This window comes from Vibrio sp. 10N.247.310.24, assembly GCF_041467175.1.
Lineage (GTDB): Bacteria > Pseudomonadota > Gammaproteobacteria > Enterobacterales > Vibrionaceae > Vibrio > Vibrio tasmaniensis_A.
This window is the reverse complement of record NZ_JBFSUD010000016.1, coordinates 1-57,671: the sequence shown is the minus strand read 5'-3', so window position 1 is coordinate 57,671 and position 57,671 is coordinate 1. Positions and strand designations below refer to the sequence as shown.

Here is a 57,671-nt window from a genome sequence, read left to right as displayed (position 1 = left end):
GGGAACACTCACAGCAAGCGGCTCGCCATTGCGGTCAGAGATAATACCGCGAGCAGAAGGAATAGCCTTAACACGCACTGAGCGAAGATCGCCCTGACGAATTAAGTTATCGGGTTCAATGATTTGGATGTAAGCCACACGGCCAACGAGTGCAGCAAAGGCTAGAAACACGAAAGCAATAACAACGTTGAAACGCCATTTAATAAGAATTGGATCCAAATCCTTTTCGCTCTTCACTCGCTCTTTCGTTGATTCATTAACGGTTTTTGCGGGTGTTTTTTCCTTTTTACCGGTCATTTCAGTGTGATCACAACTTCTTTGTCGGAGTCTGGACGTTTCATGTCTAGCTCTCTTTTTGCCGATGCTTGAACGCGGCTGTGTTCTGCTAGCGCCGTCTCTTCAAGCATTAAATTTCGCCACTCATCATCAAGTTGTTCCCGCTCCACCAATGCCATGTCTTTTTGCGTAATCGCCTGACGTGATACATGTGTCGTAAGAACGACCCCCATCGCACTCGCAAAGATGCAGATAAGAAGCCCCAATGGGACTTTGCCCACGGAGATCAAATCAAAAAAGATTATCTTGGCTAAGTTGGGTTTGGAGGTCTTCATTGACTATAGCTTTTCTGCGATTCGTAGTACTGAACTACGCGAACGAGTATTCTCATCCACTTCATCTTTAGAAGGCTTAATTGCTTTACCAATTGGTTTCAGATCGGCACTGCCTAGCGCTTTGATCTGCTCTTCAGTTAGTGGCAGGCCATGTGGTACTTGCGGTCCTTGGCTCTCTTTACGGATAAAGCGCTTCACCATACGGTCTTCAAGCGAGTGGAAACTGATAACAGAGATACGACCTTGAGGAGCTAGAATGCTTGCCGCGCCTTTCAGTGCTGTATCGATCTCTTCTAGTTCACTGTTAATGTAGATACGGAATGCTTGGAAAGCACGTGTTGCTGGGTGTTTTTTCTCTTTGAAGCTTTTTGGAGCGACATCAGAGATAAGCTTAGCCAACTGGCCAGTGCGCGTTAGCGGTTCGTTCTCTTCATTCTCTTGATAAGCAATGATGCCTTTCGCGATACGACGAGCGTGTTTGTCTTCACCGAACTCACGAATAACCCATGTGATGTCATCAAGATCCGCTTCAACTAACCACTGAGAAACAGGAATCCCCGTTGTTGGGTCCATACGCATATCAAGCGGGCCATCTTTCATAAAACTAAAGCCACGCTCAGCGTCATCTAGCTGTGGTGAAGAGACACCTAAATCCAGCAATACGCCATCCACTTGACCGACTAAGTCATAACGCTCTGCATATTCAGCCATACCTGAGAACGGGCCATGAATAATCGTAAAACGAGGGTCATCAATCTTTTGTGCTTCGGCAATCGCTTGTGGATCGCGGTCGATACTAAAGAGTCTTCCATTCTCGCCCAGTTTAGACAGGATTGTACGGCTGTGACCACCACGGCCAAAAGTACCATCGATATAGGTACCGTCAGGTTTGATCGCAAGTCCGTCAATAGATTCGTTAAGCAATACTGAAATATGTTTGAATGCTTCTGTCATAGTCTTCTCAGTGAATGGATTGAGCCATTAGTTCGGCAATAATATGTTCTATTAACGTTTTAGTTTACTGATTTCACGCCGTATCTCCACCATATTGTGTATAGGCTTTGGGAATTTTTGACCCAAGCTCATATCAAGATGATGGATTCTAAGGAAATCTAAATAATTAACGTCAATATAAAGCAAAAAACCCATCACTACCGTTAAGTAATGATGGGTTCTTTATATAGGTGGAGTTGACACATACGCCGGGTTCTGTTCCGCTTGCGCGGCGGTAACCATTCGTCTAGGCCTGCAATCGCTCACAGGCTCAAGCAATCTACCCGCCCCCATACGCGAGCAGCGCAATGCGAGGGCCTATTTGATCTTGCTCCGGGTGGAGTTTACCTTGCTACGAACTGTTGCCAGTCGCACGGTGCGCTCTTACCGCACCCTTTCAGCCTTACCTGTGCCTCTTCCGAAGAAATGAGGCCATCGGCGGTCTTCTCTCTGCTGCACTTGTCGTGGGCTCGCGCCCCCCAGACGTTATCTGGCACCCTGCTCTATGGAGCCCGGACGTTCCTCCCCTCTACCAGTCTCCCGAAGGACTTCAACGTCAGTTTCCCGAAGGACCTCAACGTCAGTCTCCCGAAGGACATCAGCAAAGCAGCGATTACCCGTTCAACTCCGAGGGCGGATTGTATAGAGATTAGTGTGCAGTGTCTAGCGAGATCACAAATATGCTGCAAACCATTAAGCAAGTGCACGAATTTCACACAATCCAAGCACAAAAAAAGGAGCGACGGTATTACCATCACTCCTCACAAGCTTTTCAATACAGGTTAGCTACTCTATAAATAGGTATCTAGTCTATAAAGAGCTATCTAGTTGTCTAGATGCTCTAAGCCCCATTTGTATAAAGCGTTCTTTTTCAGATTGTAGATTTCTGCCGTCATCGCCGCTGCTTTTTTAAGTGGCAGTTCTTTGGTTAGAATACCCAGCGTGCGAGTCGCTTCGTCTGGCAACTCTGTGCTCGCTTCTTCACGGTGACCGTGAATTAACAATACCATCTCACCGCGTTTACGGTTTGCGTCTTCTTCAATCCACTCAATAAGTTCACCAAGTGGCAGACCTTGGATGGTTTCGAAGGTTTTGGTTAGCTCACGCGCCAACACAACCTCACGATCTGGGCCTAAGATCTCTAGCATGTCTTGTAGAGAATCAGTAATACGGTGCGGAGATTCGTAGAAGATACACGTGCGTTCTGCTTTTGCGATCTCTAAGAACTTGTCTTTACGACCTTTGCTCTTTGGCGGTAAGAAACCTTCAAAGCTGAAACGATCAGACGGCAAACCAGACGCACTTAGTGCGGTAATCACAGCACAAGCACCAGGAAGTGGCACAACTCTCACACCCGCTTGACGACATTGTGAGACAAGATGGTAACCTGGATCACTGATTAAAGGAGTACCCGCATCAGAGACTAATGCGATAGACTGACCTTCTAATAACCTTTCGACTAGAACTTGTGCTTTAGTTTGTTCATTATGATCATGTAAAGCGAACGTTCTGGTTGATATATTGAAGTGAGCAAGCAGCTTACCCGTGTGGCGTGTGTCTTCGGCTGCAATAACATCGACACTTGATAAAATTTCAATTGCTCTTTGAGTGATATCTCCCAAATTTCCGATTGGGGTTGGCACAATATAGAGAGTTGGGCTCTCTGTGAGCAAGGTTTTGTTATCTGTCATTTGTTTACCATCACTTCAACGATTAATATAGATACAAATTTATACGGAATTTAAAGAACTCATGGCAACGATGAACCATAAGAGACTCAGTGTACCACGCTTACTCACTCCAATTGCATTAGCAATTACATTGGCGGCTTGTTCTTCAGGTCCTCAAACACCAACGAGCGTAGATATTACACTAGATCCAGTGCAATCAACTGAAAGTTACATGATGCAGGCGGATAGTAGCAAAGGAAGTCTACAAAACGACTGGTTAATCATGGCGCTTAAGGCTTCTGTGCAAGCTGGAAAAACCGATCAAGCAACTCTGCTGATCAAACGCTTAGCAAAACAAGAGCTGAGCGAAACGCAGCAAGCGGAATGGCAATTATCGCGCGCTCAACTGTTAGTGAACAACTCGCAGCCGGAGCAAGCTTATAGCCAACTGAACTTCCAGCCTTGGTGGAAACTTCCGAACGAGCAGTGGAAAGATTATCACGAGCTACGCGCGAACATTTCTGAAATGCAAAGCGAGTATTTTGAGGCGAGCCGTGAGTTAGTCCTTTATTCTGAATATCTGGACGCTAGCGACGAAAGCCAACAGCAAACGGCCGACCGTATTTGGCAGAACCTGAATAGCTACTCTCAATACGAGATTCTAGAACTGAAAACATCGCCGACAGAAGATGTGCTTTCAGGTTGGTTGCAACTGGCTATCTACATGAAGACGCTGAATTCGAACCTTCCAAACCTACAGGAAACCCTGGCTGATTGGTTAGCTGAGAACCCTCGTCACCCAGCAGCGCTTTATACACCTCAAGCGATCACCGACATCTTGGCACTAGAGATCAGCAAACCAACCAGCACTGCGCTGCTGCTGCCGCTAACAGGTAAGTACGGTAAGCAAGCACAACTTGTGCGTGATGGTTTCATCTTTGCGATGATGAATGACAAAGAGCGTGAAGAAGATGCAACGTTGACCGTAATGGATACCAACGTACAAAGTGCCGCTGAAATTAAAGCGAAACTGGAAGAGAATAACGTTGATTTCATCGTTGGCCCTCTGATTAAGAGCAATATCACCAAGCTTCAACAAGCGCAGAAAAACCACGAAAACTCGATTCCAGCATTAGCTCTTAATATTCCAACTCAGCTAGAACCAGATACTAATATTTGTTATCTCGCTTTATCGCCAGAACAAGAAGTCGCTCAGGCTGCGAAACACCTTTTTGCACAAGGCTATAAGTACCCACTTATTCTTGCACCCAAAGGACGCTTAGGTGACCGCGTTAAGCAAGCATTTAACAAAGAGTGGCAGAAATACAGCAACAACGACGTTGCAATCAGCTTCTTCTCTGACAAACGCCAACTGCAGCGTAATGTGAATCAGATTTTCGGTTTACAAGAGAGCCAACAACGTATCGCTCAAATGGATGGGCTACTTAACTTAGACCTAGAAACAGAGCCACGTAGTCGTCGTGATATCGATTCTGTCTACATTGTCGCTAAGAACTCAGAGCTAACACTCATCAAACCCTTCATTGAAGTTGCAATTAACCCTGATGCTAGCCAACCTGCACTGTTTTCAAACTCACGCAGCAACAGCGGTGACAAGCAATATGAAGACCTAACGGGTGTCTTCTACAGCGATATCCCGCTATTAGTCGAGAACAAAAACGAGCTTAACAAAGCGCTTAATGACCTATGGCCTTCACACTCGAACAGCCAAAAGCGTCTACAAGCTCTAGGAATGGATGCATACTATCTAATGGATGCACTACCACAGATGAAAGCCGTACAAGATTACAGCATTACAGGTGAAACCGGCGTATTAACCATCGACAACAACTGTGTTGTTCAACGTGAAATCAGCTGGGCAGAGCATGGGGCTTTTTAGCCGTAAGTTCCTATCCAAGCCATCAATCACCCACAAACAAGTGGGTGATAAATACGAAGCCGTGGCAAAAAATTATTTAGTTCGCCACGGTTTATCGTTAATTGAAGAAAACTTCATAGCAAAATGTGGCGAGATTGATCTTATAATGCGCCATAACAAAACAGTTGTGTTTGCTGAGGTAAAATACCGCAAGCAAACACGCTACGGACATGCCGCTGAAATGGTGACAGCCAAAAAGTCACAAAAGCTACTCAAAACAGCCAATGTTTGGCTTATGCAGCAAGGCTTGTCGGTACACTCTACAGATTACAGGTTTGATATCATTGCCATCGAAGGGCCGAATGACACTATCGACTGGATTCAAAACGCGATTACCCAAGGATAAACATGCTAGACAGCATCAAAGAAAGTTTTACAGAAAGTATTCAAATCCAAATTGCGGCGGCAGAAGCTCTGCCAGACGCAATCACGCATGCCGCTCAAGCAATGGTTGCAACCCTGCTTAACGGAAACAAGATTCTTTGTTGTGGTAACGGTGGTTCGGCATCGAATGCTCAGCAATTTGTCTCTTGCCTACTTAATCGCTTTGAAACCGAGCGCCCTAGTCTTCCAGCAATGGCTCTCACTGCTGATAACACCACACTAACGGCTGTGGCAAACGACTACCACTATGAAGAGATCTTCTCTAAGCAGGTACGTGCGTTTGGTCAAACTGGTGATATTTTACTGGCTATATCTACTAGTGGTAACAGTAAAAACATCATCAAAGCAATGGAAGCTGCGGTAACACGTGATATGACAATCATCGCCTTTACTGGTAAAGATGGTGGTGAAATGGCTGGCCTGCTTGGTGAGCACGATGTAGAAATTCGTATTCCCTCACACCGTACAGCACGTATCCACGAAGTACACATGGTGACACTACACTGCTTATGTGACCTAATCGATCAAGTACTCTTCCCAGCTCACGAAGAGTGATATACGGAGCATCACGATGAAATCATTAACTTCTATGAAGCTGCTTAAGCTGATTAGTGTTTCGCTACTTACACTGTCGTTATCTGGTTGTGCTGGTCTTTTCATTGCTGGTGCAGCAACTACTGCAAATCTAGTCACAGATACACGAACCACCAAAGAGATTTGGAGCGACAACAATATCGAATTTGAAGTTGCAGCTATGACAAATAAACCGCCATTTCGCGGCAATGTCAGTATCACAGCAAGCTCTTACCGTGGTTCAGTAGTTCTGATGGGGCAAGCAACGACAGATGCTGAACGTCGTGCTTTTGAAAGCCAAGCTAAAGCAGTAACGGGAGTTGAAAGTATACACAACCAGATCCGAGTGAAAGAGCCACTGTCTGTTAGTGCTATCAGCAAAGACAGTTGGATTACCACTAAAGTGAAGTCTGCCCTACTTGCCAAGTCTGAACTTAACGGTATCAAAGTCAAAGTCATTACTGAAGATTCAGAAGTATTTCTGCTTGGATTAGTTTCTCGAGAACACGCTGATATCGCGACAGAAGTTGCGCGTAATATCTCTGGTGTGAAGCAGGTGATTCGAGCGTTTGAATATGGTGAAGATGACAATTCGGTAAACTAACACCCTCTGAATTTACTTAGCCAACTTAGCTGGTTGGTTGGCTGGTAAAGCCTAACGAAATGAATCAGATCAATAAAAGCCAGTAAGCACAAAAAGAAAAAGCAGCGATAAATCGCTGCTTTTTTTTGTATTTGGAGTTATTTAAAAAATAACGCTATTTGATAACACGAAGACTTGGGCGACCTTTCGCTGGACGAGATGGCTCAAGTTCTGAGTCAGACTCTTCAGCATCTAGATCTGCTGTTGCAACACTCAAAGATGGGCCTTTTTCTGGTTCTTCAAAAGGACTTTCTTCAATTCCTTCTTCAAACGCTTCCATGTAAGCCTCTTCAGGTTCAAACATGGTACCAGCACCATTCTCACGAGCATAAATAGCCTGCACTGCGTATAGCGGAACGATCACAGAGTGTGGACGACCACTAAAGCGAGCACTAAACGTCACAGCTTCGTTACCCAGTTCAAGTTGTCCAACCGCACGAGGCGCGATGTTCAGAATGATCTGACCATCTTGAACAAACTCGTCTGGAACTCTCACACCCGGCAATGTTGCTTCAACAACCAAGTGTGGAGTCAGTTCGTTATCAACCAGCCATTCATAAAATGCACGAAGCATGTATGGTCGGCGTGGAGTCATATTTGAAATATCCATAAACGCTTAGCGAACGAGTCGCATCTCACGCTCAGCTTCCGTTAGAGAAGCTAGGAATGAATCACGTTCGAATACGCGGTTCATGTAAATCTTAAGTTCTTTAGAACCAGGACCAATCAGTTCGATACCAAGCTCAGGTAAACGCCATAGTAGCGGAGCTAGGTAACAATCAATTAGGCTAAACTCTTCGCTCATGAAGTATTCATACTCAGCGAAGATAGGAGCAAGAGTTAGTAGGTCGTTGCGTAATTTCACGCGAGCTGCTTCAGATTCTTCAGCATTGCCTTTAACGATCTTCTCTGCAACTGAATACCAGTTACGCTCAATTCGGTACATCATTAGACGACTGTTACCACGAGCAACCGGGTATACAGGCATCAATGGTGGATGAGGGAAACGCTCATCTAGGTATTCCATGATGATCTTAGAGTCATATAGAGCAAGCTCACGATCAACAAGAGTAGGTACTGATTTGTACGGGTTCAGTTCAACAAGCTCTGCTGGTAGATTTTTTTCATCAACCAACTCAACTTCAACACTTACGCCTTTTTCAGCAAGAACAATGCGCACCTGATGGCTATACATATCAGAAGCACTTGAGAAAAGAGTCATTACAGAACGTTTATTGGCAGCTACAGCCATGGAGCCCTCCAGTACACTTTAAATAAAAACAATGGAGGCCTAAAGCCTCCATTGAACATTAACATAATTTGGGAATTAGCACGGTATTATAGCACAATTAGTGCACATCACGCCAATACTCTTTCTTCAGCAAAATCACGATGATAGTGAAGATTACTAAGAAGGCCATTACCCACCAACCCATAGCATGACGCTCAAGTTGAACAGGGTCGCCCGAGTAAACCAAAAAGTTAACGAGGTCACGAACTGCTTCGTCATATTCTCCAGCACTCAATTCGCCAGAACCATCCGTTTCAGTACCAACAACAACCTTAACTTCCTCACCATCGACCATGTGAGTATCGTAGATTGGCGTTGGGATACCTTGTAGCTCTTCAAGAACATGCGGCATACCAACACTTGGGAAAACCAGGTTGTTCACACCAAATGGACGAGACGGATCTTCATAGAAAGTACGAAGGTACGTGTATAGCCAATCTGCGCCACGAACACGAGCAACCAATGTTAGATCTGGTGGCGGAGCACCAAACCAACTAGCAGCTTGCTCAGAAGGCATAGCGTTAACCATCAAGCTACCAATTTTCACTTCAGGATCGAAGATCAGGTTTTCCTTCATTAGGTCTAAAGGAATCTCCAAATCATTCGCAACACGTTCATAACGTTGGTACTGCGTTGAGTGACAAGCGAAACAGTAGTTCATGAACATCTTAGCGCCATTTTGCAATGAAGCTTTGTCTGTTAAATCATTGTTTGCTTTGTCTAATGGTACGCCTGCACCCGCTGCCATCGCTAGTGACGGCAACATAGCAAATAAAATTACAATCCACTTTTTCATTTGAATGTCACCCTTTCTGGTAATGGTTTCGTCGCTTCATTTTTACTGTAGAACCACAGCAGAACGAAGAACATGAAGTAACCTAAGCTAAAGATTTGAGCTAATAGCGTGTATGTAGGCGTTGCTGGAAGCGCACCAAGTACACCAAGCGCAATAAAGCTTATTGTGAATTGGATGATGTTAATCAAATGCAGTTTGCTACGGTAACGGTAAGAACGCACTTTACAACGGTCGAACCATGGCAGTAGGAATAGCACAACAATTGAAGCGCCCATTGCAACTACACCTAACAGCTTATCTGGAACAGCACGAAGTACAGCGTAGAACGGCGTGAAGTACCAAACTGGAGCAATATGCTCAGGTGTTTTCAGCGGGTTTGCAGCTTCAAAGTTAGGCGGCTCAAGGAAGTACCCACCCATTTCTGGGTTAAAGAACAGCACGTAACAGAACAAGAATAGGAAACCAGCAACACCAACCATATCTTTTACCGTCCCGTATGGGTGGAAAGGAATAGAGTCAATGATGTCGTATTTCTTAGTGTAATCCTTGTGGAATGGGAACTGAGTTTTGTAGTCGTCGCCCATTGTGCCTTTAGGAAGCTTAGTTTCGATACCGTCTGGGTTGTTCGAACCCACTTCGTGCAGCGCCAGTACGTGAAGTACGATAAGCAGCAGAAGTACAATTGGCAGAGCAATAACGTGCAGTGCGAAGAAACGGTTTAGCGTTGCACCAGAGATGATGTAGTCACCACGGATCCAAAGCGTTAGGTCATCACCTATAACAGGGATCGCACCAAACAGAGAAATGATTACCTGAGCACCCCAGTAAGACATTTGACCCCATGGTAGTAGGTAGCCCATGAAAGCCTCAGCCATAAGCACTAAGAAGATCAACATACCGAAGATCCAAAGTAACTCACGAGGCTTTTGGTAAGAACCGTAGATTAGACCACGGAACATATGCAGGTAGATCACAACGAAGAATGCCGATGCACCTGTTGAGTGCATGTAACGCAGTAGCCAACCGTATTCCACATCACGCATGATGTATTCAACAGAAGCAAATGCACCCTCACCAGACGGTACATAGTTCATCGTCAGCCAAATACCCGTAAGGATTTGGTTAACCAGTACTAACATTGCTAAAGAACCAAAAAGGTACCAAAAGTTAAAGTTCTTAGGCATTGGGTATTCAGATAAATGCTTCTTGTAAGCATTCATCGCGGGTAGACGTTTCTCTACCCAATCAAGCAATCCTTGCATTACGCGTCTCCCTCGTCCACACCGATCATGATCTTAGTGTCACTCAAATACATATGCTTTGGTACAACAAGATTCAATGGAGCAGGTACGCCTTGGAATACTCGACCTGCCATATCAAACTTCGAACCATGGCAAGGACAGAAGAAACCAGACTTAACACCCTGAACTTGTTCTGCAAAAGAATCTGGCAGGTAAGTTGGAGAACAACCTAAGTGCGTACAGAAACCAACAGCAACGAAGAATTCCGGCTTAATTGAACGAAACTCGTTCTGCGCGTATTCTGGTTGTTGTTCAGCTTCAGATTGAGGGTCACGAAGTTGACCACCGATCGCTTTTAGATTCTCTAGCACCGATTCAGCACGGCGTACAACCCATACAGGCTTACCTTGCCACTCGACACGAACCATTTGTCCTGGCTCTAACTTACTGACTTCCACTTCCACCGGTGCGCCTGCAGCTTTCGCCTTGGCACTCGGGTTCCATGATTTAATAAAAGGCACGGCTACAGCAGCTGCTCCTAAACCACCAACAACGGCTGTTGTTGCGGTTAAGAAACGCCTGCGACCGTTATTTAAAGGCGCGTTGCTCATCCAAACATTCTCCCATTTGCTCCTTATGGATTGAAATAATTCCGAATAAAGAGCATGGCTAACAAAATATGTATTTAGTTCTATTTATTGACGGCAAATGATAAATAAAACCCTACTTTTTGACAAGATAAAGCTACCTTTTTGTAACAATCATGAGGCAAAGCGCACATTGGGTTACAAAAGCTTTCAAAATATAAGAATTTGGAAATAAAACGAGGGAGGGAAAGCGTTTAGAGGGGGCATAAAAACAAAAAGCCCGGCATATAGCCGAGCTTTGAACCACAATTCCAGTCGAAAAACTGGGAGCGTGTACTTTTTCGTAAAGAAAAATTAACGCTTAGAGAATTGAGGTTTACGACGTGCTTTACGTAGACCAACTTTCTTACGTTCAACGCAACGAGCGTCACGCGTAACATAGCCAGCTGCACGTAGAGCAGGACGTAGAGTTTCATCGTATTCCATAAGAGCACGAGTGATACCGTGGCGGATTGCGCCAGCTTGACCAGAAATACCACCACCAGAAACAGTGATGTAAAGGTCAAGTTTCTCAGTTAGTTCAACTAGCTCAAGAGGTTGTTTAACAACCATACGAGAAGTTGGACGACCGAAGTAAACATCAAGGCTGCGCTTGTTGATTACGATCTCACCAGAGCCTGGTTTGATGAAAACACGAGCTGCTGAGCTTTTGCGACGACCAGTGCCGTAGTATTGATTCTCTGCCATTGTCTTAATCCCCTTAGATGTCTAGTACTTGTGGCTGTTGAGCAACATGGTTGTGCTCAGTACCAGCGTACACTTTAAGCTTACGGTACATCGCGCGGCCTAGTGGACCACGTGGAAGCATACCTTTAACTGCTAGTTCAAGAACCATTTCTGGTTTCTTAGCAATTAGCTTTTCAAAAGTGATAGTTTTAAGACCACCTGGGAACTCAGAGTGACGGTAGTAAACCTTACCCTTAGCTTTGTTACCAGTTACAGCAACTTTCTCAGCGTTAACAACGATGATGTAATCACCAGTGTCTACGTGAGGAGTGTATTCTGCTTTGTGCTTGCCGCGTAGGCGAGAAGCGATTTCACTTGCTAGACGGCCAAGAGTTTTGCCTTCAGCGTCTACAACATACCAGTCGCGTTTTACAGTTTCTGGTTTAGCAACGAAAGTTTTCATGCTAATAATTACCTATTTAAAAAATTTACACTTAAGGAATACTCGCGTATTCCCACTGTCTAAGAGTTACCATTCATCACCCCTTCGAGTGTTGGAAAACTCTTGGCATAACGTGATTTTACTCATCGCTAGAGGCCCGCAGTAACGGTAGGTCGCAGGATTATAGAGAAGAGCGAAGAAAAAATCACCTCTTTTTGAACAAAATCACGATTTTTTTAATTCTCTTTCTTATTCGAGATAATCAAAGCTAACTTAAGTGTTCTTTTGCCAAATACTCATGGCTCTGCATTTCAATTAAACGCGACTGACAACGTTTAAACTCAAACTCTAGTTGACCATGGGTGTATAGTTTTTCTAGCTCCACTTCCGCTGAAATAATCAGTTTCACATTGCGCTCATAGAACTCATCAACTAACGCAATAAAGCGTCTAGCAGCGTCATCGGAAGTCGCGCCCATTTGCAACACATCAGCCAATAGAACCGTGTGATAAACCCGAGACAACTCAATATAATCGTTCTGGCTACGAGCCGACTGACAAAGCTGAGCAAAAGTACCATGCAGCACGCCATCACTCGCTTCGACTACATCTAATTGACGGTGATTAACCTCTATCTGCTTAAGCTTCTCTTTATCTTCACCAACAAGCTGCGCGTAATATGTTTCGAGGTTAATGTTCGCTTGGCTATCCAGTGGGTAATGGTAGATCTCAGCCTGCTCTAAGGTTCTCAGACGATAATCAATTCCGCTATCAACATTAAGAATATGACAGTTATCTTGAATGAGCTTAATAGCGGGTAAGAAACGCGCTCGCTGTAACCCGTTGCGATACAGATCCGCAGGTGGAATATTAGAGGTCGCAACCAAGATAACGTTTCGAGCGAATAACTCTTGGAACAAAGTTCCTAAGATCATGGCATCGGTAATGTCTGAAACAAAGAATTCATCAAAACAAATAATATCCGCTTCTTCTTTCAACTTATCTGCCACTAAAGGCAACGGGTCGCTAACATTACCTAGCGCCCTTAGCTCATCATGGACTCGATACATAAAGCGGTGAAAGTGAACGCGCATTTTTTTTGTGGTCGGTAAGGCATCGTAGAACGTATCCATTAAATAGGTTTTACCGCGCCCGACGCCGCCCCAAAAATAGAGGCCTTTTGGTGGCAGTGGCAGTTCTGGCTTTTTGCCCATTAACTTTTGGAATCGAGTCAGTTGAGGAATAGGGGCATTCATGTAATCTTGGAATTGATGAAAGAGTTCATCTAAAGATTTAACGGCTTGCTCTTGTGCTGGATCTCTTTGAAATCCATGTTCTTTTATATCTTGTTCGTATTTTTTAATGGGATTCATGACGACATTTCCACAATGAAAGCGATATCAGACAGCAAATAAAAATGAGCCCAAACAGTATGAGACATGTCGCTATGCGGTGAATAATGCAGCATCAAACTGCTAACTAGCGCACACGCATTTCTCTTTATACTGCGGCTTTCTCATAGTACCATGGAGCTGTATCACGTGTAACTAAGCAGTAACAAACATGTTAAAAAACAATAATAAGGAGCTGTTATGCCTTGGATGTATGCCGTTGCCGGTTTACTAGTCGGAGTTATTTTAGGGGTCGCTATTTCTCGTCTCATGACACCTGAATACAAAAAACAAAAGAACGTACAGAAAGAATTAGATAGCGCAAAGTTTGCCCTGGAACAGCAGCGACAAGAGCTAGCTGACCACTTTGCGAAATCAGCAGAAATGTTGGACACCTTAGGTAAGGACTATACAAAGCTTTACCAACACATGGAAAAAACAAGCTCAGAGCTACTCCCTAACCTGCCAGAGCAAGACAACCCATTTGTGAAAACAGCCGCTGCTCATTCGGATAAGCCACAAGATAAGTCTTCAGTTAAAGAGTCGACGCTTGAAGAACAACCGAAAGATTACGCTAATGGCGCAACCGGTTTATTTACCGAGCAGAAGAAAGAAATCATGGATGCTCCCGATGTCGTTACAGCAAAAGCATCGTAAACATTTAACACTTCTGTGAACTTTACAAAGGTTTTTGAGTCATACCTTTCACTCAGGTCATTTGAAACTTCTCATACTTATTAAACGTATAAGAGGGTTAAGACCTTAACTAGAGAGGAGTTTATGATGAAAAAACCTTTGCTTGCTTTATCAGTACTGACTTTAAGCTTAAGTTCAATCATCACCCCCATTCAAGCTACAGCCGCACTTCCATTAAGTGTGGGTAATGAACAATTACCAAGCCTTGCTCCTATGCTTGAACAAGTAACCCCCGCTGTGGTTAGTATTGCCGTAGAAGGCAAACAGGTACAACGTCAGCAAATCCCTGAACAATTTCAATTCTTTTTTGGTCCAGAACAAACACGAGAACGCCCATTCCGCGGGCTAGGTTCTGGTGTGATCATTGATGCCAAGAAAGGCCATATTGTCACCAATTACCATGTCATCAATGGTGCCGACGATATCAAAGTAAAACTGCATGATGGTCGAGAGTACGATGCAGAGCTCATCGGCGGCGACCAGATGTCTGATATCGCGCTATTAAAACTCGAAACAGCCAAAAACCTTACCCAGATAAAAGTCGCAGATTCCGACAAATTGAGAGTCGGCGATTTCAGTGTGGCTATCGGCAACCCATTTGGGCTTGGTCAAACCGTAACATCCGGTATCGTTTCAGCGTTAGGACGTAGCGGTCTCAATCTAGAGAACTTCGAAAACTTCATTCAAACCGATGCCGCGATTAACAGTGGTAACTCTGGAGGTGCGTTAGTGAATCTTAACGGTGAACTGATTGGTATCAACACGGCCATCCTAGGACCTAACGGCGGCAATGTCGGTATCGGCTTTGCCATTCCATCCAATATGATGACAAACCTGACTGAACAGATTCTCGATTTCGGTGAAGTAAAACGTGGCATGCTTGGTGTCCAAGGTGGAGAGGTCACCTCGGAATTGGCTGAAGCGCTTGGTTATGAGTCCAGCAAAGGTGCTTTTGTTAGCCAAATTGTACCCGACAGTGCTGCAGACAAAGCCGGATTGAAAGCGGGCGATGTCATTATCTCCATTAACGGTAAGCGTATTGATACTTTTAGTGAGTTAAGAGCCAAAGTAGCCACCCTAGGTGCAGGTAAACAGATCGAGTTAGGCGTGGTGCGTGACGGTAAGAATAAGACCTTTGACGTCACGCTGGGTGAATCCACAAATAGTAAGACACAAGCTGAAAAGCTCCATGAAGGACTTGCCGGTGCAGAGCTCACCAACACAACCGACAGCGATTCAGCGACAGGCGTCAAGGTATCAAGTGTCGCTCAAGGTTCGCCAGCAGAAGCTTATCAGCTTCTTAAAGATGACATCATCATCGGGGTAAACCGACAACCAGTTAAGAACCTTGCTGAATTTAGAAAGATTCTTGAAAAACAACCTGGCGTATTGGCACTTAATATCCAGCGAGACGATAGGACTATCTATCTAGTTATTCGATAGCCATACGTCAGCGTAATTACAGGGGGGCTCGGTAAGTTTGCTTTAAACTTACTCAGTCTCCCTTTTCTTTAGATCAATCAAAATGCTATGCTTCACTGATAATCAAGTCAGTCATCCATTGACGGATGCTTCATACCTTACTTGTTGAAGAGGGAAACATGCTGTCCTTTCTATTTCGTTCTATTTCCCTTGGACTCGTTTCAGCGGCGCTTATTCTTCTCGCATTCCCGAGTTTAAGGCCGGCGATTGTTGCAGACGTCACGAACCCTCAAGTCGATAATATTGGCCCTCTTCAGATCTCATTTAACCAAGCGGTGCGACGAGCTGCACCCGCTGTGGTCAATATTTATAGTCGTAAATACGCAGAAAGCGATCGCAACAAGCTACTAACTCAAGGATTAGGTTCAGGGGTGATTGTTAGTGAGAAAGGCTACATCATTACCAACTTCCATGTTGTTGCTCAAGCTGACCAAATAGTCGTGGCACTTCAAGACGGACGAGTAGCGGCCGCACAACTTGTCGGCTCAGACAAACGCACCGATATTGCGATACTCCGAGTCAGCGGTGACAACTTACCTGTTATTCCACTGAACCCGAATTACAAAGCAAATGTCGGCGACGTGGTGCTGGCTATCGGTAACCCATACAACCTAGGGCAAACGACAACCTTTGGCATTATCTCTGCAACAGGTCGTTCTTCGATCAGTGCAGATGGTCACCAAGCCTTTATCCAGACTGATGCTGCAATCAATGAAGGTAACTCAGGTGGTGCACTGGTTAACTCACAAGGTGAGCTCGTCGGTATCAACACGGCTTCTTTCCAACAAGCTACCGACATGGAAACCTACGGGATCTCATTTGCAATCCCCTACTCACTTGCTAATAAAATCATGGAGAAGATCATCGCCGATGGTCGTGTCATTCGTGGTTATATTGGTATCGACGGACAAGACATCAATTCGGTGACATCACGCTTGCTCGGTACTAAGAACATCGGTGGTATTGTTGTCTTAGGCATTGACCCGAATGGTCCTGCAGCCGATGCCGGCTTTGAAGCACAAGATATCATTATCAGCATCAACAACACCCAAATTAGCGGACGACAGAGCGTAATGGACATTGTTACTGACCTTCGCCCGGGTACTATCATTGATGTTGGTGTATTGCGCAAAGGTGAAAACAAGACACTCAAGGTCACCATTACCGAAGACACACGCCTGTAGTCTTTATTTAGTTTGATTGCTAATAGCGAGTAACTCAAACCGCCAATTACAGAGACAAAAAGTATAGATACAAAAAACCCAGCTCTTAAGCTGGGTTTTCTTTTATCAATCAAAGCTAATGATAAACTCAATCAAAACTAGGCGTCACTAGGTTCATCGATATCGATGCGAGTCACACGCTGCAAACCTCTTGGGAGCAGACCACCACGACGACCACGCTCACCACGGAAGTTTTCAAGATCCGCAGGTTTCAAGCCAAGTTTACGTTTACCCGCGTAAATAGTCAGCGTTGCATTCTCTGGAATAGCCATCAGATGCGATACAAACTCTTCACGCTCTTTTGCTTTCGCAGAAGGGATGTTGATGATCTTGTTGCCTTTACCTTTGCTCAGCTGAGGTAGGTCTTTAATAGGGAACAACAACATACGGCCTTGGTTAGTAATCGCCAGAATCTGGTTACTGTCCAAGTCTGCAATAGGGCTTGGCAACATCACTTCAGAAGCTTGTGGCAAGTTAACTAACGCTTTACCGCTCTTGTTCTTAGACAGCAGATCGCTACCCTTACAAACAAAGCCATAACCAGCATCAGAACCGACTAACCATAGCTGTTCATTCTCTCCCATCACCACTTGGCGAATCGAAGAACCCGGACTGACGTTCAGGCGGCCTGTAATTGGCTCACCTTGGCTACGTGCCGACGGTAATGAATGAGATTCAAGGGAGTAGCTTCGGCCATCACTGCCAAGGAACACCGCTTGTTGGTTACTCTTACCCTTAGCACTCGCTAAGAACTTATCACCAGATTTGTAGTTCAAGCCTTCAGCATCAACTTCATGCCCTTTAGCATGACGAATCCAACCTTTCTCAGACAACACAACCGTGATTGGTTCGCTTGGTACTAAGTCGCGTTCTGTTAGCGCTTTCGCTTCAGCACGCTCAATCAGAGGTGAGCGACGATCATCGCCGTATTTATCTGCATCTGCTTGGATTTCTTTCTTGATCAACGTATTCAAGCGACGCTCTGAACCGAGTAGCTTTTCAAGCTTTTCGCGTTCAGCTTCAAGCTCTTCTTGTTCCGCTCGGATTTTAAACTCTTCTAACTTAGCTAAGTTACGAAGTTTAATATCAAGAATCGCATTGGCTTGAATTTCAGAAATGTTGAAACGGCTCATCAATACAGGACATGGTTCGTCTTCTGTACGAATGATTTCAATCACTTCATCGATATTAAGATAAGCAGCAAGCAAACCTTCTAAAATATGCAAACGTGCTAGTACTTTATCTAAACGGTACTGCAAACGACGGCGAACGGTCGTGCGACGGAACTCAATCCACTCTTTCAGAATTTGAACTAGGCCTTTAACTTGAGGACGATTGTCTAAACCAATCATGTTCAAGTTAACCCGGAAGTTTTTCTCTAGATCCGTCGAAGCGAATAGGTGACTCATCAATTGGTCACAGTCGATACGGTTTGAACGAGGAACGACAACGATGCGAGTTGGGTTCTCGTGATCCGATTCGTCACGCAAGTCGTCAACCATTGGCAGCTTCTTAGCGCGCATCTGGTTAGCAATTTGCTCAAGTAACTTCGCACCTGACACTTGATGAGGTAAAGCAGTGATAACAATATCAGAGCCTTCCTTGTGCCAAACCGCGCGCATCTTGATGCTGCCACGGCCTGTACGGTAGATCTTTTCGATGTCCGACTTCGGCGAAATAATCTCAGCCTCTGTCGGGTAATCAGGGCCTTGAATGAAACCCATCACATCTGGAAGTTCAGCTTTCGGCGTATCAATCAAGTGAATCGCTGCGTTCGCCACTTCACGGACATTGTGAGGCGGGATGTCCGTCGCCATACCTACCGCGATACCAGTAATACCGTTAAGTAAGATATGAGGTAGACGTGCTGGCAACATTTGAGGCTCTTTCATGGTGCCATCAAAGTTTGGTTGCCAATCAACGGTGCCTTGACCTAGTTCACCTAGAAGAACCTCAGCAAACTTAGATAATTTCGCTTCGGTATAACGCATCGCAGCGAACGATTTCGGGTCGTCCGGAGCACCCCAGTTACCTTGACCGTCTACCAATGGGTAGCGGTAAGAGAAAGGCTGCGCCATCAATACCATCGCTTCGTAACAAGCAGAGTCACCGTGTGGGTGATACTTACCTAATACGTCACCAACGGTACGTGCTGATTTTTTGTATTTCGATGCAGCTGATAAGCCCAGCTCAGACATCGCGTAGATAATACGACGCTGTACTGGCTTCAAGCCATCACCGATATACGGTAATGCACGATCCATGATCACGTACATTGAGTAATTTAAGTAGGCATCTTCGGTGAACTTGCGCATTGGCAGCTGTTCAACGCCATCATATGTAATTTCGTTAGACATCCATTATACCTCGGCCATATCACCGTTAGTCTGTAGCCATGTACGGCGATCATCTGCACGTTTTTTACCAAGCAGCATGTCCATCATCTCGTTGGTCGCTTCGTTGTCATCAATCGTTAATTGAACAAGACGACGAGTGTTCGGATCCATGGTGGTTTCACGTAACTGAAGTGGGTTCATTTCACCCAGACCTTTGAATCGTTGCACGTTGATCTTAGCTTTCTTCTGCGACAGTCGCTCAAGCACACCATCTTTCTCTGCATCATCAAGTGCGTAGAACACTTCTTTACCGCAATCGATACGATACAGAGGGGGCATTGCCACATAGATATGACCCGCTTCAACCAATGCATGGAAATGGCGAGTAAATAGTGCACATAGCAGTGTCGCGATATGAAGACCATCCGAGTCCGCATCGGCAAGGATACAGATCTTACCGTAACGCAGGCCTGACAAGTCATCGTTATCAGGATCGATACCCAAAGCAACCGAAATATCATGTACTTCTTGTGAAGCCAATACTTGGTCCGCTGACACTTCCCATGTATTTAGGATCTTACCGCGAAGTGGCATAACCGCTTGGAACTCACGATCACGTGCTTGTTTAGCAGAACCACCCGCCGAGTCCCCTTCCACGAAGAAGATTTCGGTACGACTTAAATCTTGAACCGAACAATCGGTTAGCTTACCCGGCAGTGCTGGGCCTGAAGCAATCTTCTTACGCACAACCTTTTTGCTTGCGCGCATGCGACGGTGAGCATTCGCAATACAAGCTTCAGCTAACTGTTCTGCCAGTTGTGGTTTTTCGTTCAACCACAAGCTAAAGGCATCTTTTACCACCCCAGACACAAACGCTGCGGTTTGACGAGAAGAAAGACGTTCTTTTGTTTGACCAGCAAATTGCGGATCTTGCATCTTCACCGATAATACGTACGAACAACGATCGAAAATATCGTCACCCGTTAACTTAACGCCACGCGGTAGAAGGTTACGAAATTCACAGAACTCACGCATTGCATCAAGCAGACCTTGTCGAAGGCCGTTTACGTGTGTACCACCTTGCTTAGTTGGTACTAAGTTCACGTAACTCTCGGTGATCATATCACCGCCTTCTGGCTGCCAAATAATCGCCCAGTTCGCCATTTCTGTTTCAGCAACGAATTCGCCGACATAAGGTTCCTCAGGCAGTAAGGTGTAACCTTTCACACCTTCTGCAAGGTAGTCTTTTAGACCATCTTCATAGAACCATTTATGTTCTTCACCGCCAACCTTGTCGACAAAGGTGATTTCTAAACCAGGGCAAAGTACAGCTTTAGCGCGCAAGTTATTGATAAGACGTAAAACAGAGAACTTAGAGCTATCGAAATATTTTGGATCTGGCCAAAAATGTACCGTCGTACCGGTATTGCGATGACCACAAGTACCTGTAACAATAAGATCCGTTACGGCATGACCACCTTCAAGGGCAATTTCATGTACCTGACCGTCACGGCGAACCGTCACTTCAACACGTTTTGACAACGCGTTCACCACCGAGATACCTACCCCGTGCAAACCACCTGAAAACTTGTAGTTATTGTTCGAGAACTTACCGCCAGAGTGGAGCTTAGTTAAAATCAGCTCAACACCTGAGATCCCTTTTTCAGGGTGGATATCAACAGGCATACCACGGCCATCATCCGTCACTTCTAACGATTGGTCAGCATGCAACACGACTTTAATCTTCTTAGCGTGTCCCGCTAGTGCTTCATCAACCGAGTTATCAATGACTTCTTGGGCAAGGTGGTTTGGTCTTTCTGTCTCGGTATACATTCCCGGGCGATGTCGCACGGGGTCGAGACCTTCAAGTACCTCGAGGTCTTTTGCATTATATTGTTCAGTCATAATACGGAGTTTACTCAAAAAGTTTGCGTCAGTTCGCTGGCTCTAGTTTGACTAAAGCGAAATCATTACTATGAACCGTCATAGTAGAGCGAACGAGCGAAGTATTGGGGAATATAGTCTGGAAGCTGAGTAATGATGTCAAGCTAGTTCAAAAACTAAGGCATCAAACTATGATATTTCACCACTGATAGATGAAATAACAGTCAAACAAGAGAAAATTACTTGATTGCTGAAACAGATTAAAGATTTAGAAAGGTGATGATTTGTTGGGGGTAGCGTTCAAAATTAACAAAGCTATGATCCCCGCCCTCTTCTACTGTCTGTACTGCACCTTGGTACTTCTCTACCGCTTGTCGGTAATCCAGAACTTCGTCTTCCGTTTGCTGAAGTAACCAGAAGTCACTCGGCTGAGCGATAGCCGGAACCTCTAACGCCTTCAGTTCATTGATATGTTTTGTTTCCAGAACATATCGCTCTCCTGTGTATGGATTTACTTGTTCACCTAAATAGTCAGCAAGAAGCTCATACGGCTTAACGGCTGGATTCACAACCACAGCTTTAAAGCCATAGTGAGTATTCAGCCATGTTGAAAGATAGCCACCCAACGAGCTACCTACCAACGCTATCTGATATTGCTCTTTATATTGCTCCACCAGTTGCTGCAAATAAATGGCCGCTTGCTGAGGAAAACTCGGCAGTTGAGGTGTCATCACCTTGATATCAGGACGATGCTCCGCGCAATAGTCAGTAATCACCGTTGCTTTGTGAGAACGTGATGAACTGTTAAAACCGTGAATATAGAGAAGCAGTGGCGGCTTAGCGGCTTGCTGTTCAGAATCAAACATCAATAACCTGCCGCTTCAAAATCAGGTAAGAATTGTCCATGAGGTAAACGGCGAACTTGCGTGCTCACAGATCCATCTTGATGCAATTCAATCTCTCTCCAACCAGGCGACAAAGTATCAACCGCAAAGTCATCTGAGTTAGGTTTGAATTGCACACAAGTCGACGGTGTTGCCATGACTTGTACACCATGATGATCTCGATTCATGTCTTGATGAACGTGACCACACAGTACCGCTTTCACATTGGTGTGCTGTTGAACCACTTCCCAAAATTGATCAGCATCTTTCAGATTATGTTGATCCAGCCATGCACTGCCAACCAACAGTGGATGGTGGTGCAGCAGAACCAAGGTATTACGTTCGGGAAATTCGGTTAGCTTTTGTTCTAGTAGATCAAGCTGTTGATCACTGAGACGTCCGTGAGGCACGCCAACCACTTGCGAGTCCAGCATCACCATCTGCCAATTATTACCTAGCAAAACATGCTCAACGCATTGTATTTGTGGTGATGGTAAAACACTGCCCATATTCGGTTTGAAGTCATGATTCCCTGGCAACCAGTAACACGGTTTATCCAAAGGTTGAATTCCTGACTCAAATTTTTGGTACGACTCAGCACTGTGATCTTGAGAAATATCACCGGTTGCTAAAATCGCTTGATAGTCAAAGCCCTGACTAACAATGGCATCGACTACAGCACGAAAGCTATCTTGAGTGTTGATGCTTAATAAGCTGCCATTGCTCGGCGCAAATAAATGCGTGTCCGTTAGCTGTACAAGCTTAATACTGCTCTCATCAAATTTTGAAGTGTGTGATAATTCCAAAATAACAAATCCAGATACGTTACTGTTTAGACTTTAAAAGTGTTTTTAAATAGGCTCAATTAAAAAGAAACTGGGGTTCGGCTGATACCTGTTTTTAAACAAAACGTTAACCATTCCCCAAGAAATTTGTTCAATTGAAATTTCTCATCCTTTTGCAGAAGTTTTGTGTTGGGATAGTCATATTTTGCTTTGACTCGCGAAAAATCCCCGCTAGCGCACACTTCTGCAACTCGAGCGTCGTGATATAGCCTGACAGACATTTTTGGCAAAGGAAACACTGGCATCGCGTCACTCTGACATATATCTATTAATGTGGTGTATTTTGTGACCTCATTCACTGTCAATTGATACACCATATTAACGGCTTGGTAACAGCGAACGTCACCAACCTCATGCTCAACCGGTAACAGAGCATTAAGTTTGGCATAGTTAGTCTCGTAAACTCGCATCAATTCAGCCAAATCGACATGATACGTTTTTTTGACTGCTATATTTGGCATGACGTTAATCTATCCACTCTGACTGTAATTCTTGGTAGTTCAATTGTAGCCACTGCAGCGCAATGATCGTGGCGCCATTTTCAAACACACCGTCTTTTACTAACTGATAAGCGGCTTCGCGACTCATCACTTGCACGCGAATATCTTCACCTTCGTAATCCAATCCGTGAACCCCTTTTGCTGTCGTGGCGTCAACACAACCAACAAAGACGTCGAGCTTTTCTGAGCAACCGCCGGATGAAGGATAATACGAAGTAATAGGCAATACAGATCCGACGTCGACCCCCGCTTCTTCCATCGCCTCACGACGAGCAACATCTTGTGGTGATTCATCGGTATCAATAATCCCCGCAACAATTTCGTATTGCCACGGGTTCTCATGCTCTAGAGCACCGACACGGATCTGTTCGACGATCACCACTTCATCACGCACAGGATCATAAGGTAGCAAAGCGGCAGCATGTCCACGCTCAAACATCTCACGCTCGATTGGTTGGCTCCAGCCGCCCTCAAACAGTCTATGTTTAAATGTGTACTTAACCATTTTGAAAAAACCACGAAACAGCGTCTCTTTTGAGACTATTTCCACATCTTGCGGAGTAAACTCATGTCGTTGATTGTCATACTGTTGCATTTGATACCTCACTAAGTGATCTTATAGTTTACTCATTGTCCGAGTTAACTACCAAGGATAAGGTTCAACTTTTAGTATAAAACTTATAATTAAAGTTAAGTTTTAAAAAATAAATATTGCACAAGTGGACAGTTAACTGTAAAAAAGTGCAAAGTTTCGAGTAAATTACCACCAAACTGGGTTAAACTCTTTTAAAGAAAATTCCATTAAAGGCAGGAATAGGAAAATGAAAAAACTGCTTCCACTATTTATCAGTGCAGCAATTGGCAGCCTGAGTTCGTCAGCTTTCGCTGATACGCTAGCTGAGGTTTACGACCAAGCAAAACAGAACGATCCTCAACTTCTTCGTTCAGCAGCGAAGCGCGATGCCGCTTTTGAAGCAGTAACGTCAAACCGTAGTGACTTGCTACCACAAATTGACTTGAGAGCTAACTACGACATCAACCGTGGTGAGCGAAGTGATGTAAATAATGACAGCAACCAATGGGGAGCTGGAATTTACTTTTCTCAGGAGCTGTACAAGCGCTCTTCTTGGATCACGCTAGATACAGCAGAGAAAAAAGCTCGCCAAGCTGATTCTTCATACGCAGCAGAGCAACAAGCTTTGATCCTTCGTGTTGCTACCGCTTACTTCGAAGTACTTCGTGCTCAAGATAGCCTAGAGTTTGTTCGTGCTGAAAAAGCCGCAGTTGCTCGTCAACTGGAACAAACTAAGCAGCGCTTTGAAGTTGGCCTTTCAGCAATCACCGATGTGCATGATGCGCAAGCTCAGTACGATGGTGTTTTGGCTGATGAAGTTTTAGCAGAGAACACTCTGATTAATAACTACGAAGGTCTACGTGAAATCACAGGTCAAGAGCACTCTAACCTAAACATCTTAGATACAGACCGCTTCTCAGCAAGCAAGTCTTCTGAATCTGCTGTTGCACTGGTTGAGCAAGCTCAAGAGAAAAATCTGAAGCTATTGGCATCACGTATTGATCAAGACATCGCTAAAGATAACATCACGCTAGCAAGCTCAGGTCATCTACCTAGCCTAACGTTGGACGGTAGCTACTCTCTTGCCGATCAATCAAGCAGCCCTAGTGATTACGACCAAGATAACCTAAACGTCGGCTTAAATTTAGTTGTGCCTCTATACACAGGTGGTAGTACAACTTCTTTGACTAAACAGGCTGAATACAACTACGTTGCAGCAAGTGAAGACCTAGAGGCAACTTACCGTAGCGTTGTGAAAGACGTTCGTGCATTCAACAACAACATCAGTGCCTCAATTGGTGCGCTACGCGCTTACGAACAGTCTGTTGTTTCTGCTCAGTCGGCTCTAGAAGCTACAGAAGCAGGTTTTGATGTAGGTACTCGTACTATCGTTGACGTACTAGATTCAACTCGTCGTCTATACGATGCCAACAAGAACCTTTCAGATGCTCGTTACAACTACATCCTAAGTGTACTTCAGCTTCGTCAAGCTGTTGGCACGCTAAGCGAACAAGACATTGTTGATGTAAACGCAGGTCTAAAAGTCGCAAGTAAGTAATGCTTAAATCCTAGTTAAATACTCTAACCAGAGTCTTTAATAAAGTGACTAGATTACCGTTACAAAAATGCCGCTCAATGAGCGGCATTTTTATTATCTGTTGAAAGCTAATTCTCAGCTTAACCCAAAGGTTAAGCCTTGAGACGAGAAAGCTAGAAGACTAAGAGTTAGCCTCGACCACCTTTAATCGCTTTAATGATTTCAGTCGTAGAGCAACCATCTTCAAAGTTAAGTACTTTAACTTCACCGCCAGCCGCAATCACTTCCGCACCACCAGCAATCTCTTCAGGTTTGTAATCACCACCTTTCACAAGAATGCTTGGCAGAACTTCAGAGATCAAACGTTGCGGTGTATCTTCAGAAAACGGAACAACCCAATCAACCGCACCTAAACCAGCCAGTACCGCCATACGACGATCGGTTGGGTTCACAGGACGACCAGGGCCTTTTAAGCGTTTCACAGATTCATCCGTATTCACAGCAACGATCAAACGATCACCCAACTCAGCAGCATGGTTCATGTAAGAGACATGTCCCGCATGCAGAATATCAAAGCAGCCATTAGTCATAACGACTTTCTCGCCTTTCGCACGAGCACGTTTCACCGCTTCAACTAGGGCAGCTTCAGAGATCACACCGTAGTCAGTATCTTGGCTACCATGAATCGCTTCCGCTAACTCAATCGTAGACAACGTCGATGTACCTAGCTTGCCAACTACCACGCCAGCTGCAGCGTTTGCTAATGCACACGCTTCATCAAGTGGCTTACCTGCAGCAACTGAAGCTGCTAATACTGAAATAACCGTATCACCAGCACCAGTAACGTCATACACTTCTTTCGCTTGGGTCGGTAAGTGGAATGGTTCTACGCCTTTGCGGAGCAATGTCATGCCATGCTCACTGCGAGTCACTAGCAAGGCTTCAAAATCAAACTCTTCAATTAACGCGAGCCCTTTTTCGATCATTTCATCTTCAGACTTAACCTTACCGGCAACCAGCTCAAACTCCGCCATGTTTGGCGTAAGTAATGTCGCACCACGGTAGCGTTCAAAATCTGCACCTTTAGGGTCGATAAACACCGGAACGTTCGCGGCGCGTGCTTTTTGAATAAAGCTCTGCACATGCTCCAAAGCACCTTTCGCATAATCAGATAAGATTACCGAGCGTACATTAGGCAGTGCTTGCTCCATGCGAGATAAAACAAGCTCAGGATCCGTGTTCTCAAATTTGTCTTCAAAATCAAGGCGGATCAACTGCTGTCCACGGCTCATGACACGTAATTTTGTGATGGTTGGGTAGTCGTCCAACTCAACAAAATCACACTTCACCTTCAGTGCACCTAGGGTGTTTTTTAACACCTCAGCAGGCTCATCTTTTCCAGTCAAACCAACGATATGAGCATGACCACCAAGAGAGGCAATATTCATTGCTACGTTGGCAGCACCACCAGGACGCTCTTCGTTATTTTCTACTTTAACAACGGGCACAGGTGCTTCTGGTGAAATACGGCCAGTAGGGCCATACCAGTAACGGTCAAGCATTACATCACCGACAACAAGAACGCCTGATTGGCTGTAGTCAGGTAGAATTGGTTTCATTGTGGATCTCCAAAAATCGAATCTGGCTAGAGTCTAGCACACTGATTACAGTGGCTAAACCATAGAAAAATGAGTGAAAGCCTAACTCGATAGATACTCTAGTAGCTAATAAGCAGCTAAGAAGTCGATAAGCGATCACTAAATGATAATGACGTAACCGTTAAGAAATAGTTCCGTTACGCTTCCATCCATTGCTTCCATGCCTGAACAACATGTTCCCTTTCCATTTTAAATTTATCAATCGCCACGTCCGCATCAAGGTTGAGTAGATTGCGGTGATGGATTTCATCTCTTAATGTTGTATAGGCATTAGTTAATGCCATGCCTTGCTGTTCGTCCATAATCCCTTGTGACAACAGACTTTCAAAGATTCGTACATTGTCACACCAACGAGTCAACTTAGGTTTTTCATTACTGTATCGAAGTACTAAATATTGCGCCAAAAACTCAATATCGGTGATACCACCCGCATCTTGTTTCAGCATGAATCGATCGGCTTTTTTTCCACCGAGGTGCCCGCGCATTTTTTCACGCATATCGACAACGGATTTTTTAAGTACAGCTTCATCTCGAGTCAAACACAAAATCTCATGGCGAGTCTTGTTAAATGCCGAAGCCAATAAGTCATCACCATAAATCATACGAGCGCGAGTCAAAGCTTGGTGCTCCCAAGTCCACGCGTCATTATGCTGATACTCATCAAAGGCATCGGTTGGACTCACTAATAGACCAGAGACACCTGAAGGGCGCAAGCGAGTGTCGACCTCGTACAAAATACCAGAAGCAGTTCTGGTCGAGAAAATATGAATAATGCGCTGCGCCAATCTCAGATAAAATTGGCGTCCGTCGATCTCTTTCTTACCATCAGTATAGATGTGTACCGGGCAATCGTGCATGAATACGATATCGAGATCGGAGTTATAACCAAGCTCCCAACCGCCGACTTTGCCGTAACCAACGACGGCGAAGCCACGACCTTCACGATCTTTAACGTGGGTAGGCTCCCCAAACTTGGCTGTCACTTGTAACCAAGCTTGATTGATGCCGGCCTCAACAATCGCTTCTGCTAAATAGGTAAGGTGATCACTGACCTTCATAACAGGCAAAACGCCCGCAATATCAGCGGCTGCAATTCTCAAGATACAAGTCTGCTTAAACTGACGCAGACCCTCCATCTGTTGTTCCATGTCATCTTCAGGAATACGGGCTAGATAATCACGTAACTCGGTCTTGTAAGACTCTAAAGGCACGGGATTGTAGAGTTGTTGCGGATCAATAAGTTCATCTAACAGGATTGGGTAACGACCCAACTGCTCCGAGATCATCGGGCTCGCTGTACATAAGCGAACGAGTTGAGTGAGGGCTGCAGGGTGCTCATCCAATAGCTCAAGATACGTGGTGCGCGTAACGATTTTTTGTAACAGATGCAGCACTCGAGACAAACCAAATTCAGCATCCTTGGCGGTATAGAGCGCTTGAAACACTTTGGGCATTAATCGATTGAGTACTTCACGTCCACGAGGGCCAAGGGTTTTCTTAGCCAAATCAGCTTTGAATTGGATAATGGTTTTCGCCGCTTGCTGTGGGTTAGCAATCGCGATGTCATGCTCTAGAACCTGCTCAATCACATCTTGCTTATGAGCCATATCCCACAACTCACTAAAGTGACTCGCGATTGGGTTAGCATCATCTTCATCAACCCCAATTAGGTCTTCGAATACTGTGTGAACATTCGCCATATGAGCACGGGTCGCATCAATCAAACCATCCCAATCTGCAAACTGCATGGCGACAGCAAGTTGCAACTGTTCGAAATCGCCATCAGGTAAGGTTTGAGTTTGCTTGTCGGCCATCGCTTGTAATAGGTTCTCAAGGCGGCGTAAAAACAGGTATGCCTCACGTAAGTGACCGACCTCTTCTGCTTCTAATAAATGAAGATATTCAATCGCACTTAACGTCTCCAACAAACCTCGACCACGAAGGCTCGGTTCACGTCCACCACGAATCAGTTGAAAGACTTGAGCAATAAACTCGACTTCACGAATACCACCAGAGCCAAGCTTAATGTTGTTTGATAAGCCACGACGTCGCACTTCGCTACTGATCATCGACTTCATTCGACGCAAAGATTGAATGGCACTGAAGTCAATATAACGACGAAAAACAAACGGACGCAGCATCTGGCGGAGCTCTTGGTATTCAGGGTACATTTCGCTGCCCATCACACGCGCCTTAACCATTGCGTAGCGTTCCCAGTCACGGCCTTGTTCTTGGTAATAGTCTTCAAGAGCAGCATAGCTCATGACCAAAGGGCCGCTCTCCCCGAATGGACGCAAGCGCATGTCGACTCGATAACAGAATCCGTCAAAGGTTTGCTGATCAAGCGCCTTGATAATACGTTGCCCCAAACGCGTGAAGAACTGCGCGTTGGCGATACTTCTTCTTGCTCCTTGGGTTTCACCATTCTCAGGGTAAGTAAAAATTAGATCGATATCGGAAGAGAAATTCAGCTCACCGCCACCTAACTTGCCCATACCTATGATCAACATAGGCTGCGCTTCACCTTGCTCGTTACAAGGTGTGCCCCACTCTTTACAACAAATATCGTACTGCCATTGATAGGTCTCAAAGATCATCGCCTCTGCTAGCATCGACAAATGATTTAAGCTCTGTTCTAGATCCCATGAGCCCATAAAGTCACGCCAAGCAATGTAGGTCATCTCTCGATTGCGGAATTGACGCAGTACACGTTGGCCGCTCATTTCATCAGCACAACCAGAAAGTAACTCGGCCAAACGCTTACGATACCCTTCCGCGCGCTCTTCACATCTCAGCATCTCTGGCAAGGTGCTGGATAAAATCGAGTCACGCTGTAAACAATCACCAACAAAACAGCTCAAGCCTAATACACGCTTGAGCTCGGCAATCAATGACTCAGGCCAAGTGTTAATGGCGTCACTTTGATGCTCTAATAATTGCTCAAAAGCAGACTGGGAATGAGTGACGAGTAGAGAAGGCAATGGCATGTTTCTTCCTTGTGTAAGCTGCGCACCGAACAATTGGCTTGTCGGTTCAGTTCTTCAATAACGAGTTCTAAAAACTAATGATTAGTTATACCAAAGTTCTGCCAATAAAAAACGCCCACATTAGCAATGTGGGCGTTTTATCAGTGAACTTATCAAGCAAAGCCTTTATCTCTAATAACAAGTCTCCGTGGCCAAACCTCTAGGAATAGACCTTTAGATCTTACAAACTAGAGCTCAAGACCGAGAACTGGGGATTAAACCTTAAACTGCTTAATCTTACCGTCTAGCTCTTGTGCGTTGCTTTCCATGATCTCAGAAGTCTCGAGAAGCTCACCCACCACCACTACGGAAGCTTCAACAAGCTCACGAACATTGGTCAGGTTGACACTCATCTCTTCCGCGACACTAGTTTGTTGGCCCGCAGCAGTCGCGATCTGGAAGTTCATATCATTAATCTGGTTTACCTGACTTACGATGCCATCAAGCTCAGAACCAGCGTTAGTCACTAGGTCTACGCCTTCAGCGGCTTCAACAACACTCTTTTCCATCAGCTCTACAGCCGAGTTAGCACTGCTTTGTAGATGGCTAATCATATCTTGAATTTCTACTGTCGCTTGCTGAGTACGTTGCGCAAGGTTACGAACCTCATCGGCAACAACCGCAAAACCACGTCCCGCTTCACCGGCACGCGCGGCTTCAATCGCTGCGTTCAAAGCCAATAGGTTCGTTTGCTCTGAAATGCCTTGGATAGTACCAACCACACTGCCAATCGAGTCTACGCGCTCTTCTACTTGGTTTACCGCTGCTGCAGAGGCTGCGATGTCCGAAGAAAGCTCACTCATCTTAGAAACAGAACCTTGAACGAACTTCTGACCTGTTAGTGCTTGACCTGATGCTTGCTCAGTAAGAGAAGAAGCACTTTGCGCGTGCTCAGCCACAGTTTGCACAGTAGACGTCATCTCGCTCATTGCTGTCGCTAGTTGGTCGATTTCGTTAAATTCTTCCTGAGCTGAATCTTTGGTTTCGGACATGCTGATGGTCATCACTTCCGTCAGGGCAAACAACTCATCAGAAGAGGCCACCTGAGTTTTGATCATGTCATTCAACTGGACTCGAGTTTTTTCGAGTTCTCGTGCCACATCACCGTATTCATCTTTACAATCCATATGAATAGGCACTGATAGGTTCTTATCGGCCATCGTTTTAATGGCGTCATTGAGGTATTGAGTTTGGCGAAGCATAACGCGCGCTGCCGCCAATAGAAGAACCACAAACACAATGATCATCAAGGCTGTTTGCCAAGCCACTTGAACTAGGTAAGTCTCGTAATGCTGCTGTGCAACTTGTGCATTGTTAGTGACTGCAAGTAATGAATCGTAAAACGCACTTGCGTCCCATAGCTGCTTCGAAATAATCAAGATAGTGCTGAAAACCATCAGCATGATCATTTTTGGAACGAGACGGATGTCCGAGATAATCCTTTCCCACGGCTTGAATGACAGTTTAGTCATTGTCAGTTCTCCATTAACTCTTATATATTGATGGCTTCTATATCCGCGAGATGGCTATGTCAGTCAAAGTTCGCGATTTATTTTGAGCCTCGTATGAATGTTAAATAGTATCAAAGACACCACTAAGCCGATGAGCTTATTATCACTGATTCTCTCTTTCTTAGCGTTATTTGTGATCTCAGGCTTATTGTTTGCACCGATTGATAAAGAATCGAAACAAGTTCTTATCGGCCTGGACTTTATAATCTGTAGCGTTTTTCTTTTTCAGCTCACTATTGATCTATTCAGATCACAAAATAAGAAAGAATATCTAAAAGTACACTGGATCGATTTCTTGGCAAGCATCCCTATGGTCGAGCCACTTCGATTCGCTCGCATTTTTCAGATCTTGCGCGTGATTCTCGTTCTTCGGTCAGGAAAACGTGTTTTCAGGGAGCTGTTTAGCAATCGAAAAGAAACGACACTCGCCTCAATTATTTTGCTATTGGTTATTCTCCTGACCATAGGTGCAGGAACAATACTGCTGCTAGAGCACAAGGATCCCAATGCCAATATTACCACTGGCCAAGATGCTTTATGGTGGGCTTTCGTAACGATTAGTACCGTGGGGTACGGCGATCATTATCCAGTGACGAGCTCAGGCAAGTTAGTCGCTTCTCTGGTGATCATTTGTGGTGTGGGTGTTTTTGGTATGATTTCAGGGTTGATTACTTCTTTGATCACCTCTCCAACTCGCCATGACAATCAACGAGCTGAAAACAAAGAGAAGCACCTTGAGAAGATCATTGAGCAACAACAGAAAATTCTCGAACGACTAGAAAATCTGGAACAACAAACAAAAAAATAGGGCCGAAGCCCTATTTTCAATTTCATGTTGTTATGAAACTCAGTCTTGCCAATACGGCTCAACTTCTACACTTATTTGGCGTGTCTGTTCCATCGCATGCAGAATAGACACCTCTTGACGAGCTAACCAACGCTCTAGCTGAACCTTCTCATCGCCTTCTAACTTCTCAGTCAAAGGCTCCAGTGTTTTAAGTGCCAACAAGTCATCAATGCCTTGCACCATATCGGCCCATGGCAAGCGGAAACTGTTTCGCTCAGCGTCATCATATAAACTCGCGAAACCAACACCAGAATACAGATTACGCATCAAACGGTATTGCTGCTCAATATACGCTTGGCTGGTCATCACTCGCTCTGGCGGGAAAGCTTCCATCAAGTCTGCCCATGTGCGATCGAGTTGCTGCACGGAAAACCATTCGATACCACGACCCATTTGCTCACGCGCTTTCTCATCTAAGAAAGGCTGCCAGCCACGAGACAAGATCCAACGGCTCAGATCCAACAATAAACCGGTGTAACGAGCAGAGCTCAGCAAGGTAAGCAGATCTTCACGATCTGGCAGTTGCTCTTGCATCTCTTTAAGCTCAGCGACTAAGAACTTACGCGCATCGAGTTTACGTAGTACGTGTCCTTTATCTTCCAGCAAGTCTTCGAAGTGATCATAGCTTTTCAGCCAGTCGAGCTCTTGCTCAAGCCATTTCAACTCTTGACGTAAAATAGCACTCGCGCGTCTTGGGACAATGCCACCGTAGATAGTGAAGGTTTGACGAATAAAACTCAGCGAGTGACTGATCTCATGCAGCGCTTCAATCGATTGGCGCTCGGTGAAGATCTGCTCGTGATAGTGCCAATGAGCGAGAGCATGCTCTAAAGATTGAATGAAACACGATTCAACGGTATCACTTTTGTCAGTATCAACTAAGGTCAAAGGAGTGACTTCATCTCCTTGATAACCTTGAGCAAGGCGGTAACCCTTAGCTGCTTTGCTTAGGTTACCCAAACGCATACCACCTTGTTCGCAGAATTGGCGAGACAATGTAAATAGTGCATCCGTCTGACCGGATTTAAGTTCCAATTCAACTTCGCAAATCGGTTCTTGCAGGTCGCCTGATTCAACAAAGCCTTGATCGAATGCGACCTCGACTTGGCTACCATCAGGCATACCAATCAACCACTGCTCACGCGTGAAGTTAGTAGAGAACAGAGGAGTCAGCTCAGCTTGCAGCGTTTCGATGTCTTTACCTGCTGGCCAGATATCCTCTGGGTGCAAGGCTAGCTTAGGTTCGTTGCTGTCGTGCTCTGCATTGTATTCAGGCCTTTGGTGCAGGCCAGCAACCACACGACCAGCAGTCTTTACGGTTTGTACAAATACGTCATCAAAGCGTCGAATGCGTAAGCCTGTATCGTGCTTACGTAGCCAGTTGTCAGCGGTGTCAAAGTAGATGTTACCTAGCTCACGACAACTGTGCTGAAGTACTTTAGTTTCAGCAATTTTATTGCGTAAAGTCTCTGAAAATTCAGGAGAAACAAAAAACTTCAGTTCTATCTCGGTTTCCATAGTTATACCTTTCTGTGAAGATAGGGACAGGATATTGCCAATTTGAAAAGTCGGCAAGTCAGAAATATCGCCCTTATGATGATCTAAAACAGTTTTAATGAGAGATTGATTAGGTTAACATGCGCGACTTTGTAGCCATCGCTTAACATTTCACCATGAATATGGTGTATGTTGTTTTAAGGTTATTATTTATTAGGTTGGATGACCATGCCAGTAAATACAATTATGGGGTTATTTGCAAAGTCCCCAATTAAACCTTTGCAGCGTCACGTAGTATGCGTGAACGAATGTTGTTCTCACCTAGTTAATTTCTTTGAAGTTTCTTCAAAAGGTGACTGGGAAAAAGCATCAGAAATTCGAGCTCAAATTTCTCACCTTGAGAAAGAAGCTGACGTACTAAAACGTGAAATTCGCCTTAAACTTCCTCGTGGTTTGTTTATGCCAGTTGATCGCACCGATATGTTGGAGCTATTAACGCAACAAGACAAACTCGCAAACCTAGCGAAAGACATTGCTGGCCGTGTATATGGTCGTCAACTTGTCATTCCTGCTCCAATGCAAGAAAACTTCATCGCTTACGTTAAACGTTGTCTAGATGCAGCGAACCAAGCACAAAACGTAATCAATGAATTAGACGAATTACTTGAAACTGGCTTTAAAGGCCGTGAAGTAACACTCGTTGCCGAAATGATTCATCAATTAGATGTAATTGAAGATGACACGGATGCGATGCAGATCGAACTACGCCAACAACTAATGGCAATTGAAGGCGATCTGAATCCAGTTGATATCATGTTCTTATACAAAATTCTTGAATGGGTTGGTGGTATTGCAGATCAAGCACAGCGTGTAGGCGCTCGTCTTGAAGTAATGCTTTCTCGATCTTAAATCATACGTTAACCATATAACGAAGAGCATTTTTTGAACAAACCACTTATGCGCTGAGTATTTCTCTCGCTGAGCGGTTTTTTGCGTCTAAATTTGTTCCGCTTGTTATCAAACAACTAGGTATTACGATGGATATCCTTGCTAACTACGGCACTGTCCTGATTATTGTTGCAGCAGCTTTCGGTTTCTTGATGGCTATTGGTATTGGTGCAAATGACGTTGCGAACGCAATGGGCACCTCAGTAGGCTCTAAAGCTCTAACCGTTAAACAAGCGATCATTATCGCAATGATCTTTGAATTCGCAGGTGCTTACCTTGCGGGCGGCGAAGTAACAGACACGATCCGTAAAGGTGTTATCGAAACATCTCTGTTTGCAGATCAACCTGACGTACTTGTGTACGGTATGATGTCTGCACTACTCGCTGCTGGTACATGGCTACTTCTAGCTTCATACATGGGCTGGCCAGTATCAACGACTCACTCAATCATCGGTGCAATCATCGGTTTTGCTTGTGTGTCTGTGGGTACTGAAGCTGTAGATTGGAACAGTGTCCAAGGCATTGTGGGAAGTTGGATTGTCACACCATTGATTTCCGGTATCTTCGCCTATCTCATATTTGTCAGTGCCCAGCGACTGATATTCGATACAGAAAACCCGCTATTCAATGCGAAGCGTTTTGTACCGGTATACATGTTCATTACTACAATGGTCATTGCACTTGTAACGATCAAGAAAGGTCTTAAGCACGTAGGCCTTCATCTAACCGGTACTGAAGCATGGTTATGGGCTGCAGGTGTTTCTGCTGTCGTCATGATTGGCGGTTACTTATACATTCAGAAGAAGTTTGCTAACCGCGAAGAAGACCACGGTTTTACTGGCGTAGAAGGTATCTTCAGCGTACTAATGGTTATCACAGCTTGTGCAATGGCATTCGCACACGGTTCAAACGATGTTGCCAACGCGATTGGTCCACTATCAGCGGTTGTTTCAACAGTTGAGCACATGGGCGAAATCTCAGGCAAGAGTACTATCGCATGGTGGATTCTTCCACTAGGTGGTATTGGTATCGTTGTTGGTCTTGCAACAATGGGTCATAAAGTAATGGCAACCGTTGGTACTGGTATTACAGAACTAACTCCTAGCCGTGGCTTTGCAGCTCAACTAGCGACCGCGTGTACGGTTGTACTTGCTTCTGGTACTGGCCTTCCGATTTCAACCACGCAAACATTAGTTGGTGCGGTATTAGGTGTAGGCTTTGCTCGTGGTATCGCAGCTCTAAACTTAGGCGTTGTGCGTAACATCGTAGCTTCTTGGATTGTGACGTTACCTGCAGGTGCTCTACTTGCTGTTGTATTCTTCTACGCAATTCAGGCTATGTTTACTATGTAATAGCCCTGACGCTAGTCAATATTAGCGTCAGAAAACGGTGAGCTTCAGTAAAGATATGTAAATACCATGTCATTATTGACTCAAACGCACAGAAAGGGAGGCTTTGCCTCCCTTCTTTGTTGCACCATATAAAAAAACTAAATATTATTTGCTCATTGAGGCTGACTCATACGCCTACCCAATTTGAATCGTTAAAGGATTTACTGTGAAAAAACTGATTAGCTTAGTTTTGTTCGCAATGCTTGCGGCTCCAGCTGCCTTTGCTCAAGACCGTTATATTGCTGACAAACTATTTACTTATATGCACTCTGGCCCAAACAATACTTTCCGTATCATAGGTAGTATTGATGCCGGTGAGAAAATCACCTACCTGCAAACGAACAAGAGCACGGGTTACACTCAGGTTCAAGATAACCGAGGACGCAAAGGTTGGGTTGAGAGTAAGTTCGTAAGCACGAAAGAAAGTATGGCACTGCGCATGCCTAAGCTAGAGAAAGAACTCTCTGAAGTAAAAGGCAAGCTGGCAAATGCTCGCCAAAGTGCTGATAGCGAAAAAGCAGGTCTCGCAAGCTCTCTAGACTCTCGTAACAAGCAGATTGCTGAACTAGAGCAGAACTACAGTGAGATTAGCCAACAGCTAACGAGCTCTCAAACAGAGAACCGTGAACTACGCGCTAAGCTAGATACTCAAAAAGATGACTTACTATTGAAGTACTTCATGTACGGTGGTGGTGTTGCTGGTATTGGTCTACTTCTTGGCCTTGTTCTGCCACACATCATGCCTCGTCGTAGAAAGTCACCAAACGGCTGGGCGTAAGCCTCGCATTTGCTAGTAGGTTCAGTATCGCTAGTAGGTTCAGTATCGAAGATCAAAAAGGAGCACCGAAGTGCTCCTTTTTATTTGTCTGGATTTATCATTCAAGTCACAGCGCTAATACCTATTACAGCGCTAACATCAATCACAGTAAGTAGTAATATCGATAGTACTAACCTTTCCACTCATACAAAGCTGGGATTTCTATTTTCTGCTGATTGAATTCAATGATTACCGATTGTGGTTTAATCTCAAGCAACTGAATACCCCGCTCGATCCATTCCCCTTGAGCAACTTCGTGTCCATTCACTTTTACCCAACGCTTAGTTTCGCTACTCGAGTACATGTGAGTTTGTAAGTCTAATTTAGGTAATACACCAGCCAATCTATTGCCATGTGTTTCTAAACCGATGACCTGAGAATCCATATCCCCCACAGGTCTAGAATCCATCGGTTCAGGTGAAACCGACGGCTCTCCCATCATTGATTCAAGCTTCAACGCTAAATCGGGTGACAACTCGGTGAGGTCTAACCCTTTCAGTAAATCACGGTCCGATTGCAGCGTGGCATTATCATTATTCGTTCCAGGTTTAACTGACGGTTCAATAGATAATGGCTCTAAATTCGTTGCTGCTTGATTACTATTATCTACATTTTCCATGATCGCTTTTGAGCCACTAGCGATATTACCGATGTCGGTGCCCATCTTTGCATGTATCTCTTGACGCGGTAGTGCTTTCAAAAACTGGCTTACCGGGGCCGAGCGAACAGAGAATAATGCTTCATCGTCTGCATTCACTGACACTGCATCCACACTGGCAATGCCAGCACCGGCAATTTGAGGCTCAAGGTCTGATTGAAGCTTTGATTCAGGCAGAACTCCGGAGGAAACGGGGCTAGCCGAGCCTTGCTGCTGTTGATTATACGACTGATAAGCCAGAACGCCGCCCACCAATAATGAAGGCACCAAGACAAGGATCAGTCCCATTGTTAACGATGAACCTCGTTTGTTGCTAATCCCTCTAACAGAGCTAGGCACGTGATGGTTTTGGTAACCTTTAAAGCTAGGTTTATGATTAGAAGACTGTTTAAGCTCGTGCATAATACGTGACATTAGCTTTCGCCTCCTTCTAATGACATCAACTTAGGCGAGTCGAGTTGAGCTAATCTCTGCAACCTTGCTAAGGTGCGCTTACCTGCGATGCCATCAACAGACATACCCTGCCAAGTTTGAAACGCTTCGATTTTCATTTTCAATTCATAGTCAAATACATCACTGCCCGATACGTCTTCACCCAAGACTTCTGAAAGCAATAGATCAAGTAAAGCAACCGCCTCACCTTGATAACCCTCTTTCAGGGTCTCTCTTAGCGGCTGTTTCCAAATCGCGACATAATCACCTTGCCAAATTTGCTTTAAGGTCCGCTTAGGCATCACCAATAGCTTTTCGTTGACTAGGAGCTCAACAGACTCCTCAGACGCGCCATAAAGTACAGCAAACACAGGTTCTTGACCTAATTCCAGATTAAGAACCACGGGAACTCCAAATTCAATCAAATATTCTAAATTGGCTTGATGTTGCTCACATACAAATACACTTTGTTGTTCACTCAAACATAGCCAATCACGAAGCGAAGATTCATACCCCCAAAGCGTGTATAGGTCCCTAATTGCAAGCGTTTGATTATTCCCTTGCTTTAAGTGATTCTGAACATCTTGTGGTAGTGCAAACTTCGAAGTCTTGAGATCTTGAACCGGTATAGATTTATCATCCAATATCGGTGCTTCAGCCACGAATGAGCGTTGAGTATTCGCCGCTACTTCCGTTTTCACTTCACTGGAAGTATCCGCAGGCATCCATGAACTAATATAGGTTGGGGCGAAGTTAAAGGTCGCGATTGCAAGGCCGACACTTAATGTGGCAATCCCCGCGTATTGGATTAATTTTGGAACTACATGAGTAGCACGAGTTTTCTCGACGTGATACACATCGGCCTGAAAGGACATGATCTGCTGACAAGCTCGGTTAACCGTTTCATTACTCGGTGATTTATCACCATCATGGAAAGCCAATTGCAGCGCTTTATCACACACCAAGTTAATGAGCCTCGGAATACCATGGGTATATTGGGCGATAAGCTTGATTGAACGATTCGAAAACAACATCTGCTCACCACCAGCCGTTTCCAAACGAAACGCGATGTACTTACCCGTTTCTTCGATATTAAGAGGTAATAAGTGATAGCGACCTGTAATCCGCTGCGCGAGTTGACGTAGCTGTGTTGTTTGTAAGTGTTGCTGCAATTCAGGTTGGCCAACCAACAGCACCTTTAATAGCTTACGACTATCGGTTTCTAAATTGGTCAGAAGGCGTAGCTGCTCCAACACATCAGCAGCAAGGTGTTGGGCCTCATCTATCACCAATAAGGTTTGAATGCCTTCAGCATGGCTATCAAGCAGGAAGTGATGAATTGCCTGACTCAGCTGTTTTAACGACGCTTGTTCAGGGTATTCGACCTCAAACTCATCGCAGATAGCTTCAAGTAAATCTGAATTGGAAAACGTAGGGTTGAGTATAAGGCCAGCTTGAGTCTGATGATCGAGTGATGACAACATCGCTTTGGCGACCGTTGTTTTTCCAGTACCCACTTCACCAGTAAGCATCGCAAAGCCCCCACCTTCGCCTAAACCGGCTTGTAGGTTCTGCATCGCTTCTTGATGGCGCTGACTTAAAAACAAATAGCGAGAATTTGGTACAATCGAAAATGGCATCTCAACGAAGCCAAAATATTCCTTATACATGTGCTGCCCTATAATTACGATTAATGGAAAGTACCATTGCTCGCAGTAAAGTCCAGCAGTGATAAAACATTTCGAGGTGATAAGTTGCAAATATACGATAGCCTACCAAAATACAATGGGCTACAGCGCTATCTAGTCGGTGGAGCGGTACGCGATAAGCTGCTCAATATTGATAGTTATGATAGAGATTGGGTCGTGGTAGGAAGTACCCCTCAGGAGATGGAAAGCCTTGGCTTTACTGCTGTCGGGAAAGATTTCCCCGTATTCTTACACCCAAAAACCAAAGAAGAGCACGCACTGGCTCGCACTGAGAAAAAATCCGGTTCGGGTTATACAGGTTTCGAATGTTACTTTGCACCAGATGTGAGTTTGGAAGAAGATCTCATGCGTCGAGATCTAACGATCAACGCCATCGCTCAAGATGACAAAGGCCAACTTTACGATCCTTACCATGGCCAGAAAGATCTCTCTGATCGTATTCTAAGGCACGTCTCGGATGCCTTTGTTGAAGATCCTCTTCGTGTGCTGCGTGTGGCTCGCTTCGCCGCCAAACTCCATCATCTCAACTTCACGGTTGCATCTGAAACCATGGTGATGATGAGTGAGATAGTGCAATCCGGTGAACTGGCACACCTCACTGCAGAGCGAGTTTGGCAAGAGTGGCATAAATCTCTTAGCACTCCCCACCCTGAAGTGTTCCTTTCTGTATTGAAAGAGTGTGGTGCATTGGCTGTTGTATTGCCTGAAATTGACGCTCTGTTTGGTGTACCTCAACCTGAAAAATGGCACCCTGAGATCGACACGGGCATCCACACTCTGATGGTGGCTCAACAAGCTGCGCTATCAAGTTCATCATTGCCAGTACGTTTTGCAGCTCAAGTGCATGACTTAGGTAAAGGTGTCACGCCAGAAAGCGAGTGGCCAAGCCACAAAATGCATTGCCATACAGGCTTAAAAATCATTAAGAAACTGTGTGAAAGAGTCAGAGTGCCCAATGAATTCAGAGACCTCGCGTTATTGGTGTGCGAGCAGCATTCTAATATCCATCGTGCTGGCGAGTTAAAGCCAACCACCTTTCTCAAGGTTCTCAACAAGTTCGATGTTTGGCGTAAGCCAGATAGACTCGACGATATACTGCTTTGCTGCCAAGCCGATCATGCAGGCCGAAAAGGATTAGAAGATCAGCCTTACCCTCAAAAAGCACGTTTTGAAGTGGCTTACCAAGCAGCGCTTCAAGTCGAAGTGAAATCGATTATTGCCGATGGTTTTCAAGGTAAAGATATTCGAGAAGAACAAGAAAAACGCAGAACGTTCGCAATTGAGAGCGCCCTATTAGAACTCGCAGATAATTAATCGCCAAAGCGCTGATTCTCCGGTATTAAAAAAACCGCTACTAGGCGGGTTTTTCCGTTTCAATCTGTAGGACGAAACATTTGCCTTCGTAAGTCGAGCGCTACTGCATCATCAAGAAAGCAAATAGACCAAAACCTAAAATCAGGCGGTAGATAACAAACGGCGTCATACCCATACGAGAGATAAGCTTCAAGAAGAAGTGAATACAGATATAAGCACTGATGAAAGAAACCACGATTCCCGTTAGCAAAGAACCAACATGGATTGGATCACCACTGGTCACTAACTTCAGGCCCAAATAACCACCAGCCAGAGTGATGATTGGGATAGACATCAAGAAAGAGAATCGAGCCGCCGCTTCACGTGTGAAACCAAGGTAAAGTGCTGCGGTAATCGTTGCGCCAGAACGAGACGTACCAGGGATGATAGCCATTGCTTGAGCAAGACCAATAAACAGCGCCTTTTTCCAACCCGCTTGGTATTCGTCATCACGCAGGCTTGAGTTCTTATCCACCCACCATAGCAACAGACCAAAAATAATGGTGGTCGTCGCTATCACCCATGCACTGCGCAAGTAAAGCTCAACAATATCTTTCATCAACAAACCAAAGATACACGCAGGAATCGTCGCGAGAATGATCATCCACGCGAGCTTAGCTTCTTTACTGCGATCACCTTTAAACACGGAACCAAAGAATGCGCTCAAAAGAGAGACCACTTCTTTGCGGAAATAGATAACAACGGCGGCCAAAGTACCTACATGGACAGCAACATCAAAAGCCAAGCCTTGATCTTCCCAACCCAAGACAGCAGAAGGAAGGATTAAATGTGCAGAGCTGGAAATAGGTAAAAACTCAGTAAAGCCTTGCACCAACGCCAACATAAACGCTTCAAAATAACTCATTACTTGCCTTCAAATTATAGTTTCATATCTACAACAGAGAGTGTGTCTAATTGCTGCATATTCTGCCATATTTCACTGACGGTTCTTCCATCTTGCGGGATCACTCTCGCAGGACAGAGATCATAAAGTGGTTGTGTTACAAAAGAATATTTATAGATATCACTGCGTGGTAATTCTGGCTCGCTCTCAGAAACCACCTCTCCAAACAGCACAATATCAAGATCGAGCTTTCGATCTTGAAGCTTATGGGCATCTTGAGGGCGACCCCATTTAAACTCAATTTCACGGAGGTGCTGTGAAAATTCAGTCAATGAGAGTGATGTATCGATCTCAACCACAAAGTTATAAAACGAGTGGCTTTTAAACCCCACAGGCTCACAGTGATAGATCTTAGAGCATTTAAGGTTAGTCCCTAATGATTGAAGCTCTGTCCATCCCACCCTTGCATGCTTGTCGCGGTCTATGTTCGTGCCAACACCAACATAGGCTATTGTCATGCTTGACCTCTTTCGATGATCACACCCACGGCTTTTGCTTGTGGTACTGCGCCAGGCTTCGCTAGACGAATTTTAATCCAAGGCACTGAGAACTGAGTCATAATCAATTCAGCGACTTCTTCTGCCACACGCTCAACCAATAGGAATCGGCCATTCGCAATGTGGTCAAGTACGGCAGTGCTGACTGTCGAGTAATCCAAAGCATCGACAACATCATCACTCTTACCTGCTGGGCGATTGTCATAAGCCATTTCAATATCAAGCACAAGTTTTTGTTTAATCTCTTGTTCCCAATCGTAAACACCGATCGTTGTAATTACTTCTAGCTGTTCAATGAAAACTTTATCCAGTGCCATGACTTGTCCTTTTAGAGGTCGGATACCCATACCGGGGAAAAAAACGTATTATTTGCGTAATTCCAGATATGATATCAATTACTCTTAGATTGAGCATTATTTTCCCATCGTTAGGCTTATAACTGTTTAAGGAAAAACATGACCCCATTGGCACTCATCATGATTATTGCTGCCTATTTACTAGGTTCAATCTCTAGTGCGGTCTTGATATGCCGAGTCTTAAGACTTCCTGACCCAAGAACTGTGGGGTCCAATAACCCCGGAACCACCAATGTGCTTCGCGTGGGTGGCAAAGGCGCCGCTGCGGCCGTCCTGCTTTGTGACATGCTTAAAGGCACCATTCCTGTTTGGCTTGGCTACTACCTCAAGATCGATCCCATCATTTTAGGTGTTGTGGCGATCGCAGCCTGCCTTGGTCATATGTACCCAATATTCTTCCACTTTAAAGGTGGTAAAGGCGTCGCAACCGCACTCGGAGCTATCGCCCCAATTGGATTCGATCTAACGGGCATGATCATGGCGACCTGGTTAGTTGTGGCATTTTTGTTTCGTTATTCTTCTTTAGCTGCACTGGTTACTGTGTTGCTCGCACCTTTCTACGCTTGGTTAGTCAAACCTCAATACACACTGCCTGTGGCCATGTTGTGTTGTTTGATCGTCCTACGTCACCATCAGAATATCCGCCGCCTACTCGATGGCAGCGAACCAAAACTCGGGCAAAAAAAATCGGCTTAAACTGTCATGTCTAAGCCGATCCATTTTTAAATTGAGATACGTTTAAACCAACGTAAATCTCTGTCGAGCAATACTATTCAATATCTAAAGCTTACAGCAGATGTTTATCTAAAAACGTCTTCAGCATTGTGTTCACAAACTCTGGTTGCTCTAGCGAACTAATATGACCAGCATCAGGAATCACCACTAACTCACTGCCCGTAATACAATCGTTCATTAGGTATGACTCAAGTGCCGGACGTGGTTTGTCTTCTTGCCCTACAGCGATCAAAACCGGCAGTGCAAAGCTCTCTACTGCTTCAATCATATCGCGACGTCCAAAGACCATTCGACCGATTCGAGCCACTTCTTCAGCGTTCTCACCCTTAAGAGCCGATAATTTCTGAGTAAAGCCTTCCACTAAAGTTGGCGTGTTTGTTTGAGCATCATTTGCAAAGAACAATGGAACAACCGCTTCAACAATCGGTTGAGGAACCATCTTGGTTTGAGTAATGGTGTCTAACATGCTGAAGTATTTAGCATGAGCAACTTCTGGTTCTAAACCAACAAACGTATCCATTAGAACTAAAGATTTAATACGTGCAGGTGCAAGTTCCGCTAACTCGGTTCCCCACATACCGCCAACCGATAAACCTACTACGGAAAATTCTTCGATTTCTAAATGATCAAGTAGATCCAAAATGTGTTGAGCGTAATCTTTTAAGTTGCGCATCGAGCTCGGCGCGGCTTGTGATTCACCATGAGACCAAAGCTCTGGAACAATACAGCGATACTGAGTTTTTAATGCATCGATCTGCGGCTTCCACATTGCACTGTCCCAAAGGTAGCTGTGGCCTAATACAACAACAGGGCCTTGACCTTCATCTAGGTACGCCATCGATTGATTGTCTACTGTGAACTTGTTCATTTTCTTCCCTAATCTCTATCAGCAATTATTTATCGACATACAGTCGGTAAGCTAGGATATAAAAACGGCCGCACTCAGCGACCGTTTATCGAAATACTATGGTTTATTTGGCGATTGGTTATGATTAAACAATCGGCTCTAGCTGGTCAATTGGCCAACGCGGTGTGGCATGGACAGATAAATCAGCCGTTTCACCATTCTTCAGGCGCTGCATGCCCGCATAAGCGATCATCGCACCGTTATCTGTACAGAACTCAGTGCGTGGGTAGTACACCTCTCCACCGATTTTCTTGGCTAATGCTTCAAGCTCAACTCGTAGTTGTTTGTTGGCACTCACACCGCCAGCAATCACGATACGTTTCATACCCGTCTCTACCAACGCACGCTTACACTTGATTACCAAGGTCGCACAAACCGCTTCTTGGAACGCATAAGCGATGTCAGCACGAGTTTGGTCATCATTGTCATTAGCACGAATGGTATTTGCCGCGAACGTTTTCAAGCCCGAAAAGCTCATATCTAGACCCGGACGATCGGTCATTGGACGTGGGAACTTAAAACGACCTGGCGTGCCTTTTTCTGCGAGTCGAGATAGCAGTGGACCACCTGGGTAATCTAAGCCCATTAGCTTCGCGGTTTTATCAAACGCTTCACCCGCCGCATCATCAATCGATTCACCAAGAATTCGGTATTCACCAATGCCTTTCACTTCTACCATCATGGTATGACCGCCAGACACCAGCAGAGCAACAAATGGGAATGGTGGAGGATTATCTTCTAGCATTGGCGCAAGAAGGTGACCTTCCATATGGTGCACTGGCACAGCAGGCACGCCCCACGCATAGGCAATACTGCGACCAATCGTTGCGCCCACAAGCAATGCACCAACCAAACCAGGGCCAGCCGTGTAAGCCACGCCATCAATATCTTTCGACGTTAGGTTCGCTTCTGCCAATGCCGCTTTAATCAGTGGAATGGTTTTTTTTACGTGGTCACGCGACGCTAGCTCAGGTACCACACCACCGTAATCGGCGTGCAGCTTTACTTGGCTGTATAACTGATGAGAAAGCAGCCCTTGCTCATCATCATAAATTGCGATTCCTGTTTCATCACAAGAGGTTTCAATACCAATAATGCGCATAATTTTCTCGGCACGCTTTCGTCTAAAATGGGAAATTAGCGCAATATTACCCTGCCTAAGCTCTTCAAACAAATATTGTACAGACTATAATCGACAAAGTGCTTTACAAAGCCACTGTGATCGGATTAAAATTCCGCACCATTTTTGATCAAGCTGGTTAATGACCAAACGCGAATAGAGAGTTAGCTCGATGGGTAACTTCTCTGATTTGGTACTGAATAACCAGCGATAATGAATAACCCCTGAGGTGAAAGGCATATGCCAATAGTTAAAGTACGTGAAAACGAACCGTTCGACGTTGCACTACGTCGTTTCAAGCGCTCTTGTGAAAAAGCAGGTATCCTTTCTGAAGTGCGTCGTCGTGAGCATTACGAAAAGCCAACTACAGTTCGCAAACGCGCTAAAGCAGCAGCTCAAAAGCGTCACGCTAAAAAGCTAGCTCGCGAAAACGCACGTCGCGTTCGTCTGTACTAATAACTTAATCCATAAGGACTGAGTTATGGCTCTTATTGAACAACTCAAAGAAGAGCAAAAATTAGCGATGAAAGCCAAGGACAAACCGCGCCTTGGCACTATCCGCTTAGCTCTTTCAGCAATTAAGCAACGTGAAGTTGACGAACGGATCACTCTGAACGACGACGACATTATTGCTATATTAGTTAAAATGGTTAAGCAACGTCGCGATTCTGTTGCTCAATATGAATCGGCAAATCGTCAAGATCTTGCTGACGTGGAAAAAGCAGAAATTACGGTACTTGAAGGCTTTATGCCTCAGCCGCTAACTGAAGAAGAAGTTATTGCACTACTTGATAGCGCAATTGCAGAAGCTCAACCTGCGGGCATGCAAGACATGGGTAAAGTAATGGCTATCTTGAAACCACAAATTCAAGGGCGTGCAGATATGGGTAAAGTTAGTGGTTTAGTTCGTTCTAAACTCGCTTAATCCCAAATCAAATTGCAACAAGCCGTGCAATCCTTCGGAATGCACGGCTTGTTTGTATCTGTAACCTATTCAAACTATTATTATCCACACTCTCAGTTAGTGCATTTTTCTAAGGTTTTATGGCAGGACACATCCCGCGTAGTTTCATCGATGATCTCCTAGCGCGTCTCGACATTGTCGATATTGTGGACGCACGCGTGAAACTTAAGAAAAAAGGCAAAAACTATGGTGCTTGTTGCCCATTTCACAACGAAAAGACCCCTTCTTTCAGCGTAAGCCAAGAAAAACAGTTTTATCACTGCTTTGGTTGTGGCGTACACGGCAATGCTATCGACTTCATTATGGAGTTCGAACGTCTCGATTTTGTTGAAGCGATTGAAGAGCTGGCCTCATTTTTAGGACTTGATGTTCCTAGAGAACAGCGCAGCGGTGAAATATCCACGGCGCCAAGAGCCAACAGCGAACAAAAACGTAACCTCTACGATTTGATGGGCGGCATCAGTAATTTTTACCGCTCTCAGCTGAAAATCTCAGCGAACAAACCTGCGATTGATTATCTAAAAAATCGCGGTCTTTCTGGTGAAATCGTACAGAAATTTGGCATTGGCTACGTCGCTGATGAATGGGACTTGGTTCGTAAGAACTTTGGCCAACAAAAAGAAGCCCAAGACATGCTCGTTACTGGCGGCATGTTGATAGAAAACGATAAAGGCAACCGATACGATCGATTCCGTGGACGCGTGATGTTCCCGATTCGTGACCGTCGAGGACGAGTGATCGGGTTTGGTGGTCGTGTTTTAGAAGACGGCACGCCAAAGTATCTAAACTCGCCAGAAACGCCGATCTTCCATAAAGGTAAAGAGCTTTACGGCCTTTATGAAGTGTTGCAAGCATACCGTGAACCGCCTCAAGTACTTGTGGTTGAAGGTTATATGGATGTTGTCGCACTAGCGCAATACGGTGTCGATTACTCAGTGGCATCACTGGGCACCTCAACCACCGGTGATCACGTTCAAATGTTGTTCCGCCAGACCAATACTGTGGTTTGTTGTTACGATGGTGATAGAGCAGGTAAAGAGGCCGCGTGGCGCGCACTAGAAAATGCGCTTGAATACCTAAAAACAGGTAACACACTCAAGTTTCTGTTCTTGCCAGACGGTGAAGACCCAGACAGCTATATTAGAGAACACGGTCAGGCTGCTTTCGAACAGCTCGTCCACAATGCGACGCCGCTTTCGACCTATTTGTTCGATAACCTGATAGAAATACACAAGCTGAATTTAGGAACAACAGAAGGAAAATCGGCACTGCGTGCACACGCGAGCGCCTTGATTAGTAAAATTCCTGACAGTTACTTCCAAGAACTGCTCGAAAAATTGCTCGATGAGCGAACTGGATTTGATAACCAATTGAGGCGTGCTCGCGTTCACACAAAGAACCCGACACCTCAACCGCATAAAGAGCTCAAGCGCACTCCAATGCGTGAAGTTATCGCTTTGCTTATCCAAAATCCGAGCTATGCTGATATGGTACCGGATTTATCAAGTGTCAAAGGCTTACAGCTGCCTGGACTAAGTTTATTCGTCGAAGTACTTGATATCTGCCGAGTGAACCCCCATATCAGCACAGGCCAATTATTAGAACATTGGCGAGAGAACAAACATGAGGCACTTCTGTCTCGTCTCGCGAGCTGGGAAATCCCCCTCGACGAAGACAATCAAGAAGACATATTTTTAGACTCATTGGACAATATCCTTGCCCAGTGCGTTGAAAAACAAATTGAAAACCTGCAGGCCAAAGCAAGAAGTGTCGGTTTATCAGCCGAAGAAAAAAGGGAGCTACTAGCTTTAATGCTAGATCTAAAAGCGTAACCCTGTTTGATTAGTCAGCATTTAATAAATTTGTTAACATAATTGGTTTGCATTTGAGAATGCAACGTCCTTCACCAGACCTGAAGTTGGATATCATCTATGGATCAAAATCCGCAGTCACAGCTAAAATTACTTGTTATTAAAGGCAAGGAACAAGGCTATCTGACCTACGCCGAAGTAAACGACCACCTACCTGCAGAAATCGTGGATTCTGAACAGGTAGAAGACATCATTCAAATGATCAATGACATGGGTATCAAGGTAGTAGAAACTGCACCTGACGCTGATGATCTAGCTCTTAATGATGACGATGCCAATATAGATGAAGATGCAGCTGAAGCTGCTGCTGCTGCGCTTTCAAGCGTAGAAAGCGAGATTGGCCGTACTACTGACCCAGTTCGTATGTACATGCGTGAAATGGGTACAGTTGAACTACTGACTCGTGAAGGCGAAATCGACATTGCGAAACGTATTGAAGATGGTATCAATACCGTTCAATTATCTGTCGCTGAGTACCCAGGCACGATTCCATACATCTTGGAACAGTTTGACCGCGTACTCGCTGAAGAGATTCGCTTAACAGATCTAATCAATGGCTTTGTTGACCCAGACGACGATGGTACAGCTGCGCCAACGGCGACTCACATCGGTTCAGAGCTCGCTAAAACTGATCTAGAAGACGAAGACAAAGAAGAAGCAGAAGACGACGAGGAAGAAGAAGAGGAAGATACAGGTATTGATCCTGAGCTTGCTCTTGAGAAATTCACAGCGCTTCGCACTAGCTACCAAAACCGTCAACTAGCAATCAATGAATACGGCCACGAAAGCCCGAAAGCAACGCTTGCAACAACAATGATGCAAGACGTATTCAAAGAATTCCGTCTGACGCCAAAACAGTTTGATTACCTAGTAAACGAACTGCGTACTTCGATGGATCGCGTACGTACTCAAGAACGCCTAATCATGCGTCAAACGGTTGAGTACGGCAAAATGCCGAAGAAATCTTTCATTGCTCTATTTACTGGCAATGAATCTAGCGAAGCATGGTTGGACGAAGTTCTTGCTTCAGACAAGCCATACGCAGAAAAGATCAAACGTAACGAACACGACATCCGTCGCTCTATCCAAAAGCTGGATATCATCGAACGTGAAACGTCTCTTACTGTTCAAAGCATCAAAGATATCAGCCGTCGTATGTCTATCGGTGAAGCGAAAGCTCGTCGTGCGAAGAAAGAGATGGTTGAAGCGAACTTACGTCTAGTAATCTCGATTGCTAAGAAGTACACGAACCGTGGTCTACAATTCCTGGATCTAATCCAAGAAGGTAACATCGGTCTGATGAAAGCGGTAGATAAGTTTGAATACCGTCGTGGTTACAAGTTCTCTACTTACGCTACGTGGTGGATCCGTCAAGCAATCACTCGTTCGATTGCCGACCAAGCTCGTACTATCCGTATTCCGGTTCACATGATCGAAACGATCAACAAACTAAACCGTATCTCTCGTCAAATGCTACAAGAGATGGGTCGTGAACCGCTTCCGGAAGAGTTGGCTGAGCGCATGCAAATGCCTGAAGACAAGATCCGTAAAGTACTGAAAATTGCTAAAGAGCCTATCTCAATGGAGACACCAATCGGTGACGACGAAGATTCGCATCTAGGTGATTTCATCGAGGATACAACGCTAGAATTGCCTTTAGACTCTGCAACGGCAACAAGCCTACGCGGCGCAACTAAAGACGTTCTTGCAGGCCTAACGCCTCGTGAAGCAAAAGTACTGCGTATGCGTTTCGGTATCGACATGAACACTGACCACACTCTTGAAGAGGTTGGTAAGCAGTTCGACGTAACTCGTGAACGTATCCGTCAGATCGAAGCAAAAGCACTGCGTAAACTTCGTCACCCAAGCCGCTCAGAAACTCTGCGTAGCTTCCTAGACGAGTAATTACACGCTTTAGTGTGGTTAGCTTTTAAGCATAAAATAAAAAAGGTGAGCGTTGGCTCACCTTTTTTGTGCCTACGTGATTTAAGTGGCTAAGATGTAAGCGGAATTGCCCCTCATAGTGTCTAGACACCATTGATTGGTTCCCCTATAATCTATGCCCTACGGCCCCTTAGCTCAGTGGTTAGAGCGCACGACTCATAATCGTTCGGTCCCCAGTTCAAATCTGGGAGGGGCCACCAAATTCTGATAAGGCTCATGAAGAAATTCATGGGCCTTTATCTTTTCTAGTCCTTTCCATATCCGCTCTTCGATTACTTCCTGTAAGTACGCTTCCATTAGCACCACTGAAACTCCCCAGCCAATCACCATAGAGCCCGCAACTCCATCTCAGGCTGATACCTACCATCAGTAACCTCTCTTATCTGTACGACACGATTCTGCGCTAAATACATACCACTCAACACCAGAACAGAACCCCAGAAAAATTTCCCGACTAAACCAACAAAAATATAACCAACATTCCGTTCCATTGGATTCAGTAATTTATATAGATATAAATGAGATACCTAAATGGAGTTCTAGCTGAGATCAGTCAGGAGACTCAGCACCGAAGATTAGAACCAGATGACTGTTGAACAATGATGACCAATTACCCTCAGTGGTAATTGGTCTGATATCTATTAAGTGATTTAGGTTAGTAGTCAGCAGCAGTGAATCTCAGAGCTAGAAACGAAGGCTAATCACAGGACTGGTATTCATACTGAAATCGGTAATCTCAACGCTAGGAGTGGTTCTAGGGCGAATCTCGTATGCGTTAGGGTTAGAAGTTGGGGTAGTCGAATGGGTTGGTGGAATCAGATGGAAACCTAGAGTGGGTATCCGTCGTCGACGACGACGGCAATAGACCTAAAATCAGGGTGAAAGACCGGACTAGGACCGGACCGACGACGCCGCCAACAAAACCTAGGGAAAGTAATTACTGAAGAAATCAGGTAGAACAAGGGCTAGAGAGAGATTACAGGGCCAGTCTAGAGAGACCGACCCAGCGACTTAGGATTTTAGATTGGGAAGATTGTGATGTTCATATAGAATCTTACATTCTTAATATCCTTATAGGTGTTTGTAAACATGAGTTCTATTTCTTCAGAGACAATTAGTCAGTGTACCGAAGATGTAATTTCATCTATCCAACAGTCATTAGATAATCGCAGAAGTTTTCAATTACACAATACCAGTGGTGCTAACTCAATCTTAAATGAAAGGGCTGTTGCTTATCTTGGTTCCCGGATTATGATTCATACTCACCTAACAAATGCTCCATTTACAAAATTACATTTCGAGAATGGTTTAGAAGAAGCCATAAATCTAGCTTCAGGCGCTAATGAAGAAAGTGCACAATTAGCCGCTGTAGGAAATCCTGGACATGATATAACAATTAATAGTGAACGATACTCTCTCAAGACTCAAGCAGGTAAATCTACGAACTTTAATTCGATACATATCAGTAAATGGATGGAGTTAGGGAGTAACCCCAACTGGGGAGAGAATGAGAGTGTTCTTCTTGAGTTGAGAGATGAGTTTTTATCTCACTTACAAGGGTATGAGAGAATACTTGTCTTGAGGTATCTACCTGGTAATAAGGCAAATAGTCAATATAACCATTACTACGAACTTATAGAAATTCCAAAATCTCTACTTCTTTTGTGCCAAGAAGGGGAGCTTGAAATGAAGTTCAGTAGTCGCCAGAACCCAAAACCTGGTTACTGTTATGTAGTGGAAAATGAAACAAAGTTGTTCTCACTATATTTTGATGGCGGTGGTGAGAGAAAGCTACAAATCAAAAATATAACGAAGGCACGTTGCACCCTCCATGCAACATGGGAATTTGATGCATAAATAAATCAAAGAAACACACAAAAAAAAGGAGCTCTGCTCCTTTTTAGATTCCCAAATCAATCTGAGTATCGACCCCTTGAAGTCTCTCCTCAGCAATTTTTGCGTATTCTGGGTTTAGCTCAATACCATAGTATGAACGGCCCAGTTCACGACTGACAATTCCAGTTGTTCCAGAGCCAAAAAACGGGTCTAAAACTACATCTCCTTCCCTGCTGCCAGCTTTTACACAAATCTCAACTAACTCTGGTGGGTAAACAGCAAAGTGAGCACCTTTGAACGGCTTGGTTTTAACCTCCCAAACAGTACGTCGGTTTCTCATTTTTTTACCATCAGCTGTAGGCTCTTTAACCGATTCATGATCGTAGTAATACTTCTCACTTTTCGATAGTAAAAACACATATTCATGGGAGCGAGTCGGACGGTCTTTCACAGATTCAGGCTGACAATTTGGTTTGTACCAAATATTATCAGATCTCAAGTACCAACCGTCATCTTGAAGCGCTAAAGCTAATCTCCATGGAAGACCGATTAAGTCTTTCGGTTTTAAACCTTCTGGTGTCGGAGCCCGATAACTCATACCTCTTGATGGATTTTTCTTGTCCTTATCTCGCCAAGTTCTTCCACCGCTAGTGAAAGAGTCACCGATGTTCAACCAAAGAAGTCCATCATCCTTTAAAGTTCTTCTCACCTCTCTAAATATTTCAACTAGATCGTCAATGAATTCATGGATGGTTTCTTCCGCTCCAATTTGACCATGAATGTTGTAGTCACGAAGTCCCCAATACGGGGGAGAAGTAACGCACATTTGAAATGTTTTGTCTGGGATCTTAGAGAGGGCCTTTCTTGAGTCCGCAATAATCAATCTATCCCTGTATTCATCATAAATCTCATGTGATTGATTTACCAACGTATCTACTTTTTTTCTCATGAAAAAACTCTTAACCAAAATTTCTCTATACAGGGTGGGCGCAAAGTATATCACAAAGAGACCACCTACGAAGGGCTAGAAAAGCTAGGGGTAGACTTCTATGGTATAGACATTCCCTCTACCAACTCAGAAACATTAGCACTTACCTCTCTCAACCTACTCGAAGCCAAATGAGCATACCTAGTCGAAGTTTGAGGGCTCTGATGCCCCAATAAATGCTGAACATCATAGAGCGTCGCATTTCCACTATTTATAAGGATCGAAGCGAAAGAGTGCCTGAGGTCGTGTATACGGAAGTCATCATAGATCCACGCTGCTTTCTTGATTCGAGCGAATGCCTTCTTCGGATGTGCGATAGGTCTACCGGGTGCATCTCCGGCAAATATATAGGGGTTCTTACGTATCTGAAATCGTCGCTGGTCATGTATTACCTCCTTAGCTAAATTATTGAGTAAAACCGTCCTTGATAACCCCGATTTTGTGTGGGGAAGAAATAGGCTCCAATTGCCGTCGTCGTCGACGGTAAGACAGTCCCACTTAGAGTTAGTAATTTCACCAATTCTCATTCCGGTAAGCAGGGCGAATTTTAAGGCGTTGCCTTGGGTGCGATTGGGCTCCTCGTTACATGCCTTGATGAAGGATGAAACCTCTTTGCGGTTCAGGAATCTGTTTCTTAAATTATTCTCCTTAAGCTTCCTTATATACTGCCCAGGATTGCTATCTACATAGCCCCATTCTTTTGCGAGCCTATACATTCGTAAAATGAGCGACCGAAGACGATTTACAGTGGAAGGCTTCCTTGTTTCTAGAACTCCATCGAGTAGCTTTTGAATGTCTTGTTGATTGATATCGGTGATGCTTTTCTTACCCCATTTGGGGTAGAAATGAAGCTTTAAGTTACCGACATCATTCTTAGCGGTGAGTTTGTTCATTCGGGCGTAGGGTAAGTAGTGTTCTTCCGCAAATTCTTGAAACGTGATTACATTAGATTTCTCATCCCTCATAGCCTTGGGGTCATTACCTAGAGCTATCTCTCGCTTGTGGTCATTGGCTATCTGTCTAGCAGTGTTGATATCTAGCGCTGGATATTCACCAATTTGTAACGATTTCTTTTTCCCGAAATAGGTGTATCTGAATAAGAAGCGCTTCCTCCCTTGTCTGTTGATAATCATTTTTAAGCCACTACAGAGCTCATCCGTATACTCAGTTTCTTTACTTCGACTTGTCGACGGCGTCGGCGGTAATGAATCAAGTTGGCGCTTATTGAATTTGAATTTACGTGATTGCATTGGATACCTCCTTACTCATCAGAGGTTGAGAAATGCTGCTGCAATTCAGTACGGAGTGTCTTAGGCATCAGTAGGTAGAGGCCCTTACCACTGTCCTCGACAATGCTTAGGGATATAGAAGCTCCGTAATCTAGATCATCTTCGGATTCGGCATAGGTTAGAGCTCGTTTCAGCAGTGCGATATCGTCGTCGACGACAGTGTTTAGCTCATTAATTGAGGTGAGGAACCAGAGTTCACATTGCAGTTCATCCCATGTCTGTTGAGTTTCTGTTTCATCGTGGAATGGTTCGGTGAGTATGGCTTTGACTTGTTCTTGTAGGGTTGTAGTGATTGGAAGGGTCGAGATTTGTTGAATGTTGGTTATTTTGAGCATAATTAACTCCATGTTATTGATAACATGGAGTTAATATATAAATGATAGCTTATTTAAATCGGGCGGAGTTTAAAAAAGTCTTGATGTTTTCCAGCAATCTGAGCCACTAATCGAGACAACATGAGAGTACATTATAGCGTCTAGCTTCGCTATAAAGTCATCTATGATTAGTAGTTGTTTTCTTGTGTCCTCTGCTGTTATATCTGGTGTTGGATGTTCATGTGCAATCATTGTTCTTATATCTGAAAAGGATTCTAGGTTTTTTTTATAGTCCTTTTTCCCTTTGATTTGCATCGACTTAAAAATATCATTAATACCAAACCTTTTAAATAAAGCTACTAGGTTCTTTTTTGATGGGTATTTTCTATCTCGAACCATACCAGATTGACAAATAACGTCTTTAGCTAAAGAATCTTTATTAAAGACATCATGCAAACCATGGGTTGATGCCAAGCTTGATATCAACTTAGACTCATCACCAAATGCAATAAAATGTTGAAACGAATTTTTTTGTTTCTTTCCTGCAGCCCAAAGAATTAATGGTTCAGGAGCATATCTAATCGTTTTATAATTAGCATGAAGCTTATGAATCCAATCTTCAAGCAAGGCTTTAACATATTCTTCTAACGCAGCAGATGTTTGAAATATAGCATTCCTATATACACACTGCTGTATATCGTGTGGGATATTACTTTTCTTAAGGGCAGAGTAACTAACTTGCTTTTTCAGTGCTGATATCGTGACCTGAAACTCTTGCCTAGCAATACTTTTCATGTAGGGCACTTACATCAACTCCTTCTTGAGAAACTTAGTCATTTCACTAATTCTATATCGCACAAGCCCTGTAGCACTAGTTCCGGCTGTGATAGATGTGTAGAACTTTTCTTTTTGAGTCAACGCTTGGAACTTTTTCAAGAACTCTATCTTATCCACTTTCTCTACTGATTTTTTTGTAAGCGATAACTGAGTAAACGCAACCATTACGGCATCGAACAACGCAGAATTGATACTCTTTGATACAGGGTTAAGTTGGTCATCTAGAACTTTAAATGATTTCCCTTCATATAAATAATTGATTGCTTCAACAGAGTTTAAGAACCCACTTTTCCATTGTAGAGCCTGGTTTTCTTCGATGTTATGATGTTCAGAGCAAAATTCATTAAGGAACGATTTTAAAGGTTTTTTGTATTTATCTAGATTATAAGTAAGTGCTAGATACCTTAACACTAACTCTGTGCCTTTCATTCTGTTATCGTATTGACGACCTGTTAATTTTTTCCATATTTTCTCTTGAGATAAATCGTCAATAAATTTCATCAGTGGACCATGATAAACACCGTGGCGAACTTCTTGAGGGTTTAGTTGAACAGCACCTGTGTTAATCCTTTCAAACACATCGAATTTTATTTGAGGATGAGTCTCTTTCAATATGGTTATGCATCGCAATGTTCTATTCTGTATATGCCTTCTAAACCTAGGATCTAAGTCTGAAAATTTATTACCTTCTAACTCTGGATACGCTGACAATCCTTGCAACTCAAATTCATCTTCAGTAAATAACTTTATTGATGTTAACCTTTGGTTTCCATCAATAACAGATAGTGTCTCATCAGGTTCTTGATTTAAATATATAACTGGTATTGGACATTGAATTATTAATGACTCTATTAGTCTTGATGCCTGCCCTCGATTCCAAACATAATTCCTCTGAAACGTTGGGACGAAAATTGATCCGTCCTTTAAGTGGTTCACAAGAGTAGCGATTGAAAAGTCATAAGTTTCAGTATGTAAACGCCTTTTCTCTGGCGGGATATCAACAACTTCACGTTCCTCATTAGTCGACTCAATAGGAAATAATTTATCAGCTAATGACTTGCCTGCTTTTTTCATGGGATACCTATACTAGACTCTAAAAAGAAGATTCTACTGTGTTTTAAGAAGAGCTGAATGTAGTCTACGACATATGCAACATATTAAGAATGTAAGATTCTATATGAACATCACAATCTTCCCAATCTAAAATCCTAAGTCGCTGGGTCGGTCTCTCTAGACTGGCCCTGTAATCTCTCTCTAGCCCTTGCTCTACCTGACTTCTTCAGTAATTACTTTCCCTAGGTTTCGTTGACGGCGTCGTCGGTCCGGTCCTAGTCCGGTCTTTCACCTTGATTTTAGGTCTATTGCCGTCGTCGTCGACGGGATTCCCACGCTAGATTTCCATCTAATTCCACCAGTCCATTCCCTCAACCCAAGTTCTCGCCCTAACGCATAGCAGATTCGCCCTAGAACCACTCCTAGCCTTGAGATTACCGATTCCAGTATGAATACCAGTCCAGTGATTAGCATTCGTTTCTTGCTCTGTGGTTCACTGCTGCTGCTGACGACTAACCTAAATCACTTAAGAGATATCAGACCGATTACCACTGAGGGTAATCGGTCATCATTGTTCAACAGTCATCTGGTTCTAATCTTCGGTGCTAAGTCTCCTGACTGATCTCAGCTAGAACTCCATTTAGGTATCTCATCTATATCTATATAAATTACTGAACCTAATGGAACGGAATGTTGGTTATATTTTTGTTGGCTTAGTCGGGAAGTTTTTCTGGGGTTCTACTCTGGTGTTGAGTGGTATGTATCTAGCGAAGAATCGTGTCGTACAGATGAGAAAGATTACTGATGGCCGATATCAGCCTGAGATAAGTTTACGGGTTCTGCGGTGATTAGATGGAGTGTTTCAGTGGTGCTAATGGAATGGTGCTTACAGGAAGTAATCGAAGACCGGATATGGAAAGGACTAGAAAAGATAAAGGCCCATGAATTTCTTCATGAGCCTT

General features: G+C 44.4%; 53 protein-coding genes, 1 tRNA gene and 1 other RNA gene (1 of these 55 running past the window's edge). 20 read left to right on the top strand and 35 right to left on the bottom strand.

Features of this window, described 5'->3' with window-relative positions; genetic code table 11:
* From AB6E08_RS07595 to rsmI, 5 genes are all read right to left on the bottom strand, one after another.
* On the bottom strand, positions 1-297 hold the start of the coding sequence (locus tag AB6E08_RS07595; RefSeq protein WP_372063942.1) for a penicillin-binding transpeptidase domain-containing protein. The gene continues 1,461 nt to the left of window position 1, outside the view; 297 of the gene's 1,758 nt are visible here — the first part of the coding sequence; it begins with the start codon at positions 295-297; the stop codon falls past the left edge of the window.
* Complete coding sequence (gene ftsL, locus AB6E08_RS07590) at positions 294-611, bottom strand: cell division protein FtsL (protein WP_009848950.1); 318 nt, start codon at positions 609-611, stop codon at positions 294-296. The genes AB6E08_RS07595 and ftsL overlap by 4 nt, the downstream gene beginning before the upstream one ends.
* Before the next feature lie 3 nt (positions 612-614).
* Entirely contained in the window at positions 615-1,565 is a 951-nt protein-coding gene (rsmH, locus tag AB6E08_RS07585; RefSeq protein WP_009848949.1) for a 16S rRNA (cytosine(1402)-N(4))-methyltransferase RsmH, read from the bottom strand.
* Positions 1,566-1,793: 228 nt separating this feature from the next.
* Positions 1,794-2,233: RNase P RNA component class A (gene rnpB / locus AB6E08_RS07580), an RNA gene on the bottom strand.
* A gap of 195 nt (positions 2,234-2,428) precedes the next feature.
* A complete protein-coding gene (rsmI, locus tag AB6E08_RS07575; protein ID WP_009848948.1) occupies positions 2,429-3,295 on the bottom strand; it encodes a 16S rRNA (cytidine(1402)-2'-O)-methyltransferase in 867 nt (288 codons plus the stop codon).
* A gap of 61 nt (positions 3,296-3,356) precedes the next feature.
* Between rsmI and AB6E08_RS07570 the strand changes: the two genes are divergently transcribed.
* From AB6E08_RS07570 to AB6E08_RS07555, 4 genes are read left to right on the top strand one after another with little or no spacing between them, the layout of a single operon-like run.
* On the top strand, positions 3,357-5,174 hold the full coding sequence (locus tag AB6E08_RS07570; protein ID WP_372063945.1) for a penicillin-binding protein activator: 1,818 nt from the start codon (positions 3,357-3,359) through the stop codon (positions 5,172-5,174).
* Entirely contained in the window at positions 5,161-5,559 is a 399-nt protein-coding gene (locus AB6E08_RS07565; RefSeq protein WP_135382847.1) for a YraN family protein, read from the top strand. The genes AB6E08_RS07570 and AB6E08_RS07565 overlap by 14 nt, the downstream gene beginning before the upstream one ends.
* 2 nt (positions 5,560-5,561) lie before the next feature.
* Entirely contained in the window at positions 5,562-6,152 is a 591-nt protein-coding gene (locus AB6E08_RS07560) for a phosphoheptose isomerase (RefSeq protein ID WP_004729817.1), read from the top strand.
* A 16-nt stretch (positions 6,153-6,168) separates the two neighbouring features.
* Positions 6,169-6,774 carry a BON domain-containing protein gene (locus AB6E08_RS07555; RefSeq protein WP_017098300.1) on the top strand — a complete coding sequence of 202 codons (606 nt, stop codon included), beginning with the start codon at positions 6,169-6,171 and terminating at the stop codon, positions 6,772-6,774.
* 154 nt (positions 6,775-6,928) lie between these two features.
* Here the strand turns inward: AB6E08_RS07555 and sspB are convergent, their stop codons facing one another.
* The 8 genes from sspB to zapE form a co-directional block, all read right to left on the bottom strand.
* Positions 6,929-7,408, bottom strand: coding sequence for a ClpXP protease specificity-enhancing factor (gene sspB / locus AB6E08_RS07550; protein WP_372063947.1), 480 nt, complete (start codon positions 7,406-7,408; stop codon positions 6,929-6,931).
* A 21-nt stretch (positions 7,409-7,429) separates the two neighbouring features.
* Entirely contained in the window at positions 7,430-8,065 is a 636-nt protein-coding gene (gene sspA / locus AB6E08_RS07545; RefSeq protein WP_009848943.1) for a stringent starvation protein SspA, read from the bottom strand.
* 97 nt (positions 8,066-8,162) lie between these two features.
* On the bottom strand, positions 8,163-8,900 hold the full coding sequence (locus tag AB6E08_RS07540; RefSeq protein ID WP_009848942.1) for a cytochrome c1: 738 nt from the start codon (positions 8,898-8,900) through the stop codon (positions 8,163-8,165).
* Positions 8,897-10,162 (bottom strand): cytochrome bc complex cytochrome b subunit, encoded by a 1,266-nt coding sequence (locus tag AB6E08_RS07535; protein WP_009848941.1) that lies wholly within the window; start codon positions 10,160-10,162, stop codon positions 8,897-8,899. The genes AB6E08_RS07540 and AB6E08_RS07535 overlap by 4 nt, the downstream gene beginning before the upstream one ends.
* Positions 10,162-10,752 carry a ubiquinol-cytochrome c reductase iron-sulfur subunit gene (petA, locus tag AB6E08_RS07530; RefSeq protein WP_010434692.1) on the bottom strand — a complete coding sequence of 197 codons (591 nt, stop codon included), beginning with the start codon at positions 10,750-10,752 and terminating at the stop codon, positions 10,162-10,164. The genes AB6E08_RS07535 and petA overlap by 1 nt, the downstream gene beginning before the upstream one ends.
* A 330-nt stretch (positions 10,753-11,082) precedes the next feature.
* Positions 11,083-11,475 carry a 30S ribosomal protein S9 gene (rpsI, locus tag AB6E08_RS07525; RefSeq protein WP_004740758.1) on the bottom strand — a complete coding sequence of 131 codons (393 nt, stop codon included), beginning with the start codon at positions 11,473-11,475 and terminating at the stop codon, positions 11,083-11,085.
* Between the two features lie 13 nt (positions 11,476-11,488).
* Complete coding sequence (gene rplM / locus AB6E08_RS07520; protein ID WP_010434689.1) at positions 11,489-11,917, bottom strand: 50S ribosomal protein L13; 429 nt, start codon at positions 11,915-11,917, stop codon at positions 11,489-11,491.
* A 247-nt stretch (positions 11,918-12,164) separates the two neighbouring features.
* Positions 12,165-13,268: a cell division protein ZapE gene (gene zapE / locus AB6E08_RS07515; protein ID WP_017102961.1), complete on the bottom strand. Its 1,104-nt coding sequence runs from the start codon at positions 13,266-13,268 to the stop codon at positions 12,165-12,167.
* A 219-nt stretch (positions 13,269-13,487) separates the two neighbouring features.
* On the opposite strand from zapE, the gene zapG reads away from it, so the two are divergent.
* The 3 genes from zapG (at position 13,488) to degS (ending at position 16,648) form a co-directional block, all read left to right on the top strand.
* The gene (gene zapG, locus AB6E08_RS07510; RefSeq protein WP_009848969.1) at positions 13,488-13,943 is read left to right on the top strand and encodes a Z-ring associated protein ZapG; all 456 of its coding nucleotides are present in this window, start codon (positions 13,488-13,490) and stop codon (positions 13,941-13,943) included.
* Between the two features lie 126 nt (positions 13,944-14,069).
* Positions 14,070-15,425, top strand: a complete 1,356-nt coding sequence (locus AB6E08_RS07505) for a DegQ family serine endoprotease (RefSeq protein ID WP_009848968.1) — start codon at positions 14,070-14,072, stop codon at positions 15,423-15,425.
* A 158-nt stretch (positions 15,426-15,583) separates the two neighbouring features.
* Entirely contained in the window at positions 15,584-16,648 is a 1,065-nt protein-coding gene (gene degS, locus AB6E08_RS07500; protein ID WP_009848967.1) for an outer membrane-stress sensor serine endopeptidase DegS, read from the top strand.
* 137 nt (positions 16,649-16,785) lie between these two features.
* Here degS and parC read toward each other — a convergent pair whose 3' ends face one another.
* From parC to nudF, 6 genes are all read right to left on the bottom strand, one after another.
* Positions 16,786-19,044 (bottom strand): DNA topoisomerase IV subunit A, encoded by a 2,259-nt coding sequence (parC, locus tag AB6E08_RS07495; protein ID WP_009848966.1) that lies wholly within the window; start codon positions 19,042-19,044, stop codon positions 16,786-16,788.
* Positions 19,045-19,047: 3 nt separating this feature from the next.
* Complete coding sequence (gene parE / locus AB6E08_RS07490; protein WP_017102959.1) at positions 19,048-20,928, bottom strand: DNA topoisomerase IV subunit B; 1,881 nt, start codon at positions 20,926-20,928, stop codon at positions 19,048-19,050.
* Positions 20,929-21,167: 239 nt separating this feature from the next.
* Complete coding sequence (gene yqiA, locus AB6E08_RS07485) at positions 21,168-21,773, bottom strand: esterase YqiA (RefSeq protein WP_017102958.1); 606 nt, start codon at positions 21,771-21,773, stop codon at positions 21,168-21,170.
* A complete protein-coding gene (gene cpdA / locus AB6E08_RS07480; RefSeq protein WP_009848963.1) occupies positions 21,773-22,597 on the bottom strand; it encodes a 3',5'-cyclic-AMP phosphodiesterase in 825 nt (274 codons plus the stop codon). Before cpdA ends, yqiA begins: the two co-directional genes overlap by 1 nt.
* A gap of 59 nt (positions 22,598-22,656) precedes the next feature.
* Positions 22,657-23,097: a DUF1249 family protein gene (locus AB6E08_RS07475; RefSeq protein ID WP_017102957.1), complete on the bottom strand. Its 441-nt coding sequence runs from the start codon at positions 23,095-23,097 to the stop codon at positions 22,657-22,659.
* 4 nt (positions 23,098-23,101) lie between these two features.
* Positions 23,102-23,731 (bottom strand): ADP-ribose diphosphatase, encoded by a 630-nt coding sequence (gene nudF, locus AB6E08_RS07470; protein ID WP_009848961.1) that lies wholly within the window; start codon positions 23,729-23,731, stop codon positions 23,102-23,104.
* 226 nt (positions 23,732-23,957) lie between these two features.
* Here nudF and tolC point away from each other — a divergent pair, with 226 nt between their 5' ends.
* A complete protein-coding gene (tolC, locus tag AB6E08_RS07465) occupies positions 23,958-25,268 on the top strand; it encodes an outer membrane channel protein TolC (RefSeq protein WP_017102956.1) in 1,311 nt (436 codons plus the stop codon).
* Positions 25,269-25,435: 167 nt separating this feature from the next.
* Here tolC and hldE read toward each other — a convergent pair whose 3' ends face one another.
* From hldE to AB6E08_RS07450, 3 genes are all read right to left on the bottom strand, one after another.
* Positions 25,436-26,866: a bifunctional D-glycero-beta-D-manno-heptose-7-phosphate kinase/D-glycero-beta-D-manno-heptose 1-phosphate adenylyltransferase HldE gene (gene hldE / locus AB6E08_RS07460; protein WP_009848977.1), complete on the bottom strand. Its 1,431-nt coding sequence runs from the start codon at positions 26,864-26,866 to the stop codon at positions 25,436-25,438.
* Between the two features lie 176 nt (positions 26,867-27,042).
* Positions 27,043-29,892 carry a bifunctional [glutamate--ammonia ligase]-adenylyl-L-tyrosine phosphorylase/[glutamate--ammonia-ligase] adenylyltransferase gene (gene glnE / locus AB6E08_RS07455; protein WP_372063951.1) on the bottom strand — a complete coding sequence of 950 codons (2,850 nt, stop codon included), beginning with the start codon at positions 29,890-29,892 and terminating at the stop codon, positions 27,043-27,045.
* Between the two features lie 254 nt (positions 29,893-30,146).
* Positions 30,147-31,403, bottom strand: coding sequence for a methyl-accepting chemotaxis protein (locus AB6E08_RS07450; protein ID WP_012603193.1), 1,257 nt, complete (start codon positions 31,401-31,403; stop codon positions 30,147-30,149).
* Positions 31,404-31,500: 97 nt separating this feature from the next.
* On the opposite strand from AB6E08_RS07450, the gene AB6E08_RS07445 reads away from it, so the two are divergent.
* Positions 31,501-32,250 (top strand): potassium channel family protein, encoded by a 750-nt coding sequence (locus AB6E08_RS07445; protein WP_017102954.1) that lies wholly within the window; start codon positions 31,501-31,503, stop codon positions 32,248-32,250.
* A gap of 39 nt (positions 32,251-32,289) precedes the next feature.
* On the opposite strand, the gene AB6E08_RS07440 is transcribed toward AB6E08_RS07445, so the two are convergent.
* A complete protein-coding gene (locus tag AB6E08_RS07440) occupies positions 32,290-33,807 on the bottom strand; it encodes an inorganic triphosphatase (protein WP_017102953.1) in 1,518 nt (505 codons plus the stop codon).
* 207 nt (positions 33,808-34,014) lie between these two features.
* Between AB6E08_RS07440 and AB6E08_RS07435 the strand changes: the two genes are divergently transcribed.
* The 3 genes from AB6E08_RS07435 to AB6E08_RS07425 all read left to right on the top strand — a co-directional run bounded on the left by AB6E08_RS07435 (position 34,015) and on the right by AB6E08_RS07425 (position 36,903).
* Positions 34,015-34,695: a TIGR00153 family protein gene (locus AB6E08_RS07435; protein WP_010434644.1), complete on the top strand. Its 681-nt coding sequence runs from the start codon at positions 34,015-34,017 to the stop codon at positions 34,693-34,695.
* A gap of 128 nt (positions 34,696-34,823) precedes the next feature.
* Positions 34,824-36,086 carry an inorganic phosphate transporter gene (locus tag AB6E08_RS07430; protein ID WP_012603189.1) on the top strand — a complete coding sequence of 421 codons (1,263 nt, stop codon included), beginning with the start codon at positions 34,824-34,826 and terminating at the stop codon, positions 36,084-36,086.
* Between the two features lie 205 nt (positions 36,087-36,291).
* Positions 36,292-36,903: a TIGR04211 family SH3 domain-containing protein gene (locus AB6E08_RS07425; protein ID WP_017100421.1), complete on the top strand. Its 612-nt coding sequence runs from the start codon at positions 36,292-36,294 to the stop codon at positions 36,901-36,903.
* A gap of 169 nt (positions 36,904-37,072) precedes the next feature.
* Here AB6E08_RS07425 and AB6E08_RS07420 read toward each other — a convergent pair whose 3' ends face one another.
* Positions 37,073-38,014 carry a general secretion pathway protein GspB gene (locus tag AB6E08_RS07420; RefSeq protein WP_372063954.1) on the bottom strand — a complete coding sequence of 314 codons (942 nt, stop codon included), beginning with the start codon at positions 38,012-38,014 and terminating at the stop codon, positions 37,073-37,075.
* Positions 38,014-39,702, bottom strand: a complete 1,689-nt coding sequence (locus AB6E08_RS07415; RefSeq protein ID WP_372063956.1) for an AAA family ATPase — start codon at positions 39,700-39,702, stop codon at positions 38,014-38,016. Before AB6E08_RS07415 ends, AB6E08_RS07420 begins: the two co-directional genes overlap by 1 nt.
* 36 nt (positions 39,703-39,738) lie before the next feature.
* Here AB6E08_RS07415 and AB6E08_RS07410 point away from each other — a divergent pair, with 36 nt between their 5' ends.
* Positions 39,739-41,055 carry a multifunctional CCA addition/repair protein gene (locus AB6E08_RS07410; RefSeq protein ID WP_372063958.1) on the top strand — a complete coding sequence of 439 codons (1,317 nt, stop codon included), beginning with the start codon at positions 39,739-39,741 and terminating at the stop codon, positions 41,053-41,055.
* Positions 41,056-41,155: 100 nt separating this feature from the next.
* On the opposite strand, the gene AB6E08_RS07405 is transcribed toward AB6E08_RS07410, so the two are convergent.
* Genes AB6E08_RS07405 through folB form a run of 3 tightly spaced genes read right to left on the bottom strand, consistent with a single transcriptional unit; the run spans position 41,156 to position 42,812 of the window.
* Positions 41,156-41,959, bottom strand: a complete 804-nt coding sequence (locus AB6E08_RS07405; RefSeq protein ID WP_372063960.1) for an undecaprenyl-diphosphate phosphatase — start codon at positions 41,957-41,959, stop codon at positions 41,156-41,158.
* Positions 41,960-41,973: 14 nt separating this feature from the next.
* Positions 41,974-42,456: a 2-amino-4-hydroxy-6-hydroxymethyldihydropteridine diphosphokinase gene (gene folK / locus AB6E08_RS07400; protein ID WP_372063962.1), complete on the bottom strand. Its 483-nt coding sequence runs from the start codon at positions 42,454-42,456 to the stop codon at positions 41,974-41,976.
* On the bottom strand, positions 42,453-42,812 hold the full coding sequence (gene folB / locus AB6E08_RS07395; protein ID WP_372063964.1) for a dihydroneopterin aldolase: 360 nt from the start codon (positions 42,810-42,812) through the stop codon (positions 42,453-42,455). Before folB ends, folK begins: the two co-directional genes overlap by 4 nt.
* A gap of 138 nt (positions 42,813-42,950) precedes the next feature.
* On the opposite strand from folB, the gene plsY reads away from it, so the two are divergent.
* Positions 42,951-43,547 carry a glycerol-3-phosphate 1-O-acyltransferase PlsY gene (gene plsY, locus AB6E08_RS07390; RefSeq protein WP_372063966.1) on the top strand — a complete coding sequence of 199 codons (597 nt, stop codon included), beginning with the start codon at positions 42,951-42,953 and terminating at the stop codon, positions 43,545-43,547.
* A gap of 91 nt (positions 43,548-43,638) precedes the next feature.
* On the opposite strand, the gene AB6E08_RS07385 is transcribed toward plsY, so the two are convergent.
* Positions 43,639-44,454 (bottom strand): alpha/beta fold hydrolase, encoded by an 816-nt coding sequence (locus AB6E08_RS07385; protein ID WP_065680178.1) that lies wholly within the window; start codon positions 44,452-44,454, stop codon positions 43,639-43,641.
* Positions 44,455-44,578: 124 nt separating this feature from the next.
* Positions 44,579-45,595 carry a tRNA (adenosine(37)-N6)-threonylcarbamoyltransferase complex transferase subunit TsaD gene (gene tsaD, locus AB6E08_RS07380; RefSeq protein ID WP_009847795.1) on the bottom strand — a complete coding sequence of 339 codons (1,017 nt, stop codon included), beginning with the start codon at positions 45,593-45,595 and terminating at the stop codon, positions 44,579-44,581.
* A gap of 258 nt (positions 45,596-45,853) precedes the next feature.
* Here tsaD and rpsU point away from each other — a divergent pair, with 258 nt between their 5' ends.
* The 6 genes from rpsU to AB6E08_RS07350 all read left to right on the top strand — a co-directional run bounded on the left by rpsU (position 45,854) and on the right by AB6E08_RS07350 (position 52,249).
* Positions 45,854-46,069, top strand: a complete 216-nt coding sequence (gene rpsU, locus AB6E08_RS07375) for a 30S ribosomal protein S21 (protein ID WP_004396009.1) — start codon at positions 45,854-45,856, stop codon at positions 46,067-46,069.
* A gap of 25 nt (positions 46,070-46,094) precedes the next feature.
* Positions 46,095-46,538 carry a GatB/YqeY domain-containing protein gene (locus AB6E08_RS07370; RefSeq protein WP_009847797.1) on the top strand — a complete coding sequence of 148 codons (444 nt, stop codon included), beginning with the start codon at positions 46,095-46,097 and terminating at the stop codon, positions 46,536-46,538.
* Between the two features lie 119 nt (positions 46,539-46,657).
* A complete protein-coding gene (gene dnaG / locus AB6E08_RS07365; RefSeq protein ID WP_017080230.1) occupies positions 46,658-48,409 on the top strand; it encodes a DNA primase in 1,752 nt (583 codons plus the stop codon).
* A gap of 99 nt (positions 48,410-48,508) precedes the next feature.
* On the top strand, positions 48,509-50,353 hold the full coding sequence (rpoD, locus tag AB6E08_RS07360; RefSeq protein ID WP_009847799.1) for an RNA polymerase sigma factor RpoD: 1,845 nt from the start codon (positions 48,509-48,511) through the stop codon (positions 50,351-50,353).
* 163 nt (positions 50,354-50,516) lie between these two features.
* Positions 50,517-50,592, top strand: a tRNA-Ile gene (locus tag AB6E08_RS07355).
* Positions 50,593-51,481: 889 nt separating this feature from the next.
* Positions 51,482-52,249, top strand: a complete 768-nt coding sequence (locus AB6E08_RS07350) for a hypothetical protein (RefSeq protein WP_372063969.1) — start codon at positions 51,482-51,484, stop codon at positions 52,247-52,249.
* A gap of 43 nt (positions 52,250-52,292) precedes the next feature.
* On the opposite strand, the gene AB6E08_RS07345 is transcribed toward AB6E08_RS07350, so the two are convergent.
* The 5 genes from AB6E08_RS07345 to AB6E08_RS07325 form a co-directional block, all read right to left on the bottom strand.
* The gene (locus AB6E08_RS07345) at positions 52,293-53,177 is read right to left on the bottom strand and encodes a site-specific DNA-methyltransferase (RefSeq protein WP_372063971.1); all 885 of its coding nucleotides are present in this window, start codon (positions 53,175-53,177) and stop codon (positions 52,293-52,295) included.
* A 98-nt stretch (positions 53,178-53,275) separates the two neighbouring features.
* The gene (locus AB6E08_RS07340; RefSeq protein WP_372063973.1) at positions 53,276-54,466 is read right to left on the bottom strand and encodes a tyrosine-type recombinase/integrase; all 1,191 of its coding nucleotides are present in this window, start codon (positions 54,464-54,466) and stop codon (positions 53,276-53,278) included.
* An 11-nt stretch (positions 54,467-54,477) separates the two neighbouring features.
* Entirely contained in the window at positions 54,478-54,840 is a 363-nt protein-coding gene (locus AB6E08_RS07335; protein ID WP_372063975.1) for a hypothetical protein, read from the bottom strand.
* Between the two features lie 69 nt (positions 54,841-54,909).
* Positions 54,910-55,614, bottom strand: a complete 705-nt coding sequence (locus AB6E08_RS07330; RefSeq protein WP_372063977.1) for a HEPN domain-containing protein — start codon at positions 55,612-55,614, stop codon at positions 54,910-54,912.
* Positions 55,615-55,623: 9 nt separating this feature from the next.
* On the bottom strand, positions 55,624-56,730 hold the full coding sequence (locus tag AB6E08_RS07325; protein ID WP_372063979.1) for a DUF262 domain-containing protein: 1,107 nt from the start codon (positions 56,728-56,730) through the stop codon (positions 55,624-55,626).
* Positions 56,731-57,671: the final 941 nt, after the last annotated feature.

Excerpts from the sequence above, each read along its gene's own strand:
- ftsL (WP_009848950.1), bottom strand. The coding sequence starts at position 611 with ATGAAGACCTCCAAACCCAACTTAGCCAAGATAATCTTTTTTGATTTG.
- rsmH (WP_009848949.1), bottom strand. The coding sequence starts at position 1,565 with ATGACAGAAGCATTCAAACATATTTCAGTATTGCTTAACGAATCTATT.
- rsmI (WP_009848948.1), bottom strand. The coding sequence starts at position 3,295 with ATGACAGATAACAAAACCTTGCTCACAGAGAGCCCAACTCTCTATATT.
- AB6E08_RS07570 (WP_372063945.1), top strand. The coding sequence starts at position 3,357 with ATGGCAACGATGAACCATAAGAGACTCAGTGTACCACGCTTACTCACT.
- AB6E08_RS07565 (WP_135382847.1), top strand. The coding sequence starts at position 5,161 with ATGGGGCTTTTTAGCCGTAAGTTCCTATCCAAGCCATCAATCACCCAC.
- AB6E08_RS07560 (WP_004729817.1), top strand. The coding sequence starts at position 5,562 with ATGCTAGACAGCATCAAAGAAAGTTTTACAGAAAGTATTCAAATCCAA.
- AB6E08_RS07555 (WP_017098300.1), top strand. The coding sequence starts at position 6,169 with ATGAAATCATTAACTTCTATGAAGCTGCTTAAGCTGATTAGTGTTTCG.
- sspB (WP_372063947.1), bottom strand. The coding sequence starts at position 7,408 with ATGACTCCACGCCGACCATACATGCTTCGTGCATTTTATGAATGGCTG.
- sspA (WP_009848943.1), bottom strand. The coding sequence starts at position 8,065 with ATGGCTGTAGCTGCCAATAAACGTTCTGTAATGACTCTTTTCTCAAGT.
- AB6E08_RS07540 (WP_009848942.1), bottom strand. The coding sequence starts at position 8,900 with ATGAAAAAGTGGATTGTAATTTTATTTGCTATGTTGCCGTCACTAGCG.
- AB6E08_RS07535 (WP_009848941.1), bottom strand. The coding sequence starts at position 10,162 with ATGCAAGGATTGCTTGATTGGGTAGAGAAACGTCTACCCGCGATGAAT.
- petA (WP_010434692.1), bottom strand. The coding sequence starts at position 10,752 with ATGAGCAACGCGCCTTTAAATAACGGTCGCAGGCGTTTCTTAACCGCA.
- rpsI (WP_004740758.1), bottom strand. The coding sequence starts at position 11,475 with ATGGCAGAGAATCAATACTACGGCACTGGTCGTCGCAAAAGCTCAGCA.
- rplM (WP_010434689.1), bottom strand. The coding sequence starts at position 11,917 with ATGAAAACTTTCGTTGCTAAACCAGAAACTGTAAAACGCGACTGGTAT.
- zapE (WP_017102961.1), bottom strand. The coding sequence starts at position 13,268 with ATGAATCCCATTAAAAAATACGAACAAGATATAAAAGAACATGGATTT.
- zapG (WP_009848969.1), top strand. The coding sequence starts at position 13,488 with ATGCCTTGGATGTATGCCGTTGCCGGTTTACTAGTCGGAGTTATTTTA.
- AB6E08_RS07505 (WP_009848968.1), top strand. The coding sequence starts at position 14,070 with ATGAAAAAACCTTTGCTTGCTTTATCAGTACTGACTTTAAGCTTAAGT.
- degS (WP_009848967.1), top strand. The coding sequence starts at position 15,584 with ATGCTGTCCTTTCTATTTCGTTCTATTTCCCTTGGACTCGTTTCAGCG.
- parC (WP_009848966.1), bottom strand. The coding sequence starts at position 19,044 with ATGTCTAACGAAATTACATATGATGGCGTTGAACAGCTGCCAATGCGC.
- parE (WP_017102959.1), bottom strand. The coding sequence starts at position 20,928 with ATGACTGAACAATATAATGCAAAAGACCTCGAGGTACTTGAAGGTCTC.
- yqiA (WP_017102958.1), bottom strand. The coding sequence starts at position 21,773 with ATGTTTGATTCTGAACAGCAAGCCGCTAAGCCGCCACTGCTTCTCTAT.
- AB6E08_RS07475 (WP_017102957.1), bottom strand. The coding sequence starts at position 23,097 with ATGCCAAATATAGCAGTCAAAAAAACGTATCATGTCGATTTGGCTGAA.
- nudF (WP_009848961.1), bottom strand. The coding sequence starts at position 23,731 with ATGCAACAGTATGACAATCAACGACATGAGTTTACTCCGCAAGATGTG.
- tolC (WP_017102956.1), top strand. The coding sequence starts at position 23,958 with ATGAAAAAACTGCTTCCACTATTTATCAGTGCAGCAATTGGCAGCCTG.
- hldE (WP_009848977.1), bottom strand. The coding sequence starts at position 26,866 with ATGAAACCAATTCTACCTGACTACAGCCAATCAGGCGTTCTTGTTGTC.
- glnE (WP_372063951.1), bottom strand. The coding sequence starts at position 29,892 with ATGCCATTGCCTTCTCTACTCGTCACTCATTCCCAGTCTGCTTTTGAG.
- AB6E08_RS07450 (WP_012603193.1), bottom strand. The coding sequence starts at position 31,403 with ATGACTAAACTGTCATTCAAGCCGTGGGAAAGGATTATCTCGGACATC.
- AB6E08_RS07445 (WP_017102954.1), top strand. The coding sequence starts at position 31,501 with ATGTTAAATAGTATCAAAGACACCACTAAGCCGATGAGCTTATTATCA.
- AB6E08_RS07440 (WP_017102953.1), bottom strand. The coding sequence starts at position 33,807 with ATGGAAACCGAGATAGAACTGAAGTTTTTTGTTTCTCCTGAATTTTCA.
- AB6E08_RS07435 (WP_010434644.1), top strand. The coding sequence starts at position 34,015 with ATGCCAGTAAATACAATTATGGGGTTATTTGCAAAGTCCCCAATTAAA.
- AB6E08_RS07430 (WP_012603189.1), top strand. The coding sequence starts at position 34,824 with ATGGATATCCTTGCTAACTACGGCACTGTCCTGATTATTGTTGCAGCA.
- AB6E08_RS07420 (WP_372063954.1), bottom strand. The coding sequence starts at position 38,014 with ATGTCACGTATTATGCACGAGCTTAAACAGTCTTCTAATCATAAACCT.
- AB6E08_RS07415 (WP_372063956.1), bottom strand. The coding sequence starts at position 39,702 with ATGTATAAGGAATATTTTGGCTTCGTTGAGATGCCATTTTCGATTGTA.
- AB6E08_RS07405 (WP_372063960.1), bottom strand. The coding sequence starts at position 41,959 with ATGAGTTATTTTGAAGCGTTTATGTTGGCGTTGGTGCAAGGCTTTACT.
- folK (WP_372063962.1), bottom strand. The coding sequence starts at position 42,456 with ATGACAATAGCCTATGTTGGTGTTGGCACGAACATAGACCGCGACAAG.
- folB (WP_372063964.1), bottom strand. The coding sequence starts at position 42,812 with ATGGCACTGGATAAAGTTTTCATTGAACAGCTAGAAGTAATTACAACG.
- plsY (WP_372063966.1), top strand. The coding sequence starts at position 42,951 with ATGACCCCATTGGCACTCATCATGATTATTGCTGCCTATTTACTAGGT.
- AB6E08_RS07385 (WP_065680178.1), bottom strand. The coding sequence starts at position 44,454 with ATGAACAAGTTCACAGTAGACAATCAATCGATGGCGTACCTAGATGAA.
- tsaD (WP_009847795.1), bottom strand. The coding sequence starts at position 45,595 with ATGCGCATTATTGGTATTGAAACCTCTTGTGATGAAACAGGAATCGCA.
- rpsU (WP_004396009.1), top strand. The coding sequence starts at position 45,854 with ATGCCAATAGTTAAAGTACGTGAAAACGAACCGTTCGACGTTGCACTA.
- AB6E08_RS07370 (WP_009847797.1), top strand. The coding sequence starts at position 46,095 with ATGGCTCTTATTGAACAACTCAAAGAAGAGCAAAAATTAGCGATGAAA.
- dnaG (WP_017080230.1), top strand. The coding sequence starts at position 46,658 with ATGGCAGGACACATCCCGCGTAGTTTCATCGATGATCTCCTAGCGCGT.
- rpoD (WP_009847799.1), top strand. The coding sequence starts at position 48,509 with ATGGATCAAAATCCGCAGTCACAGCTAAAATTACTTGTTATTAAAGGC.
- AB6E08_RS07350 (WP_372063969.1), top strand. The coding sequence starts at position 51,482 with ATGAGTTCTATTTCTTCAGAGACAATTAGTCAGTGTACCGAAGATGTA.
- AB6E08_RS07345 (WP_372063971.1), bottom strand. The coding sequence starts at position 53,177 with ATGAGAAAAAAAGTAGATACGTTGGTAAATCAATCACATGAGATTTAT.
- AB6E08_RS07340 (WP_372063973.1), bottom strand. The coding sequence starts at position 54,466 with ATGCAATCACGTAAATTCAAATTCAATAAGCGCCAACTTGATTCATTA.
- AB6E08_RS07335 (WP_372063975.1), bottom strand. The coding sequence starts at position 54,840 with ATGCTCAAAATAACCAACATTCAACAAATCTCGACCCTTCCAATCACT.
- AB6E08_RS07330 (WP_372063977.1), bottom strand. The coding sequence starts at position 55,614 with ATGAAAAGTATTGCTAGGCAAGAGTTTCAGGTCACGATATCAGCACTG.
- AB6E08_RS07325 (WP_372063979.1), bottom strand. The coding sequence starts at position 56,730 with ATGAAAAAAGCAGGCAAGTCATTAGCTGATAAATTATTTCCTATTGAG.